Source organism: Rhodopirellula sp. UBA1907 (assembly GCF_002337565.1).
GTDB lineage: Bacteria > Planctomycetota > Planctomycetia > Pirellulales > Pirellulaceae > Rhodopirellula > Rhodopirellula europaea.
On sequence record NZ_DDGH01000048.1, the window covers coordinates 31,252 to 81,708 of the forward strand.

The 50,457-nt window shown below is 54.5% G+C and carries 40 protein-coding genes, 1 tRNA gene and 1 pseudogene; 29 read left to right on the forward strand and 13 right to left on the reverse strand.

All coding sequences use genetic code 11. The annotated features are described in order from the left end of the window. Positions 1–469, forward strand: a 469-nt coding sequence (locus B2R17_RS10025) for an alpha/beta hydrolase (RefSeq protein WP_414707290.1), incomplete at its 5' end; no start/stop codon positions are given. A 10-nt stretch (positions 470–479) separates the two neighbouring features. After that, on the forward strand, positions 480–875 hold the full coding sequence (locus B2R17_RS10030; protein ID WP_008656515.1) for a response regulator transcription factor: 396 nt from the start codon (positions 480–482) through the stop codon (positions 873–875). Positions 876–922: 47 nt separating this feature from the next. Here the strand turns inward: B2R17_RS10030 and B2R17_RS10035 are convergent, their stop codons facing one another. From B2R17_RS10035 to B2R17_RS10045, 3 genes are all read right to left on the reverse strand, one after another. Then, positions 923–1,909, reverse strand: a complete 987-nt coding sequence (locus B2R17_RS10035) for a type II secretion system F family protein (RefSeq protein WP_286763879.1) — start codon at positions 1,907–1,909, stop codon at positions 923–925. A gap of 66 nt (positions 1,910–1,975) precedes the next feature. After that, positions 1,976–2,941, reverse strand: coding sequence for a type II secretion system F family protein (locus B2R17_RS10040; RefSeq protein ID WP_008656513.1), 966 nt, complete (start codon positions 2,939–2,941; stop codon positions 1,976–1,978). Positions 2,942–3,058: 117 nt separating this feature from the next. Then, complete coding sequence (locus B2R17_RS10045) at positions 3,059–4,378, reverse strand: CpaF family protein (RefSeq protein ID WP_008664868.1); 1,320 nt, start codon at positions 4,376–4,378, stop codon at positions 3,059–3,061. A 265-nt stretch (positions 4,379–4,643) separates the two neighbouring features. Between B2R17_RS10045 and B2R17_RS10050 the strand changes: the two genes are divergently transcribed. The 14 genes from B2R17_RS10050 (at position 4,644) to B2R17_RS10115 (ending at position 22,836) form a co-directional block, all read left to right on the forward strand. Next, positions 4,644–5,654, forward strand: coding sequence for a tetratricopeptide repeat protein (locus tag B2R17_RS10050; RefSeq protein ID WP_286763880.1), 1,011 nt, complete (start codon positions 4,644–4,646; stop codon positions 5,652–5,654). Between the two features lie 115 nt (positions 5,655–5,769). After that, the gene (locus B2R17_RS10055; protein ID WP_286763881.1) at positions 5,770–7,752 is read left to right on the forward strand and encodes a prenyltransferase/squalene oxidase repeat-containing protein; all 1,983 of its coding nucleotides are present in this window, start codon (positions 5,770–5,772) and stop codon (positions 7,750–7,752) included. Beyond that, positions 7,749–9,728 carry a polyprenyl synthetase family protein gene (locus B2R17_RS10060; RefSeq protein WP_286763882.1) on the forward strand — a complete coding sequence of 660 codons (1,980 nt, stop codon included), beginning with the start codon at positions 7,749–7,751 and terminating at the stop codon, positions 9,726–9,728. Before B2R17_RS10055 ends, B2R17_RS10060 begins: the two co-directional genes overlap by 4 nt. Before the next feature lie 88 nt (positions 9,729–9,816). Beyond that, positions 9,817–10,461, forward strand: a complete 645-nt coding sequence (locus B2R17_RS10065) for a hypothetical protein (RefSeq protein ID WP_286763883.1) — start codon at positions 9,817–9,819, stop codon at positions 10,459–10,461. Positions 10,462–10,801: 340 nt separating this feature from the next. Then, on the forward strand, positions 10,802–12,121 hold the full coding sequence (locus B2R17_RS10070; RefSeq protein WP_007335387.1) for a DUF1501 domain-containing protein: 1,320 nt from the start codon (positions 10,802–10,804) through the stop codon (positions 12,119–12,121). Positions 12,122–12,316: 195 nt separating this feature from the next. Beyond that, the gene (locus tag B2R17_RS10075) at positions 12,317–14,740 is read left to right on the forward strand and encodes a PPC domain-containing protein (RefSeq protein WP_286763884.1); all 2,424 of its coding nucleotides are present in this window, start codon (positions 12,317–12,319) and stop codon (positions 14,738–14,740) included. Then, positions 14,737–17,232 carry a DUF1549 domain-containing protein gene (locus B2R17_RS10080; protein WP_286763885.1) on the forward strand — a complete coding sequence of 832 codons (2,496 nt, stop codon included), beginning with the start codon at positions 14,737–14,739 and terminating at the stop codon, positions 17,230–17,232. The genes B2R17_RS10075 and B2R17_RS10080 overlap by 4 nt, the downstream gene beginning before the upstream one ends. A 29-nt stretch (positions 17,233–17,261) precedes the next feature. Next, complete coding sequence (locus tag B2R17_RS10085; protein WP_286763886.1) at positions 17,262–19,313, forward strand: c-type cytochrome domain-containing protein; 2,052 nt, start codon at positions 17,262–17,264, stop codon at positions 19,311–19,313. Further along, a complete protein-coding gene (locus B2R17_RS10090) occupies positions 19,310–20,068 on the forward strand; it encodes a biotin--[acetyl-CoA-carboxylase] ligase (RefSeq protein WP_286763887.1) in 759 nt (252 codons plus the stop codon). Before B2R17_RS10085 ends, B2R17_RS10090 begins: the two co-directional genes overlap by 4 nt. A gap of 178 nt (positions 20,069–20,246) precedes the next feature. Continuing rightward, on the forward strand, positions 20,247–20,579 hold the full coding sequence (locus B2R17_RS10095; protein ID WP_008656494.1) for a prepilin-type N-terminal cleavage/methylation domain-containing protein: 333 nt from the start codon (positions 20,247–20,249) through the stop codon (positions 20,577–20,579). A gap of 145 nt (positions 20,580–20,724) precedes the next feature. After that, on the forward strand, positions 20,725–21,279 hold the full coding sequence (locus B2R17_RS10100; protein WP_286763888.1) for a GspH/FimT family pseudopilin: 555 nt from the start codon (positions 20,725–20,727) through the stop codon (positions 21,277–21,279). After that, positions 21,276–21,725, forward strand: coding sequence for a hypothetical protein (locus B2R17_RS10105; protein WP_008656489.1), 450 nt, complete (start codon positions 21,276–21,278; stop codon positions 21,723–21,725). Before B2R17_RS10100 ends, B2R17_RS10105 begins: the two co-directional genes overlap by 4 nt. Continuing rightward, positions 21,722–22,267: a hypothetical protein gene (locus B2R17_RS10110; protein ID WP_286763889.1), complete on the forward strand. Its 546-nt coding sequence runs from the start codon at positions 21,722–21,724 to the stop codon at positions 22,265–22,267. Before B2R17_RS10105 ends, B2R17_RS10110 begins: the two co-directional genes overlap by 4 nt. Before the next feature lie 8 nt (positions 22,268–22,275). Continuing rightward, positions 22,276–22,836 carry a hypothetical protein gene (locus tag B2R17_RS10115; RefSeq protein ID WP_286763890.1) on the forward strand — a complete coding sequence of 187 codons (561 nt, stop codon included), beginning with the start codon at positions 22,276–22,278 and terminating at the stop codon, positions 22,834–22,836. 26 nt (positions 22,837–22,862) lie between these two features. On the opposite strand, the gene B2R17_RS10120 is transcribed toward B2R17_RS10115, so the two are convergent. Next, a complete protein-coding gene (locus B2R17_RS10120; RefSeq protein WP_008664886.1) occupies positions 22,863–23,540 on the reverse strand; it encodes a metallophosphoesterase family protein in 678 nt (225 codons plus the stop codon). A gap of 218 nt (positions 23,541–23,758) precedes the next feature. Here B2R17_RS10120 and B2R17_RS10125 point away from each other — a divergent pair, with 218 nt between their 5' ends. From B2R17_RS10125 to B2R17_RS10145, 5 genes are all read left to right on the forward strand, one after another. Beyond that, entirely contained in the window at positions 23,759–25,861 is a 2,103-nt protein-coding gene (locus B2R17_RS10125) for a vWA domain-containing protein (RefSeq protein ID WP_286763891.1), read from the forward strand. 381 nt (positions 25,862–26,242) lie between these two features. Next, positions 26,243–27,376: a DUF255 domain-containing protein gene (locus B2R17_RS10130; protein ID WP_008664889.1), complete on the forward strand. Its 1,134-nt coding sequence runs from the start codon at positions 26,243–26,245 to the stop codon at positions 27,374–27,376. Between the two features lie 261 nt (positions 27,377–27,637). After that, on the forward strand, positions 27,638–29,764 hold the full coding sequence (locus B2R17_RS10135) for a fused MFS/spermidine synthase (protein WP_286763892.1): 2,127 nt from the start codon (positions 27,638–27,640) through the stop codon (positions 29,762–29,764). Between the two features lie 155 nt (positions 29,765–29,919). Further along, positions 29,920–29,992, forward strand: a tRNA-Ala gene (locus tag B2R17_RS10140). Positions 29,993–30,276: 284 nt separating this feature from the next. After that, entirely contained in the window at positions 30,277–30,936 is a 660-nt protein-coding gene (locus B2R17_RS10145) for a CatB-related O-acetyltransferase (protein ID WP_286763893.1), read from the forward strand. A 117-nt stretch (positions 30,937–31,053) separates the two neighbouring features. Here B2R17_RS10145 and B2R17_RS10150 read toward each other — a convergent pair whose 3' ends face one another. Together B2R17_RS10150 and B2R17_RS10155 are read right to left on the reverse strand one after the other, a co-directional pair. Continuing rightward, entirely contained in the window at positions 31,054–31,611 is a 558-nt protein-coding gene (locus B2R17_RS10150) for a dihydrofolate reductase family protein (protein WP_286763894.1), read from the reverse strand. A gap of 8 nt (positions 31,612–31,619) precedes the next feature. Further along, the gene (locus tag B2R17_RS10155) at positions 31,620–32,609 is read right to left on the reverse strand and encodes an alpha/beta fold hydrolase (protein ID WP_286763895.1); all 990 of its coding nucleotides are present in this window, start codon (positions 32,607–32,609) and stop codon (positions 31,620–31,622) included. A 417-nt stretch (positions 32,610–33,026) separates the two neighbouring features. Between B2R17_RS10155 and B2R17_RS10160 the strand changes: the two genes are divergently transcribed. Further along, entirely contained in the window at positions 33,027–33,710 is a 684-nt protein-coding gene (locus tag B2R17_RS10160; RefSeq protein ID WP_286763896.1) for a helix-turn-helix transcriptional regulator, read from the forward strand. An 87-nt stretch (positions 33,711–33,797) separates the two neighbouring features. Here the strand turns inward: B2R17_RS10160 and B2R17_RS10165 are convergent, their stop codons facing one another. Beyond that, positions 33,798–35,273 (reverse strand): PLP-dependent aminotransferase family protein, encoded by a 1,476-nt coding sequence (locus tag B2R17_RS10165; RefSeq protein ID WP_286763897.1) that lies wholly within the window; start codon positions 35,271–35,273, stop codon positions 33,798–33,800. Positions 35,274–35,385: 112 nt separating this feature from the next. Here B2R17_RS10165 and B2R17_RS10170 point away from each other — a divergent pair, with 112 nt between their 5' ends. Both B2R17_RS10170 and B2R17_RS10175 read left to right on the forward strand, forming a co-directional pair. Next, a complete protein-coding gene (locus tag B2R17_RS10170; protein ID WP_286763898.1) occupies positions 35,386–35,862 on the forward strand; it encodes a carboxymuconolactone decarboxylase family protein in 477 nt (158 codons plus the stop codon). A gap of 10 nt (positions 35,863–35,872) precedes the next feature. Beyond that, positions 35,873–37,057 (forward strand): cupin domain-containing protein, encoded by a 1,185-nt coding sequence (locus B2R17_RS10175; RefSeq protein WP_286763899.1) that lies wholly within the window; start codon positions 35,873–35,875, stop codon positions 37,055–37,057. Between the two features lie 56 nt (positions 37,058–37,113). On the opposite strand, the gene B2R17_RS10180 is transcribed toward B2R17_RS10175, so the two are convergent. Continuing rightward, a complete protein-coding gene (locus B2R17_RS10180) occupies positions 37,114–38,265 on the reverse strand; it encodes an FAD-dependent oxidoreductase (protein ID WP_286763900.1) in 1,152 nt (383 codons plus the stop codon). 370 nt (positions 38,266–38,635) lie between these two features. Here B2R17_RS10180 and B2R17_RS10185 point away from each other — a divergent pair, with 370 nt between their 5' ends. Next, on the forward strand, positions 38,636–39,238 hold the full coding sequence (locus B2R17_RS10185; protein WP_037250230.1) for a redoxin family protein: 603 nt from the start codon (positions 38,636–38,638) through the stop codon (positions 39,236–39,238). A 132-nt stretch (positions 39,239–39,370) separates the two neighbouring features. On the opposite strand, the gene B2R17_RS10190 is transcribed toward B2R17_RS10185, so the two are convergent. The 4 genes from B2R17_RS10190 to B2R17_RS10205 form a co-directional block, all read right to left on the reverse strand. Continuing rightward, positions 39,371–40,156: a class I SAM-dependent methyltransferase gene (locus B2R17_RS10190; protein ID WP_286763901.1), complete on the reverse strand. Its 786-nt coding sequence runs from the start codon at positions 40,154–40,156 to the stop codon at positions 39,371–39,373. Between the two features lie 67 nt (positions 40,157–40,223). Further along, on the reverse strand, positions 40,224–40,916 hold the full coding sequence (locus tag B2R17_RS10195) for a phosphonatase-like hydrolase (RefSeq protein ID WP_286763902.1): 693 nt from the start codon (positions 40,914–40,916) through the stop codon (positions 40,224–40,226). Next, positions 40,909–42,090 carry a TIGR03364 family FAD-dependent oxidoreductase gene (locus B2R17_RS10200; RefSeq protein WP_286763903.1) on the reverse strand — a complete coding sequence of 394 codons (1,182 nt, stop codon included), beginning with the start codon at positions 42,088–42,090 and terminating at the stop codon, positions 40,909–40,911. The genes B2R17_RS10195 and B2R17_RS10200 overlap by 8 nt, the downstream gene beginning before the upstream one ends. A gap of 33 nt (positions 42,091–42,123) precedes the next feature. Further along, positions 42,124–43,467 carry a DUF5690 family protein gene (locus B2R17_RS10205; RefSeq protein ID WP_008664915.1) on the reverse strand — a complete coding sequence of 448 codons (1,344 nt, stop codon included), beginning with the start codon at positions 43,465–43,467 and terminating at the stop codon, positions 42,124–42,126. A gap of 162 nt (positions 43,468–43,629) precedes the next feature. Between B2R17_RS10205 and B2R17_RS10210 the strand changes: the two genes are divergently transcribed. Together B2R17_RS10210 and B2R17_RS10215 are read left to right on the forward strand one after the other, a co-directional pair. Further along, the gene (locus B2R17_RS10210) at positions 43,630–44,184 is read left to right on the forward strand and encodes a helix-turn-helix domain-containing protein (RefSeq protein WP_008656465.1); all 555 of its coding nucleotides are present in this window, start codon (positions 43,630–43,632) and stop codon (positions 44,182–44,184) included. Continuing rightward, on the forward strand, positions 44,157–45,317 hold the full coding sequence (locus B2R17_RS10215) for a zinc-binding dehydrogenase (RefSeq protein WP_286763904.1): 1,161 nt from the start codon (positions 44,157–44,159) through the stop codon (positions 45,315–45,317). The genes B2R17_RS10210 and B2R17_RS10215 overlap by 28 nt, the downstream gene beginning before the upstream one ends. A 35-nt stretch (positions 45,318–45,352) precedes the next feature. On the opposite strand, the gene B2R17_RS10220 is transcribed toward B2R17_RS10215, so the two are convergent. Further along, complete coding sequence (locus tag B2R17_RS10220; RefSeq protein ID WP_339887839.1) at positions 45,353–49,141, reverse strand: FHA domain-containing protein; 3,789 nt, start codon at positions 49,139–49,141, stop codon at positions 45,353–45,355. Positions 49,142–49,673: 532 nt separating this feature from the next. On the opposite strand from B2R17_RS10220, the gene B2R17_RS10225 reads away from it, so the two are divergent. Continuing rightward, the gene (locus B2R17_RS10225; protein WP_008656455.1) at positions 49,674–50,096 is read left to right on the forward strand and encodes a TraR/DksA family transcriptional regulator; all 423 of its coding nucleotides are present in this window, start codon (positions 49,674–49,676) and stop codon (positions 50,094–50,096) included. A gap of 207 nt (positions 50,097–50,303) precedes the next feature. Then, positions 50,304–50,457: pseudogene (locus B2R17_RS28210) on the forward strand (adenine phosphoribosyltransferase); the annotation flags it as partial.

Sequence of the window (50,457 nt, forward strand, 5' to 3'; positions counted from 1 at the left end):
CGAAGCGATCGAACACGCTCAGGCCGAATTGTCGATTCACTCCGATCGAATTTTGATCGCTGGATACGGCAGCGGTGCCACGATGGCCTGCCGAATCGCGTTGATGGAACCGGAGCGATTCGGTGGCGTAGCGATGATGGGTGGTCAGTTCCCGTCCAGTCAAAGTGTGATGCGTGAGTATCATCGGCTCCGTGAACGTCGACTTCCGATCTTGTGGCAACAAGCGATCAATGGTGTCGATGATTGCCCCGAGCAATTGAAGCGTGGCATCCTGGCCGCGGAATCCATTCGGGCTCGTGTTGAAATTCGGCAGTACCGAGGTGATGATGTGATGAACGCGGTGGCGTTGCGTGACATTGACCAATGGTGTTTTGATACCATCGTGCAACCACGCACCAAGTCCACCGCGGAAAATTCGACGGTTCGTCCCACCGAGGGATTGTCACCGATCGATTTCTCCGCCAATTGATCGCCACTTGATGAACACCCCTGCCCAGTCAGATAGCCCCACCTCGACCGCGAAAATCCTTGTTGTCGATGATGACGTGGAAATCATCGAGTCCGTTTCTTACGCGTTGGAATCCAACGGCTACAAAGTGGTGGTCGCGCGAGATGGCAACCAAGCACTTGCGTTGGCCGAGTGCGAAAAACCACAGTTGATGATCTTGGACATGATGATGCCCAAGCGAAGTGGTTTCTTGGTGCTCGAAAAGATGCGGCGAGAAAATGAATTGCCGGTCCCGGTCATCATGATCACGGGCAACGAAGGCAGTCGCCATCAAGCGTACGCGGAATTGCTGGGTGTGAGCGAATACATCCGCAAACCGTTCGCAATCGAAAAACTGCTCGAAGCGGTCGATCGATTGCTGAAGTAGTTCTCAGATTGCTTTGAGCGACCTGGCATTCCAATGTGAGCGACAGCTCACTGAAGCATTTGGCGATACATGTTGATCGCGGCTGGTCCAACAAGGACCACAAAAATACCAGGGAAGATGAACAGCACGAGCGGGAAGATCATCTTCACGGCCGTCTTGGCTGCCTTCTCTTCCGCGATTTGACGACGTTTGGTTCGCATCGAATCGCTCTGGACCCGAAGGGCTTGAGCCACGCTGGATCCGAACTTGTCGGCTTGGATCAGGATCGATGCGAGTTGCTTTAGGTCGTCGACACCACTGCGATAGCCCAAGCCAGATAGAACTTCTGCACGGGGCCGGCCAAGTTGCAACTGGTGATTCGAGATTGAAAATTCTTCGCCAATTGATTTGTGGCTCTTCTGCATTTCTTCGGCCACCTTGCGGAGTGCTTGGTCGAGACCCAAGCCAGCTTCCACGCAGACAACCATCAAGTCCAGCGCGTCGGGAAGACCCAAGAAGATTTTTTCGCGACGTTTGCTAGCCATGTATCCCAAGATCAACGATGGGATCATGAAGCCGCCGATCATGCCGAGTAACAGCTTGATGATCATGCCCTGAGTCAGACCGTCCAAGACGGCACCCGTGACACCACCGAGCATGAGCCCGACGCCGGTGCAAACCAGCTGAATGAGTTTGAAGATGACGGGAGCACTTTCGCGACGAAAGCCCGCGTTGATCAGTTTTTCGCGAAGCTTGCCCATTTCTTCTTCGTTGCCCGAGACCGAACTGGCGATTGGCGTCGCCGCTTTCTCAAGTGCCTCGGTCAGAGCTTCGTTCTTTGTGCGTTGCTTTTCATCCGCAGCGATGTCGCGGATGCCACGTTTGGCATCTTTCATTCGTTCCAAGCGTGATTCCGCGGGGGCTTGGTCGTCGCCGCCCACTTTGCTGAGGACAAACCAAGCGAACGATGTCACCGAAGCAAAAATCGCGATGGTGGTCAGCGTCACCGGGCTGAGGAATCCGATGAGTTCAGGAGCGATTGAGTATGTGAACATTGGACTGAGTTATGCGAAGTGCGATGAGCGAAAGGGTGTAGAACGCGAAGGGGACGGACGGCGGATCTAGACTTTGATCGTGATGATCTTCTTGATCGCCAAAGCTCCCAGCAGCTGAGTGACCAAAGCCATACCCAAAGCCATTCGTCCGAGTTCATCCGTGAAGAGCATCAACACGTATTCAGCGTTGATTTTCAACATGACCAGGAACAAAACCGGCGGCAAAGCAAGCAGCACAGCACCGCTCATTCGGCCTTCTCCGGTGAGGGCTTGGATTGTTCCGAGAATTTGCAATCGTTCACGAACAAGGTGTCCGATCTTGTCGAGGATTTCACTCAAGTCACCCCCGGTTTGTCGCTGCAGAATCACGGCGGTCGCAAAGAACCGGATGTCCATGTTGGGGACGCGTTCCGCCATGTCTTCGATGGATTCTTCAAGTGGGATGCCGAACTTTTGCTCTTCAAAGCAACGGCGAAATTCGGTTGCCAAAGGAGCTTCCATTTCGTCACCGACCAATCCAAAGCCAGCGTTCAGCGAGTGGCCTGCTCGGAGCGAGCGACCAAGCAATTCGAGAGCTTCAGGAATTTGTTCGCCGAATCGTTTCAAGCGGCGTTTGCGTTTGAAAGTGACATAGAAAACTGGCCCGCCGACAAACACCGCACCAACAACGGGGCCCAGCAAAATCGGAACCGGTGTGACCGCGCACAGCACGATGCCTGCGGCGAAGCAGGCACCACAGATCATCGCAAACTTGGTCACGGTGAGGTTGAGGTCCGCTTGTTCCAGGATCTTGTGAACCGCGGGCAGGCGGTCCATCACGGTCTTCAAAAGCCCGGTCGCATCATCTAGGTCGTTCAGCAAGAACGATGGCGTGCTGCTTTCGGACTCTGCTCCGCGTTTCCCATGAGCGAGTTGAGTCAGACGATCTTCCGTCGCGGTCGTTTCTTCCGAGGGCATCAAAACAGATGCACCGAACGCGATGAGCGAGGCAACAAATACCCCGGCGGCGACGATGATGATGATGGATGACATGGGAGCGTTGATTGAAGAGGGGGGAGTCGAACTTTGGTTGATTAAGGGAGCTTCCGAGGCAGTTTCAGACACCGTGCCACAACCGATCGGCGGGCACGGCGTACTGGTTGCCGCCGATTAGGCGTCCATCATGACTCGTTCACGGAAAGCACTAGCGGGCAATCGCACGCCGGCAGCTTCGAGCTTGTCCATGAAGCTTGGGCGGACACCACTGCAGACAAATTGCCCGTAGGCTTTGCCTTCGGAGTTGATGCCCTTTTGGTTGAATCGATAAATGTCTTGCAGGATGATTGTGTCTTGTTCCATTCCAACGACTTCGGTGATCGCGGTGACGCGACGAGGTCCGCCTTGCAGACGGTTGGCTTGGATCAAAACATCCACCGCACCGCTGACTTGTTGACGAATGGCTTTGACCGGCAATTCAAAACCGGACATCATCACAAGTGTTTCCAAACGAGCGATGGCGTCACGAGGCGTGTTGGCGTGAATCGTTGTGAGCGATCCATCGTGACCCGTGTTCATGGCCTGCAGCATGTCCAGTGTTTCACCACCACGGCATTCGCCGATGATGATTCGTTCCGGACGCATCCGCAGTGCGTTCTTGACCAAGTCCGTTGCAGTGACGGCACCCTTGCCTTCAATATTGGGCGGTCGAGTTTCCAGGCGGACAACATGGTCTTGTTGCAACTGAAGCTCAGCCGCGTCTTCAATCGTCACGATACGGTCTTCGTGGCCGATGAACGAGGACAATGTGTTCAGCAGCGTTGTTTTACCAGAACCGGTACCACCGGCGATGATCATGTTGAGGCGTGCTTTGATGCAGCCTTCGAGCAACATCACCATTTCGGGCGTGAAGGCTCGGTAGTTCAGCAGGTCTTCCAGTCGCAACGGATTGCTACCGAAACGACGAATTGAAACCGCCGCACCGTCCAGTGCCAGCGGAGGAATGATCGCGTTGACCCGCGAACCGTCTTCCAAACGAGCGTCAACCATCGGGCAAGTTTCATCGACGCGACGGCCGACTTTACTCACGATTCGGTCAATGATCTGCAGAAGGTGTTTTCCGTCGCGGAATTCCACGTCGGATTTCTGCATTTGGCCGCCCTTTTCAACATAAATGTTCTTGGGGCCGTTGATCAGAATATCGCTGACTTTCGGGTCTTTCAGGATCAATTCCAATGGACCAAGGCCAAAGGTTTCATCCAAGACTTCGTCAACAATTCGCTCACGCTCTTGGCGGTTCAGCAGCGTGTCTTCGGCATCGCAGAGGTGTTCAACCACCATGCGAATTTCACGTTTGAGCGTGTCGCCTTGGAGGTCACCGACACGCGATAGATCCAGCTTGTCGACCAATTTACCGTGGATACGGCTTTTGATTTGCTCGAATTGTTCTTGGCGATTCGCTTCGGGACGTTGGGGAGGCGCTGCTTGTCGCATGGTTCTATAAATCCTTGACGGTGTGCCGGGCACCCTCACAGAGTGCCTGAAATGACTCACCAAACCCTACGACCTAAACGGTGCGCATGTCGTCAAAACGCAACATGATCCTGCAAATTTGAACGCTCTGCAGAGGCTTTGCGGGTTATGACGAGGCTGCGCGTTGGAAAAGATGAACCGTTGCAATTTGAAGCGGGTAGCTTTGCTAGGATGAATCCCGGAAGACGCTTTTCTTTGTCATTGCAACACGCACGAAAAGAACATCATGAACCGACGCTGGAGTGTGCCTGGAAGTGGATTGGTTGTCGTTTCCGCTTTTGCAATCTCGCTGGCTGGGTGGAGCCGAGTCGTCTCCGCCCAGGAAGATGCGGCAGTTGTCGAAACCACGACGGAAGAGCTCTCGCTATACGAAACGGCTGATGAGGCTACGCCTGAATACAGCAATTTTCGCGAAGCCTATTCCGCAGCATTCGTGTATCGCGAAGCAGGTGACTTCCGGGCAGCCAAGGCAGCACTGCAGTCTGCAATTGAATTGGCGACGCGGGATCGCGAGAAAGCCGATGCACATCGCACATTGATCTCAGTGCATTCGGAACTCGGCGATCAAGACAAAATGTTCGAGTCGCTCGAGTATGTGGTGGAGAATGCTCCCTACCCCGCATTTGCTTCTTTGTCGATTGGATCAGTCAATGCGATTGCGAGACGCAAAGGTTGGGTCAACGAGATGAAAGCCCGCTACGAAAAGCAGTTGGAGAAGGATCCGAAGAATCGCAGCGCTCTCGTGATCATGGAATCATACACCTACAACGTGGCTCGTGATCATGCGAAGCGAGGCGAGTACATCGATCGATTGTTGAAGCTAAACGAAGAGGAAGGCAAGCCACTCGATGTTGAACTGAAAATTAATCGTGCGTTCTGCGACCGATTGACTCGAGATTTCGAGACGGCGGCGAAACGGTACGAAGCGGTGTCGAAAGAGTCCAACGAAGCGAGAGCGTATTGTTTGATGGAAGCAGCCTATTGCTGGGAGAACGCGGGCAACAAGGCGAACGCTTTGAAGGCCGCATTGGCTGCCGATGCGATGGGACCAGGCAAACGAGCCAAACGCAGTCTGTACCAGTGGCACCGGACGCTCGCGGATTTGTTCTTGACCCATTTGAGGAAAGCCGAAGCGATCAAGCACTTCGAAGCTGCTCTGGAAGAAGCCAATATCAATGCGTACCGGGACCAATGCCGCGAAAAATTGCGAATCGCGAATGCACTGAAGGACTCGTGAGCCAACCTGACCGCTCGGGCTTTCTTAATTCGAGCGTTGGTGGGTGGTTTGGACGATTGGCGAGCTTGTGTTCGAATAGAGGTCGATTGTTCGAGCGTTTGCTAATTGAGTCGTGATGGCTGTTGTTGAAAATTCTGTGAGTGAAGTCTTGGACCGACGCGAATTGCGTGGGACGTTGGATCGTTTGCGTGACGAGTTGTTGGCGCAGCGAACGACGGACGGGCACTGGACCGGCGAATTGTCCGCCTCGGCGTTGTCGACCGCGACTGCGATCAGTGCGATGAGTGCCGCGGTCCGCTCGGGCAAGTTGGCCGACGCGGATAAAGGTGCTTTGTTAGAACAGATACAAAGCGGTCGCAGTTGGCTAGCGAATCAGCAGAACGACGATGGTGGCTTTGGTGACACGGATCGCAGTCACAGTAACATCGCAACCAGCTATCTGGTGCTGGCCGCTTGGACGTTGTCGGATCAAGTGACTGGCGAGGCGACCAATGCGGATGCGATTTCGCGATTGCGGAACTGGATTCAGCTTGCCGGTGAGTTGGATGGATTGCGGCGGAGGTATGGCAAGGACAAAACGTTTGTCGTTCCGATTCTGACCAACATGGCGATCGCGGGGTTGGTTCCTTGGAAGAAGGTTGCTGCGCTGCCCTTCGAGGCGGCCGTTGTCCCTCAGTCGATGTATCGATTCGTGGGGATGCCCGTTGTCAGCTACGCGGTGCCGGCTCTCGTCGCGATCGGGCAGGTGAAGTTTCTGGAAGGTGGCGGTTGTTTGCCGCCATGGTCGTTGGTTAGGCGAGCGGCGATCGAACCGTCAATGAAAGTGTTGCGTTCGATGCAGCCTTCCAGTGGTGGATACCTCGAGGCCACACCGCTGACCGCGTTTGTCGTGATGTCATTGTCGGCGAGCGGACGTGCGGATCACGAAGTCACGCAAAACGGACTGCGTTTCTTGCGGGATTCGATGTTGCCCGATGGCAGTTGGCCGATCGACACGAATCTCGCCAATTGGGCGACATCTTTGGCAACCACCGCGTTGGCGATGGACCCTGATGATGATCGGTCTTGGTCGACCAACGAACTGATCCAGTGGCAACGAAGTTGTCAGTATCAAGAACGTCATCCGTTCACTGGAGCTGACCCGGGGGGCTGGGGATGGACGGATCTAACCGGATCGGTGCCGGACGCGGATGACACTCCCGGTGCGATCATTTCGCTTCGAATGCAGGCGACGACCCGATCCGATCTGTTGTGCGATGACTACTCCAGGCAATGGCCAGCATCGGATCCGTCTGGTTCGATCTCTGGAAACGCCCTGGATGCATGGCAAGCGTGCGACCGGGGTGTCGATTGGTTGTTGGGGCTGCAGAATCGAGACGGTGGTTGGCCGACGTTTTGTCGAGGATGGGGCAAGTTGCCTTTTGACCGGAGCAGCAATGACTTGACGGCTCATGCTTTGAGAGCGATCGCGTGCTTGCCCAAACGTGATTCAGCGAAACGAGAGCGGGCGGTTCGGCGCGGGCTTCAGTTCCTGAGGGAAAATCAGCAGGCCGATGGTTCGTGGTTGCCGCTTTGGTTTGGGAATCAGGATCGACCAGAGGAAGACAATCCGATTTATGGTACGTCGCGAGTGTTGGTCGACGTCAGTCCAGCTCTGGGGCACGACGCTATTTCGCGAGGGCTGCAGTATTTGATCGACAGCCAAAACAGTGACGGGGGGTGGGGCGGCGGCGAATCTGTTCGCGAAACTTTTGGATTGCCCGAGGGTTTCATCAGTTCCATGGAAGAAACTGCGCTTGCGGTGGAGGCCCTGGTCAGTTGGTGGGCCCGGATTTGCGGCGATGAGGGCGGACAGGCCGCTGAAAAGAACATTCCTGACGGAAGCCAGTGGGATACGTCGATGCGTTCCGCACTGCGAGCGGCTATACTTTCGGGCACCCGCTGGCTGATCGACGCCGTGCAACGCGAGCGTCACCAGGTGGCTTGGCCGATCGGGTTTTATTTTGCCAAACTTTGGTATTACGAACGGCTTTACCCGTTGGTCTACACGACCGCGGCGTTGGGCCGGGTTATGCAACGCGACGAACTACTTAGGTGATTGGCTTGTCGACCGGATCCCCCTCCCTTCCCGCTTCTATCCCGCCGAATGAGAACGCATCGAGCGATGTGTCTGTTCCGGGAACCTCCTCGGGGCGTCGTCGAAAGACGAGCCATTTGAAGGAGGTGCCAGAAACATTGGCGATGCGGGAAAGCTTGCGAGATCGATGCGCGCAAGTGGCTGCCAAACTCGATCGCTCTCATCCGATGACCAAGGATGAGATGGAACAGATTTCCCGCCGGATGCTCGAAGAGGCTGATTTGCCCGAGAGCTACCTCGGTTGGGTGATGGTAATGATCAGCAGCGAGTTTTGGGCGGACGCACTCGCTTCGGTTCCGCCAGAACGACGACTGTTTTTGCTGCCTCACTGTTTGAAGCACGCCGAAGGTTGTCCCGCTGAATACGACCAATTCGGAATGAATTGCAAAGAATGCGGTGCTTGCAGCATCGCGGACTTCCGTTCGATCGCCGAAGACATGGGATACCGAGTCTTGGTGGCCGAGGGTTCTCCGGTCGTCATGAAGATCATCGTTGGCGGATATGTCGACGCGGTCGTTGGTGTCGCTTGTTTGAACGTTCTGGAAAAGGCGATCGACAAAGTTTTGCTGGCGGGGATTCCCTGCATGGCGGTGCCGTTGTTGTCCAGCGATTGTCGCAACACCAAGGTCGACGAGCCTTGGGTGGAGCAGATGATCCGCACGCCGTACAAGCCAGCTGCTGCGAAGACGAAGAGTTACGTTCACTTGATGCGAGCGGCCGGTTTGCTGTTCGAGGACACACTGTTCGAACGATTGGCACCACGGCAGCGTGAAAGCCATCTCAGCGGCGAAGGTGGGAACGCCTATTCGCCCGGGACTCGGATGCTGGATTCGACCCCGTCGGAAAACGGAGCACGTCCCGCCGTGACTCCTGAGCAATTGGAAGGCGTCGATCCGATCGCGGCGACCGAGGCAATCGCTCTCGACTTCTTGGCCCGCGGTGGCAAGCATTCGCGTCCTTTCATCACTTTGGCAGCCTATGACGCCATGATGGGCGGTGATGGCACCGGAGCCGATGGGGAAGATGTGCTCAATCGCGTGCCGGATGCGGTTCGGCGTGCTGCACTTAGCATCGAAACATTCCACAAGGCCAGCCTCGTTCACGACGACATCGAAGACGGCGATGCGTTTCGGTACGGGCAACCCGCGGTGCACCAGCGATTTGGAACCGCGACGGCGATCAACGTTGGTGACTACTTGATCGGACTTGGCTATCGCTTGCTCAGCCGAAACATGATGGGCGACGAAGTCGACGCTGAAACACGAGTTGATTTGCTGGATTCCCTTGCCGCAGCACACGTTCGATTGTCCGAGGGACAGGGTGCGGAGCTGCTTTGGCGAGACGCGAAGGATCGGCGTTTGACGCCGCTCGACGCTCTGAAAATTTACGCGTTGAAGACGTCCCCCGCATTTGAGGCTGCTCTTTACAGCGGCGTGCGAATGGCGGGTGACGCATCGGCGTTGGTGGATCCGATTCGAAAATTCAGTCGCAACCTGGGCGTGGCGTTCCAGATCATCAACGATTTGAACGACTGGGCCGGTGACGACTCCAACAAGCTGACTGCGGGTGCCGATGTGATCGGTGGACGCCCGACGCTGCTTTGGGCGTTGGCTCTGCAGCATTTGGAAGACGAAGACAAAGACACGTTGCTCGCTTTGGTGGAGCCCGATTGTGAATTGTCTGATCGCGAACGTTTGACCACGGTGCGCCGGTTGTACGAAAAGGCGAACGTGTTCGAGATGAGTATGCAGTTGATCGACAAGCACCAAGCCCGAGCGGAGCAAGTCGCGGACGAAATCGAAAACGAAAGTCTGCGGCGTCTGCTGTATTTCCTGGTCGACACCGTGCTGGAACGACCTGAATCAGTTGGCTCAGGCGGGGACGCCGAACAGCCGAGTTCGCCGGCGGTCGTCAAGATTGGCGTGGTCGCTCGATAGATCCGAGTTGCGGATTGGCACACCATTCGTGCATTTTGTGGAACCAACCGAACATCGCCCAACGCGGTATCCCGTTTGAAAGTTGCTCATGCCTCCTGGTTCACCTTCTTCCAATGTCGAAACGTTGAGCGAATCAGGCGAGCAAGTCGATTTGAAGTCGCTGTTGAGAGAGTTCTACGGCGACTTTAGTGAGTTGGCCGATTTTGAGTTGGTCACCGATATCCCCGAACCATTCGACACGTTGCTCAACCACCAGTCTCACATGACGGTGACGGTCGAGCATTACCACGGTGAACCGGTGGATGTGGTGGTGCATCGCCGCCGCAATCGTTTTCGCGATGGTCGGGTGGCTCAGGCGGTGGACGTCGCAAAGCCAGAGGAATTGGATGCAACGGAAGCGTACACGCGAGAGATCACGTTGGTCACGCAGGACACTCAGCGAGTGGTCCAGCACGGTATCGTTCGCTTGGATCCTTCGGCGCTTTCGCGATCCGTTTGGCATCAAATCGCCAGCGGAGAGATTCCATTAGGGCGTGTTTTGATTGAGAACAATGTTCTCCGGCAGGTCCAACTCTGTCGTCTGTGGAAGGTGACTGCCGGACAACGGTTGGCAGAATTTCTGAATCTAAATGTCGGGGAGGTCGTCTACGGGCGAACCGCTTTGATCCGCTGTGATCATCGTCCCGCGATCGAATTGCTCGAAATCGTGCGTGGAAACGGCCCAATTGGCTGATCGGGAATTCCATCGCGAGGGAGCAAGTCCATTGACAACTTCCCCCCTGTGGGCGGTGGGTTAATTGACACAAGGAGTGTTTTTGTTACGATGCGAATGTTTTGAGAGTACGAATCGTTCTCGCCAACGTTCCTGTTGCGAGGTGATTCAGACTCAACGAAACAAGAGCGTTGACGAAGACCTCCACTACTGTCCACGAATGTTGGATCCCACCTTTCACCAGTCTTGATCGCCCTGGTCGAGCTTGGTCCCACCCCTTTTTGGTTTTGCTCGTAACTCGCCGCGAAGGCAAATGTTGTGAAGAGCCAATTTCCCGCTTCATTTGAGGAGCATCAGAGACATGCGTTGTCACGGAAACCCACTGACGCAGCCCGGCATGTTTGGTCGCCGAGGATTCTTGGTTGCGGGAGCAGCCAGCGGTCTTGGATTGAGTTTGCCTCAATTGCTGATGCGAGAGGCATCCGCTGAAATCAAACAGTACGACTTTGTCAAACCGAAGGCGAAGAGTGTCATCCACATCTACTTGCCCGGTGGGATGGCACAACAAGAATCATGGGATCCCAAGCCTTACAGCCCGATGGAATATCGTGGCGATCTGGGAACGATCAAAACCAACACGGGCGAAGTCATCGGCAGTGCGATGCCCCAGTTGGCCAAGCGAGCCGACAAGTACTGCGTCATTCGTTCGATGTCTCACGGTGAAGCGGCACACGAGCGTGGCACTCACAACATGTTCACTGGGTACAAACCCAGCCCCGCGTTGAGTTATCCCAGCTTCGGTGCTGTGGTGAGTCATGAATACGGCCCGCGAAATAATTTGCCAGCCTACATCTGTGTTCCCAACGTTCCCAACGAGTTTGCCGGAACGGGGTATCTGCCCAGTTCGTACGGCGGATTCGCTTTGGGCGCCGATCCCGCACGAGACGATTTCCAGGTTCGCGATTTGAACTTGGCCGGCGGCGTCGATGAAGCTCGCTTCATGCGTCGCAAACGTGCGTTGGAAATGGTGAACCAGCGATTCGTCACCGGCACGTCAGCAGACAATGTTGGTGCGATGAACACGTTCTACGAGCGTGCTTATGATTTGTTGGACACACCGGAAGCCAAAGCCGCTTTTGACCTGTCCAAGGAAGACGACAAGACTCGGGATCGCTACGGACGCAACCAAGCTGGTTCGCGAATGTTGATGTGCCGTCGTTTGATCGAAGCCGGTTCGCGGTTGGTCACGATGACCTACGGTTCGTGGGACATGCACACGTCGATTACATCTGGAATTCGAGGCCAGATGCCTTCCTTCGACCAAGGTTTGGCTGTGCTTTTGGATGACCTCAGCGAACGTGGTTTGCTGGACGAGACTTTGGTCATGGTCACCAGCGAATTCGGTCGGACACCCAAGATCAACGCTGACGCGGGCCGAGATCACTGGCCAAAGGTCTTCAGCGTGATGCTGGCCGGCGGTGGCGTTCAAGGCGGCATGATTCACGGTGCGTCGGATTCGACCGCATCGGAACCCGAGCTCGATCCCGTTTCCCCTGCTGACTTGGCAACGACCATGTATCGCTTGCTGGGCATCGTGGCTGACAAAGAGCTGATGGCACCTGGCGATCGGCCCATCGAAATTGTTGATGGCGGAAACGTCATTGAGAAAATCTTGACCTAGTCGCTGACTTCACGTCATCGACGGTCCAATCCCACCTATCCCGCCCCGCCTCTATCCCACCAAAGGTTTGTTGTGATGTCACACGACAATCTCCCTGCTTGCGCAGACCGATTTTCACATCGGTCATCGCGTTGGGCAAAGAAGCCCCGGGCTTCTGTAGTCTCCGCTGCCCACGTAGCCGCCGCTAAACGTTGCTTGCTCAGCGTCGCGGCGGTCGTGAGTGCGATTTTAGTGGTTGGAACCGCTTCTGCGGCGTTCCCTAAGATCACTTACATGCGTCCGCTAGGCGTTGTTCGCGGCGAAGAGTCGACAATCACGCTGCATGGCAGTTCGCTGGGTGATGCCACGCAAGTTTTGACGGACTTGCCTGGGATAGAGATTTTGGAGGTCACGCCGGTTGATGAAAAATCGGTGACGGTGAAGTTGAAGGCAGACGAAAAACTGGCTCCCGGGTTGTATCCCATTCGATTGGTGACGAAATCGGGGATCACCGACTTGCGTTTGCTCGGTGTGGGAGCGATGCCGATCGTCAACGAAGTTGAACCCAACAACTCGTTCGAAGAACCACAGACGATCGAAATGGATCGCACGATCGAGGGCAACGTTGATCGAGAAGACGTCGATTGCTTCAAGGTTCACCTGGAAGCCGGTCAAAAGCTGACGGTCGAAATCGAAGGCATTCGATTGGTTCAAGAACTTCGTAATCGAAATATCTTCGATCCCGCCATTGCGATCTTGAACTCTGATCGTTTCGAAGTGGCTGTCAGTGACGACTCGCCGCTGTTGCAACAAGACAGCTTGTGTTCGTTCACGCCCGAAGAAGCTGGTGAATACACGATTGTGGTACGAGAAAGCTCGTTTCTGGGTGCGTCCAATGTGTGTGGCTATCGTTTGCACGTTGGCTCGTACCCTCGTCCGGTCACCGTGATTCCATCGGGCGGCGTCAATGGCGAAGTGCTTCAAGCCAAGTTGATCGATGTCGATGGCACGGTAACAGATAGCAGTGTGCAGCTGCCGAGCGAGCCTGTGGCACAGTGGCCGGTGACTCATCAAGACGACCGAGGCATTTCGCCGTCGCCCAACTGGATTCGCGTCAGCGATGCACCGATTGTGACGGAAGTCGAACCCAATGAAGGGCAATCCCAAGCCTCGCCTGGTCAGTTCCCCGCTTTGCTGTGCGGTGTGATCGAGGAAGGTGATGGCTACGATTGGTATTCGTTCGAATGCAAAAAGGGCGATCGTGTTCGAGTTCAATTACACGCTCGCAAAACCCTTCGGTCGCCGCTCGATGGTGTGATCCACGTCTTCGGTCCGGATGGCAAAACGCTGAAAGGCAGCGACGACATCGGACCCAACCCTGACGGTTTGGTTGACTTCGATGCTGCCGCCGATGGTGTGCACTTCGTTCGTGTTTACGATCACCTGCGGCGCGGAAGTCCCAACCACAATTACGTGATCGAACTCAGCCGTCGTGAACCTTCGTTGGAACTGACATTGAAGGAACTTCGTCGCGATGAGGCGATGGTTGTTCCGGTTCCCGTTGGTGGTCACGGTGCGATGGTGCTGACGGCTCGACGCAATCAATTCAATGATCAGTTCGATGCGTTTGTCGAAGGGTTGCCAGAAGGCGTGACCGCTCAAACGTTCCCGATGCCGGCCGGACGCGTCGAAATTCCAATCGTCCTGCACGCGACCAAAGAAGCCAAACTTGGCGGTGCTTTCTTTGAAGTAGGCGCCGCCGGGAAAATTGGCGACCGAGAAATTCAGGGTGAATTCAACCAGCACCACAAAGTCGTCCTGGGGCAGAACCGTCGAGAAATGTTCGGCTATGAAACAGAAAAAGCCGCATTGGCGGTTTGCGAAGCGATGCCGTTCAGCGTGGAAGTGGTTCAACCGAAAACCCCTATCCTTCGCCGCGGAAGCAAGGACCTGGTCGTTCGAATCAAACGCGACGAGGGATTCGATGGCACTGTTTCGTTTCGAACGCTCTACAACCCTCCGGGAATCGGAGTGAACAACAGCAAGCGAATCGACAAAGGCAAGGACCAAGTCGTAATCCCGATCACCGCGAATGGCAGTGCTGCGATTGGAACCTGGCCGATGATCCTGCAAGTCAGTTACGGCACCAGTCGAGGAACGGCAACCATGTCGACTTCGCCAATTATGCTGGATGTCGAAGAGCCAGTCTTTGATTTTGCTTTCCCGAAGGCAGCTGCTGAACAAGGTGCCGAAACAATTCTCGCGGTCGGTATGACCAAACGTCGAGACATCGAAGGCGATATCGAAGTCCGCTTGGTTGGGATCCCCAACGGAGTGAGTTGCGAAGAGCCTCAAAAGAAAGTGGAACTTGGTTCCGAAGCCGTTCAGTTCGAACTGAAAGTTGCTGCGGACGCAAAACCAGGGACTCACAAAACAATGGTCGTCCAAACCATGATCACTCGTGATGGCGAGACAATGATCCAAACGGATGGCACCGGGGAGATTCGGATCGACAAACCATTGCCGGTCAAAAAGGATCCGCCCGCAGAAAAGAAAGCCGAAGCGAAACCCAAACCGAAGCCCGCCGCCAAGCCGCTCAGTCGCTTGGAACAACTACGTCAGCAAAAGGAGTCGAAATGAACCGGTCCTTCAATCGATTGACTGTTCACGCACTGGGGCTGACCGCGATAGCATTCGCAATGGTCTCGGCCGGTTCAGTCTCGGCTGCTTCACCCGAAGCGATCAAGTCAAAGCCAGGCGAAATGCCAAAGATTGATCTCGCGGTCTATCCGCCTGAGATCTCGTTGACCACTGCCGCCGACTTCCAGTCCTTTGTCGCCGTGATGCGGCGTGAAGACGGCGTGACAGAAGATGTCACCGACAAGATTCGTTGGTCCTTGGGCGATGACAAACTGGCGAAACTGGACGGGCATATCCTGCGACCGCTTGCCGATGGCGAAACAACCTTGAACGGGCGGTTCAGCGGTACAAACGTCGAAGTCAAGGTTCGAGTCGCTCAGGCAGCGACTCATCCACCGGTCAGTTTTATCAAGGACGTGATGCCGACACTCACTCGTTCTGGTTGCAACACCGGTTCGTGCCACGGTGCCGCTCGCGGAAAAGACGGATTCAATCTCAGCCTCTTCGGATTTGATCCAAACGGTGACTACCAACGCATCACACGTGAAATCGGAGTGCGGCGTATCAACCTGGCTGTTCCATCGGAGAGCCTGTTGCTGAAAAAGTCGGTTGGATCCGTTCCGCACACCGGCGGCAAGTTGTTTGATGTCGATTCGGATTATTACGCCACGCTGCACAGTTGGTTGAAGGCCGGAGCTCCCATGGATCAAGCCGATGCACAACCACCCGCAGTAACCTCGGTTTCGATTTATCCTCAGCAAGCTGTTCTGGAAGGCACTGGAACAACGCAGCGTTTCGTGACCGTTGCAACTTATGCCGATGGGACCACTCGTGATTTGAGTCGATTGGCGACGTTCTCGACAAACGATTCATCCGTCGCGGCGATGGACCAAAACGGATTGGCTACCGCTGGTGCACGTGGCGAAGCGTTTGTGATGGCTCGGTTTGATACTCACACGGTCGGCTCGCAAATTCTGACGCTACCCACTGACCTGCAATACTCCGCACCGGAACCGCAACCTAGCAGTTATGTGGATGAATTGGTCGACAAGAAACTGCAACAGCTTCGTCTGGTACCAAGTGGTCAGTGCACCGACGCGGAATTCATCCGCAGAGCAACGATTGATATCACTGGTCTGTTGCCGACCGAAGAAGAGTTGAATCTCTTCGTCAATGATGTGGCTCCTGACAAACGCGAAGCATTGATCGATCGTCTTCTGGAACGAAAAGAGTTCAGCGAAATCTGGGCGATGAAGTTTGCTCAGCTGTTGATGATCAAAAGTACGAACCAGGTCAGCAAGAAGTCAGCCATGCTGTATGCGAGTTGGTTGACCGATCAGTTCGCTCGCAATGTGCCCGTTAATGAGATGGTGCACGATCTTTTGACCAGCACGGGCGGGACGTTTGGCCAACCAGCGACAAACTTTTACGAGATCGAACGTGACACACTGAAGACGGCGGAAAACGTTGCTCAGGTCTTTATGGGCATTCGCACTCAGTGTGCCCAATGTCACAACCATCCGTTCGATCGTTGGACCATGGACGATTACTACGGGTTCACTGCTTTCTTCAGCCAAGTTGGCCGAAAGCAAGCAGAGGACTACCGTGAAAAGATCGTTTACAACCGGTTCAGTGGTGAAACCAAGCATCCGGTGACGAACCAAAACGTTCCTCCCAAATTCTTGGGTGGTGAAGCACCAGAAACGAAGGGCAAAGATCGCCGGGAAGTGTTGGCCGATTGGTTGGTCGATGGAGAGAACCCGTTCTTCTCGACTAGCATTGCCAACCGGGTGTGGGCTCACTTCATGGGATCCGGTCTGGTCGATCCCGTCGACGATATTCGTGTCAGCAATCCGCCGAGCAACCCAGAGTTGTTTGACGAGCTGGGCGACAAATTGGTCGAGTACAACTACGACTTCCGCAAACTTGTTCGTGACATCTGCACCAGCCGTGCCTACGGACGCAGCACAGCGACCAACGAATCCAACGCCCACGATTCGCGAAATTATGCTCATGCAACAATTCGCCGGGTCCCAGCGGAAAGCTTGTTGGATTGCATTTGCCAGGTCACCGAAAGTCCTGAGAAATTCAGTGGATTGCCGTTGGGCAGTCGCGCGGTGCAAATCGCTGATGGCGCAACGTCAAACTACTTCTTGACGACGTTTGGTCGTTCACCGCGAGCAACTGTGTGTGATTGCGAAGCAACAACGGATCCGTCGTTGTCACAAGCTTTGCACTTGCTAAACGGAAGTTCCGTGCACAGCAAAATCGTGCGTGGTGGATTGATCAAAAAGTGGTTGAACGATGAGAAGCTCGATCCCGAAGCGGTTCTCGTTCGCATTTATCGACGAGCGCTCAGTCGTGAGCCATCGACCGAGGAACGCGAATCGGTGAAGACATTGCTCGCCGAAGAAGGTGCCGAACCTCAAGCGGTCATGGAAGATGTTTTCTGGGCGGTCCTCAACGGCCGCGAATTCGTTTTCAACCACTGATCCCGTTTCATTCACTGATAGACAAACTCATGATGCTGCCTCTTTCAAAGATGCCGGCGCGTTCAACGCGACTTCGAAACGTTGCGTTGACGCTTGCAAGCGTTTTGATGGTGCAATCGCCTGCGGACGTTTTCGCTGCGGATGCCAAGTCAACCGATGAACCGGCGAAGGTGACCTTTGAGGATGATGTCAAACCCATCCTTCGCCAGCACTGCTTGAACTGCCACAGCCAAAGTGACAAGCGTGGCGGTTTGGCATTGGATTCATACGGCGCGATGATGGAAGGCGGCGGTAGCGGCGAGATTGTCTACGACGATGGCGACGCTGAAACCAGTCGGCTTTGGCAATTGGTCAATCATGACGACACACCGGTCATGCCACCCAACCAGCCCAAGCTTCCCGACGATCAACTTCAAGTGATTCGATCGTGGATCGAAGGCGGCATCCTGGAAAATTCGGGCTCCAAAGCAAAAGCGAAAAAGAAGAACGCACTGGCGTTTGTCGCTTCAACAAGCGGACGACCGGAAGGTCCACCGCCGATGCCCGAAGCGTTACCTCAACGAGTGCCCGTGGTAACGGAGCGTGCCGCGGCGACCACCGCAATCGGTGCCAGTCCTTGGGCACCTTTGGTTGCTCTGGCCGGTCAAAAGCAAATCTCGCTGTATCACACCGAAACCGCTGAGTTGCTCGGAGTGCTTCCTTTCGAAGAAGGCATTCCGCAGTCGCTTCGTTTCAGTCGTGACGGTCAGTACTTGATCGCCGGTGGTGGTGAACACAGCGTTAAAGGCATTGCAGCCGTCTACAGCATCAAGACCGGTGAACGAGTTGCCCAGGTCGGCGACGAGTTGGATACCGTCTTCGATGCGGACGTCAACGACAACATGTCTCGAATCGCTCTGGGTGGTCCTCAACGAATGTTGCGGATTTTCGATGCGACGGATGGCACGCAGTTGTTCGACATTAAGAAACACACGGATTGGATTTATTCAGTCGCCTACAGCCCCGACGGCGTCTTGGTTGCATCAGGTGATCGAAGCGGCGGGTTGTTTGTTTGGGAAGCCGACACCGGTCGGTTGTACCTTGATCTCGCTGGTCACAAGGGTGCGATTCGGTCGATCGCTTGGCGAGACGATTCGAATGTCTTGGCCAGTGCGAGCGAAGATGGCACGGTGAAGCTTTGGGATGTGAATTCCGGCAAGGCAATCCGATCAATCAATGCGGGAAGCGGTGGCGTTACGGCGGTCCAGTTCGACCACAAAGGGCAATTGGTCACTGCTGGCAAAGACCGGAAGGTGCGTCTTTGGGACGCAAACGGAAAGCAACTCACCGAAACTCCGGCTGCATCGGAGGCTGTTTTGGAAGTCGCAATCACGCATGACAGTTCGCAGATGATCTATGGCGACTGGACCGGTTCGGTGCGAATGTCTGCCGTCGCGGATCCGAAGAAGATTCAAGAACTGGCGGCCAATCCTCCTCCTGCAAAAGAACGTATCGGCGCGGTGGAGCAAACTTTGGCATCGATCAAAGTCAAGCTCACTCCATTGCAAGAGAAACGCGACGCGACGTTGGCAGGTTTGAAGGCCGCGGAAAAAGCGGTTTCCGATATGGACGCCAAGATCAAGCAGCACAACGAAGCGATTGCGAAGAGTCAGGCTGAAATCGCAGCGAAGAAGTCACTGCGAGAAAAAACGGTCGCCGCTCTGCCCACGCTCGTATCGAAGTCGCGTGATGCACACGATACGGTTATCGCATCTCGCATTGGATTGGGCGACTCGCCTGATGACGCAGCATTGGTCCAAGCTGCTGACTTGGAAGCTTCGCTGGCGGAGCAATTGTCCAACATCGCACAGCAACGCCGACTGATTGTGCAAACGAAAAAAGACGAAGCGGCTTTGGCCGGGGCATTAAAAGCTCAGCAGGAGACGCTCGTCGCAATGCAGGCACAACGAACCGAGATGGAAAAAACGGTTCAAACGGCTCGCGTCGCTGCTGACCAAGCGGAACAGTCGTACGCTGCGGTCGCCGGCGAACTTAGTGAAGCGGAGAAGAAGAGACAGTTGTTGGCCGAAGCAATTCAGTGATCGTTTCGACTGTTCGCTTGCCATCGGTGGATTCCACAAACACGTGGGCACTGAATTGGCTGCGATCTGCGACGGAAGAAGAACTGGGACGTGAACTTCCCACGATGGTCGTTGCTGATCAGCAGACCGCCGGGCGTGGGCGTCATGGCAAGTCTTGGTTTGCTGCGGAAGATGGTTTGGCATGCACGCTGATTGCGAAGGCGTCGCCCGAGCTGTTGTCGATCGCGGTCGGCGTGGCTTTAGCGGAAACCATCGAAATGGTGGCTGGTCCCACGACCGTCCATTTGAAATGGCCCAACGACGTTTGGATGAATGGCAGCAAGGTTGCCGGCATTCTGATTGAACGTCACGGCGATGCATCATCAGATGGCGAGCCCGTTTTCGCGATTGGCATTGGTTGCAATCTGGGGAAGCATCCCGAGATGGATCAGATTGCTGGCGGCGTTCCCCCGACTTCGATTTTGAATGCCACCGGTCGTTTGGTTTCCAAAGACCAATTGCTTGATACGCTTGGCCCTCATTTGTTGGAAGTCATTGGCGAAGTCGATGAGCAACCGAAGGACGTGGTGCAACGGTTTGAGAATCGGAATGTTTTGCGAGGGCAAACCGTCCGTTGCATGATTGGAGGGCAGGCCATCGAGGGAATCTGCGAAGGTTTACATGGGGACGGGAGCCTGATTCTACGAACCGCCAGCGGGTTGCAATTCTGCAGCAGCGGCGAAGTTCAGCAGGTTCGCACTCGCCCATTGGGGTGAAAGTGCCGACGTCGGGTGTGGATTTGGACCGGGAAAATTTTTCAGTAGATTTCCGTCCACTACCCAATTTCTGACCTACGTTTCAGTAGAGGTGATCGCGATTCTCGGATCATTTCTCGGGTTCTGTCCGAGAGGACGTCCGTCCCACTATTCCTCATTCAGACCAAGCATCTCGAAAATGAAACGTACAAAAAAATCAGGTTTTTCGCTGTTGGAAGTGATCGCTGCTGTCGTGATCCTCGCTGTTGTGGCTGCTGCGACGGTCGCTACCGTCGCTCCAATGCGTGCAAAGAGCGAAGATAAGTTGGCTGAACAAGACATCGCTTCGCTGAACGCGATGGCACAGACCTACTACCTCGAAAAAGGTGCTTATCCTCGTAACATCGCTTACTTGGTTCGCGAAAACTACATCAAAGCGGACGATACCGCATCGCGGACTCGCTACAACAAGTTGCGTCAATATCCTTACGACGCAGCAACTGGAACGTTCAGCAAACCAGTGACCAACTAGTCACCGGTTTTCTACCGGACGACTTGCAGACATACGTCGACGAACCGTTCCAATCCATTTGGTGAGGAACGGTTCCTCGTATGTGCCTGCGGGGTTCGTCTGCCAATCGACGTCTCCGACGTTCTTGTTCTCATGAGTTCGTGATATGAGCCCGCTCGCACCATGCCTCCGCAATTCGGCAACGAAGCCTGACGCTCGTCGTCGCGCTGGCGTGACATTGGTCGAAGCGTTGTTGGTCATCATGATCTTAACCGCTTCAATGGTCGCTGCGCCGAGCGTTGGGCATCTGTTTTCAAGTCGCACGTCCATCCGCCAAGATTCGGATTTGATCGTCCGGTCATTGCGACTCGCACGCGAAACTGCTGTGTCACGAAGCTGCGCTGTGACGGTCCGTTGGAAGAGTGTCAAAGATGACGACGGCGAGTACCGCATGGTCATCGACATGCTTGCGGCACCTGGAATCTACAGCGACGGCACCGATGCATTCGGTGCTCAAGCAAATCCTGGTTCGTCGACCTGGATGGTGGATCCCGTTGCTTTGCATCCGGATGTCAACTTGAAGGCGAATGCATCTAGCATTCAGTTCACACCGACCGGGACTGCTTCGCGAGACCTGCAAATGAAGGTTTCTCGCGACAGTGAGAGCGTCGAGGTTTTTGTTCAGGCATCGTCTGGGAATATCTACAAGGATGCCACATGATGAATTCCGCCCAAAGAATTTGCGGCGCTTGCAAAGCCAGTCGTCGTTCAATCCGGCACGGGGCGACGTTGATTGATGTCGCCGTAGGAGCCGCTCTGTTGTCTTTGGTTTTGATTCCAGCGTTGGGATTGATGGGCCAAACAAGCCAATTGCTGCAGAGGCTTGATGTGCAAGACCAATTGCTCTTTGAAACTGAACGAATCATCGAGCAAGCTAAAATTGACCTCTGTGATCCGGTTCAATTTGCGACCCGCCGTGGAACTTTCGATGCGGTCGTGGTTGGCAATGAAACGACATCCATGCGTTCACGTCTGACGATCGAAGATTCGTTGACCCCCAGTTTGCTGACCATGGACGCGTTGGTATGGGAAGACCGCAACAACAATGGTCAGCCGGACGAAGGTGAGTTGAGTCAACAGTTGCGTACGCAGTGGAGCCAGCTATGAACCGATCACGTACTTTAGCGTCGAAACGCAATGGTGTGAGCCTGATTGAAGCAATCGCCTGTGTCGCGATTGTGGGAACGTTGGCAACCAGCATGGTCGGAATGATGCGAGGTTCGGCTCGCGTGACAGCAATTTCACAGGGCAACGAGGGTGCCGCGGCGGAAGGTCGACAGGCATTGAGATTTCTCTCCGAACAGATCCGGCAGATGACCAGCAGCGGACTTTCAATCGTTTCGATTGGGAATCGCGATATTCAAGTCGACGATGGATTGAATCTGCGTCGGATCCGTTTCGAAATCCGTCGTGCATCCGATGGCGTCGACCGGTCTTTGGTGATGGTGGATCCTTTGCTGGGCGAGACGATTTGCTTGGTCAATTCCGTCCGAGATTTCGACATGAATGAAATCATCGTCGCGGGACGTCGAGTGGGGATCGAAATGACTCTGCAATTGCAAACGACGAGCGACCGTGCCGGTGAGCTTCGTCCTGATCAAGATTCCGCTGAGATGACCACCGTCGTCTGTCTATCGCCTCAACTGTGAACGCCGCTATGAACGCCGCAACCATCGCCGATCGATCCCATCGCAACAGCTTGCCAGCTGGTCGATGCATGGCGTGTACACGACCGATCCACACGGGACATCAAGGCAGATCGCGACGCGTCGGTTCCGCGGTGGTTTTGAGCTTCTTAGCCATGGCCGTGATGTCGTTGGCCGCGATCAGCATTGTTCGATCGCATCGCCGAGCAAACATTCGAGCATCAAACGTTCGTCAACAGGTGGAAGGACGTTTGGTCGCCGAAGGACTGATTCATCGCAACGTGGCACTCGCTCGAACGAACGGTGTTCTGCCGATCGCGAGCTTAGATGCCGAGCTCAGTGATTCGTCATTCCCGAACGCTTGGATGACGACGCCCGTGATCGACACGGTCAATCAAACGGTCTCGCTGCAAGTCTACATGTACCCGGGAGCAACCCAGCCGGCGGCGAGTGTCACGACGGCGATTCCGGCCACACCGCCTGCTCCCACACCACCCGCTCCGTTGCCAACCGCACCGGTCATCGGGCCTGCTGTTTCTGTTCCGGCGGTTGTCGCACCGCCGGCAATTTGAGCTGCCAGCTCAGACGTGCTAGCCGACTACGAGAGGAGAACGCCGTCCGGGTTGGCCTGCCAAACCTGACGTGTTCGAACATCCATCGCGGTCAAGCAACCACCGCCGTAGCAGTGGGTGTCGAGACAGACCAAATGCCCGACATCGAGAATTTGACCTTCGTGGTTCGCAGTGTGTCCAACGAACGCGGTTTTGCCACTGTGGTGTGGTTCGGGAACACCTTGTCGCAATGAGTGCCAGCGAAGCATCTCAACGGTTTGTTCCTCAAGAGGAACCGCCGGATCGTAGGCGGCGTGCGTGAAGAAGTAATCTTCGTAGACAAAGTAGTCGCCGAGAGATTCAAAGAAGACGCGATGCGATTCCGGAAGAAAATCCAAGCCACCGTCGAAGCCGTAGCTGTCGAGTGTTTCGACTCCGCCATATCGCAACCAACTGTGATGAGACTCGCTGCCACGTAGCACGTTCAGCATCATCTCTTCGTGATTGCCTTGCAGAGCCACCAATTGGGTTTTTTGGCCGCACTGCAGGAGGGTGTCCACTGCCCCTTTGGAATCCGGGCCACGGTCAACGACGTCACCGAGAGTCACCACGATATCGTTGGGTTGGGGATCAATTGCCGCCAGAATCGCTTGCAGAGCGACGTTACAGCCGTGGATGTCCCCAATCGCGATCAGGCGTCCAGTTGATTCGTTTGTTTGTTCCATCAAATCGGCCTGATCCTCAAGTCAACGAGGTTTTGAATCGAGCGGTTAAGACTGTGAATCGGACTTTCGATTACAATCAAAGGGTTCAAATCGTCGCAAAAAACGTTTGAGAGAGTGTCCCGGATCAATCTTGGATCGCAAATCTTCGCCCATGATCGCTGGTTTGCAATCCCCACGCCCCGGCTTTGTGAACGTAAATTAGCTGAAAATCGGATTTCATGAGCGACTCATCGTTTCTTTCATCGATCAAGAAAGCATTGACCTCGGGCTCGCCGTCTGAAGACAGCGTGACGCCGGAAGCCAATGCCGTTCATCCGTACGAAAACGGAGAGTCGAGCGAACTGTGGGAAGACGAATCGTTTTGGGATGCCGATGAAACGGTTGCGATGGTCGGCAGCATGATGGTGCATCTGATCGTCATTCTGTCGCTCGCACTGGTGCAGTTGCAGAACCCGGTCGACGACGAAGCCGTGGTGATGATCGCACCGCCACCTGAATACGAAGAGACCGTGGATCTGATTGAGGAGATCGTCGTTAGCGATCAACCTCAGGTCGAGATCGGTTCCGACGCTTTGGCTGAGTTCGACATGGCGGAAGCTTCCGCTGCGACGTTCGCTGAAATCGCCAACATGGTCAGCCCGGTGGACCTCGAGCCAACCGACCTGGGCGACATCATGGTTAACAAGATGTTCAGCCAACCGGTCGCACCTCAAGATCGATTGGTCGACCAGAAAGGTCGCGTTGGACAAGGAACCGCTGGCGCCTCAGGGGCGGTCGACCAGATCACGTTCGAGGTCATGCAAGCGGCAGAAGAACGTCCGACGTTGATCGTGTGGTTGTTTGACCAAAGCGGTTCGCTGACTCGGCAACGCCAGGACATTCGCGATCGGTTCGATCGTATTTACGAAGAACTGGGGATGCTTCGCGAACAGTTGGACTCAAAGACTGCTGGCGAGGATCCGAACAACCCTTCCGAAGCACGAGTGCTGACATCGATCATCGGGTTCGGCGAAAAAGTGCAACTGTTCACCGAAGAGCCCACGGCGGACTTGGATTTGATCAAGCAGACCGTTGCTGACATTCCCGTCGACAACTCCGGTACCGAAAGAGTCTTCACGGCGATTGAATCGGCCGCCAAGCAATACAACTCTTTGCGTCGCAGCAATGGACCTCGAGGTCCAAAACGCAATGTGATGTTCGTCGTCGTGACGGATGAACGCGGCGATGACGCTCACTTGTTGGAATCATCCATCGGATCTTGCCGCAAATGGGGCATTCCGGTTTACGTCGTTGGCGTTCCCGCTCCGTTCGGTCGCGAGCACACGCTGGTCAAGTATGTGGATCCGGACCCTGAATACGATCAAACGCCCCAGTGGGCTCAAGTCGACCAGGGGCCTGAAACGTTCTTGCCTGAACGTGTGCAACTGAGCTTCACTGGAAACTTTGAACAAGAACCCGTGATCGATAGCGGTTTCGGACCGTATGGGCTGACGCGTTTGTGTTACGAAACGGGAGGAATCTATTTCACGGTTCACCCGAACCGCAACGTTTCACGAGAGGTTCGGCGAGGCGAGATCGATGCATTCACCGCCGATTTGCGTGCGTTCTTTGATCCGACTGCGATGGCTCGCTATCGGCCGGATTATCTATCGCCTCAAGACTACGTCAAAGCAGTCAAGCGTAGCCCGCTTCGCCAAGCGTTGATCGCGGCCGCGCAAATTAAAAATGTGAATGGGATCCAACGCCCTCAAACTCGATTCGTGAAACGCAATGAAGCTGGGCTGGCCCAAGCGTTGACAACAGCTCAACAAGATGCCGCGAAATTGGAACCGGTTCTGATCCAGTTAGCGGCTACTTTGGAACAAGGTTTGAAAGATCGGGACGAAGAAGAGAGCCTTCGTTGGTTGGCCGGTTTCGATTTAGCCTACGGCCGTGTGCTGGCTCAGAAGGTTCGTACCGAGACGTACAACGCGATCCTAGCCAAAGCGAAACGCGGGATGCCCTTTGAAAACGAAAAGAACAACACTTGGGTGTTGAAGCCTGCCGACGAGATCACGGTGGGCAGCAAGTGGCAACGTGAAGCCGACACAGCTCGCGAGTTCCTTGAGCGTGTCGTTGCCGAGCACAAAGGCACTCCCTGGGCGATGTTGGCCGAGAAGGAACTGGAAGTTCCAATCGGTTGGGTTTGGACGGAGACCTTCACGGACTTGTCCCCGCCGCGAAACAATCGCGGTAACAACGGCAACAACAACCGTCCGCCTCGTGACGATCAGAAACGGATGATCAAACGAGCTCCCAAGCGTCCTGTGCCAAAGCTGTAAGCTGGCTTTGAGACTCACGCGCAAGCTTGCATCGATGCGTGGTGGTTGCTCGATTGCTGAAATGGCTTTTCTGAGATCTCGCTGACGGTTGGCGGATCTTGGTTCCTCTTCGTCATGCATTCACGCTGGCGAACACGCGCGTGTTGCCGGGCTGACGATCTTTGCTGAGATGACTCAGGGATCGTCGGTTGAATCCGTGAAACTGCCGACAAATCGATTGGTGGGCTCAATCCGAAACACCCTCCATTGGTGTGGCGGCCACAGCCGGAAACTTCGTAGGTTCCGCTCAAGCGTCAAGGTCGACGCTTCCGATACCACCGATACCGGCACACCTGAGCCGATTTTGGCTCCCTATGAGAAAGACAAAAAGGATTTTGTCCGATGCGTTTGTCCTCCAAACCACCGCGAATTGATTCTTCCACTGCGTCCTCGCAATGGTCGCGAGTGATGCCGGCAACGGTCTTGCTCGGTTTGACAACGATTTTCACCAGTGTCGCTCAAGCTGACATTCAGTGGCGAAAAGATCTCACCGCGGCCCAAGCGGAAGCACAGCAAACCGGAAAAGGCTTGCTTTTGCACTTCACCAGTGACAATTGCGTCTGGTGCGATCGCTTGGAAGCCGGTGCTTTCAAGAGTCCCGAAGTGGGATCCGCCGTTGAGCAAAAGTTCGTGCCCGTCAAAGTCCACGCTGGCAAATCGCCTGAGTTGGCCAAGATGTTTGGTGTCACGAAATTTCCAACCGATGTGATGATCACACCGACCGGAAAACCTTTGGGCACCTCGGTCAGTCCTCAAGATCCAAAGCGATACGTTGCGATGCTGGCAATCGCGGCAAAGAAGATGCCGTCGATGATGACCACACCTGCACCAGGTGCAACGCAAACAATGGTGGCATCCAACGGTCAATCGCCGACCGGTCCGCCAGCGACCACTGCTGCCGCGACCATGCCACCTCGCACCCAGCAAAACCCGCACGTTGCAGGCGGCAACTTGCCTTCGCCTGACAGTCAATTCGCGGGCGGAGCAACCGGTCGTTTGGCTGGAGCCCGCACTGATGGGATGACTCTGGGGATGCCAGCTCAATCCGCACCGAAACCTGAAGCAAAGACTCCGGCCTTTGGCACTGACCAACCGAAACTTGCGATGGAAGGTTTCTGTTCCGTCACTGTGATCAACGAAGATCAATGGGTCGAAGGCAATCCAAAGTTTGGAGTGGTTCACCTCGGTAAGCTGTATCTGTTCCAAAGCGAAGCCAAGATGAAGACGTTTCTGGCTGACCCGACTCCATACACACCTGTGCTGAATGAAATCGACGTGGTTCGTTTCTTCGAAGAGCGTGTGATCGTTCCAGGCAAACGTCAGTTCGGAATGAAGGACCCTGTTCATCAACGCATGTTCTTCTTCGCCGATGAAGCTGCGATGGATCACTTTTGGAATGAGTACGAACGCTACACCGACGCCGCGATCGAAGTCATGGACCACGCCGTCCGGGATGCAAATCCTGGGGTGAACTGATCCATCGATCGGCACAAACGCATTTTTGATATTCACACACGCCTCGTTGGTTTGAACAGCGAGGCGTGTTGCGTTTGTGGGAACGGTTTGCATTTTGTTCGGGATGTAGGGAAATTTCGGAGTGAACCGCTCAGGGAATCCGGGAAGGGGGCACCGATTGCGGTCTGGTTAAGGCGCGGTCGCGCACCATGGTGTAACCTTTCGGGCGGAACCACGTCGCGGGGGCGAGGCCGCATTGCGCGTAATTGTTGAGATGAACGCATGCCGTCGTGCACCTCGGATGTTTCCGGTTCCACTGCTACTTCAAACATCGCTACCAAGCAAACCACCTCATGGTTTGTCTTTGCCGGAGCGACGTTGCTGGGGGCCTTCTTGGTGTTCCAGGTTCAGCCCGTAATCAGCAAATGTGTGCTGCCTTGGTTTGGTGGAACGCCAGCGGTTTGGACAACTTGTTTGCTGTTCTTCCAAGTTCTCTTGTTCGCTGGGTATCTCTACGCTCACTGCATCAGGCGTTTCCTGCCACCTGCCTTGCAAGGCATCGTGCACTTGGTGTTGCTGTGTGCGGCAGCTTGGTCATTGCCAATCGCGCCTTCGGACGCATGGAAGCCCGTTGGAACCGAAGATCCAACCTGGGCACTGCTCTGGTTGCTGACCGCGCATGTCGCGTTGCCGTACTTCGTGCTTTCCAGCACCGGACCATTGGTGCAGGCATGGTTGAGCTACGAAAATCAATCCGAATCAGTCTATCGACTTTATGCACTTTCCAACGTCGGTTCGCTGGTCGCCTTGCTGAGCTATCCATTCGTCGTCGAACCATTGTTGTCGATTGAACAGCAGTCGGTTTTTTGGTCGTTGGCGTTTTATGCTTTTGTCGTCGTGGATGGCTGGCTCGCGATCTGTTTGCTGCGTCGGCGAAAAGGAAACTCGACAACCAACAACGAAGAATCAGCGGAAGGCCAATCCGTTCTGGCCAAGCTGGGGGTGGCGGACTGGAGTGTATGGATCGGTCTGCCTGCCTTGGCTTCGGTCATGCTGTTGGTGGTGACCAGTCATGTCTGCCAAGACATCGCTGTGATGCCGTTTCTTTGGGTGCTGCCGCTCAGCCTGTACTTGCTCAGCTTCATCATCAGCTTTGACTCACCAAATTGGTATCGCCCCAAACTCATCGCTACGTTCACCGGACTGGCGTTCGTCGTCATTCAGTTAAAAGGCTGGTTTCCCGGCAATTGGCAAATGCCGATGGAAGCGTTGTCATATTTGGTCGTTTTGCTCGGCGTGTGTTTGCTGTGCCACGGTGAAACCGCCGCCCGTAAACCAGCGACCCAAAGACTGACCTTGTACTACGCACTGATCTCATTTGGTGGTGCGATGGGCGGTATCTTGGTCGCTTTGATCTGCCCGCTCGTTTTCCAAGACTATCGCGAACTTCCCATCGCGATGTCGTTGTCGATTGGCGTCGTTGCGATCACGTTCTTGGCTTCTCGATCCTGGATGACAACCACATGTGATTGGAAGCTTTCCAAACGCATCAACGGGTTGATCGTGGCGATCATTGGATTCACCGCGGTTGTTACCACGCTGACCAATCGCACCGATACGATCGATCAACGGCGAAATTTCTTCGGTGTGCTTCGTGTCGAGAACGATGCGGAACGAGTGCAGCTGGTGCACGGCAATACGATTCATGGAATTCAATTGCATGGTCCGGAACGGATGACGCCAACGTCTTACTTCGGACACAGCAGCGGTGTTGGACGATTGATTCACACGATGCAAGCCGAGTCTCCCGAGATGCGGATTGGTGTCATCGGTTTGGGGTGCGGCGTGCTGGCTGCTTATGGACGAGACGGCGACACGATGGACATGTACGAAATCAATCCGGATGTGTTGGCAATCGCGGAAGAGCACTTCACGTTCCTCAGCGATTGTCCGGCCGTGATCGAGCATCACTTGGGGGACGGCCGTTTGCTGTTAGAACGTCATACGGACAAAAAATTTGATCTGCTGATCCTGGACGCCTTCAGCAGCGACGCCATTCCAGCTCACCTTTTGACGCTCGAAGCGATGCAGCTCTATCGGGAGCGATTGGCAGACGACGGCGTGTTGGCCGTACACGTCTCAAACAACCACCTCGATTTGGTTCCGCTCACCCACCGATTGACCCAGGCCATCGGGATGCCCAGCCGGTTGATTCAGAACAACCGCCGCGATCAGGATTACACCCGTCCATCGCGTTGGGTCATCGCCACAGATCGCGACGACGCATTTTGGGAATCGGAACATTTGAGTGTCGCGCAAAAACCGGATGCGTCTGTTGTCGAGTCCGCACCTCTGTGGACGGACCAGCATCACAATCTGGCGAGCGTACTGATTTGGCCTTCTCTGTAACGCGAATTGCCCGGCAATTTGAGTTTTCCGGCGGCAATCGCCATCGTGCAAACTCGAATTCGCCGCAGCTGCGAAGAAGTGCAAAGAATCGTCGAAACCAGGTTCCGACGGGCTTGACGCACAGCGAATCAAGCCGATAATCTGCCACTTCACCCGGGGGATTAGCTCAGTTGGGAGAGCGACGCGCTGGCAGCGCGTAGGTCATCGGTTCAAGTCCGTTATCCTCCACTCCAAAAGCCGCTTGCGATTTCGCAAGCGGCTTTTTTCGTGCGCCGATCTTGTTCTCCACGAACGATTGATGGCATTTCGCGATTCGAGGCCAAAGGTGGTTGTGGATTGCCATGTTCGATTGTGGGCGTGTACGTCTCCACGAAAGAAGAGTCCTTGAATCCGAAAACCCTGTCTCCAGGCTGCGGTGAACCTTTGTTGTTGATTGAGTGTCGGTCTGATGCACGAATTCTCTTCGTGCGACACTGGCTGCCAATTTTGCGGAACGGGACGGAGAAGTTCGCATGCTTGACCCGACGAAGAAATACCCGATGGTGATGCCGGATGGGACGGAAGTTAAAACCGTTGTGTCACTGAACCAAGTCATCGACCATCCAAGAATTGAGATTGGTGACTTCACCTATTTTGGTCATCTGGATTTGCTGGATGATTACGCAAGTTACCTTGCGCCCTTTCTGTTTCCGCTCAGTCGGGAACGGTTGGTGATCGGCAAGTTTGGGCAAATCGCTCATGGTGTGCGATTCATCACCAGCTCGGCCAACCACAACATGAGCGGATTTTCGACTTACCCGTTCAACAACTTCATGATGCACGAAGGGACCACCGCGGAGGACATTCAGGCGATGTTTGACGTTCCGGGACGCAAGGGAGACACCGTCATCGGCAACGATGTTTGGATTGGGATGAAGGCCGTCGTGATGCCGGGAGTCACCATCGGGGACGGTGCGATCATTGGGGCTCGTTCCGTGGTTGCCAAAGACGTTGCTCCCTACACAGTTGTAGCGGGCAACCCCGCCCAGCCCATCAAGCGACGCTTTGAAGAAGACACCATCAATTCATTGCTTAAAATCAGATGGTGGGATTGGCCGGTGGAGAAGATCGAGGCCAACATCGACGCGATCGTGGGTGGTGATGTTGAACTTTTAAAACGTGCCGAAGGGTGAGATCCGAGGGAAGAGGCGGATGCCGGTTCCGTAAAACATTTGCACCGAATGCGGAATTCTTCGTCCATCTCTCAATCGGCGTCACCGCTTTCGAACAAGAACAACGATTGGGGAAGTCTAATCTTTGCCAATCGAATGAACTTTGTATTTCGATTGCACGAATCCGAAGTCAAAAGTTTTGGTGTCTTGGTGGGTCAAGCGGATGTCTTTGTCCATAGGGCCAAACAGCGGGATCCCTTCGCCGAGCAAGATGGGAATGACCGTGACAACCAATTCGTTGATCAATCCCGCTCGCAGAAAACGCTGAATCGTAACCCCGCCGTCGATGTAGAGCTTCTTTGCTCCTTCGCTCGACAATCGTCGATGCAATTCCTCGGGCGATTCCGAAGAATGAGTCACGCAATCGGGCACCTCATCCGGAAAGACAATGGGAGTTCGGCTGAGGACAATGACGGGCGTCTCTCCATATGCCCATGGCCCAAACGTTCGAACTTTCTCGTAAGTTCTTCGCCCCATCACCAATGCGTCGACCGATTGCATGAACTCGCCGTAGCCGCAGTCCTCGCCCGCCGGAACGGTTGCATTGGCATCGTCAAGCCAGTCCAGTCCCCCGTCTGCGCGAGCGATGAATCCGTCCAAACTGGTTGCAATGAAAACGGATGCTATTGCTGACATTCTTCATCCTAGGAGAGTGTGGGTGAAGGCTTCGCTTGAGTCGGATCTTGGGTGAAGGATGTCGTCGTGCGACGCAGCCAATCCAGAATCGCCGTGTTGGTTTCTTCGGGGAGTTCCTGCTGGATCCAATGACCGCAGTCCAGATGGACCACATCTGCGTTGGGCACGAACTCTTTTAGGTTTTCAAGTTCCGGAATCACATCTCGCTTGCCATAGATCATCAGTGTTGAATGCTCGACGACCGGGTTTGGCGTCGCCAGCTTATGCCAGTTGCGATCCAGGTTTCGATACCAATTGATCCCGCCGGTGAACCCCGACGATTCAAAGGCTGATACGAACACTGCCATCTCTTCGTCGCTCATGATCGGATCGCCGAGCGGTGTTTCTGCTTGGGCAAGATTGATCATCGCCATGCCGGGTTGCGGATCCTGCAATGGGATATTTTTGCGAAACAGATTGTGGAGGAACCGAGCCGTGTTCTCGTTCAAGACTGCGTCAGCGACTCCTGGTTGACGATTGAAATGGACAAAATAATTGTCGCCTCCAAAAATCTGTTCCATGAATTCGATCCACGGAATTTCACCGCGTTCTTGGTAGGGCAAACTGAGATTAATCAGCTGCTTGACGCGTTTGGGATGCAACAGGGCGAGGCTCCAAACGACAAAGGCTCCCCAGTCGTGTCCGATGAAGGTTGCGTCTTGGTAGCCGTAGTGATCGAGAAGACCGACGAGGTCACCCGTCAGTTGCTCGATGTCGTATTCGACGACTTCAGGCGGTCGTGAAGAGTTTCCGTAGCCTCGTTGGTTGGGGATAATGACGTGGTAACCCGCAGCAACCAAAGCCGGCACCTGGTGACGCCAGGAAAAAGCGTGCTCCGGCCAGCCATGGCAAAGAACGATCGGTTTGCCAGCATTCTGCTGGCCAGCCTCAAACACTTCCAGTTCGACGCCATTGACTGAGATTCGATTGGGTTTTTGAAAATGATTTGAGTCGAGCATTGTGTTTCCGGGTGATGTTTTCGAGTTGGTTGGTTTTATTCGCACACAGTGGAGTGTCGATGGTTCGCGAGGTCGCGTCCGCGATAGGGCAATGACTGCCGCATGACGGATTTGAAAGTCTCGCTACGCCATTGGAGACTTGCGTCCGAGCGATCGTCTAATGTCGGTTAGTTGGCCGTGGCGAAAAAACGAATGACTGATCGCCCAGGTCTTCTATCAACGGCATGGTCAGGTTCCTGTTTTGGACTAGGAGTGACCGCACGATTCCTTTCGATTGCATTGGTTGGTTTTCCCTGGTCATTGGATTTCGTGGTTGCTCGCGTTGTTTCTTTCGACCAACTTTACAGGGTGCTGCTGACAGCCTACTGTCAGCAGCGTTTCAAGAATTCAAAAGTTTTGACCCCACAGAGAAATCCATTGCGTCGCGCGGATCGTCTGTTTCGGATCGTGGAATACATCAAGGCACGCCGCGAAGCCGTGACAGCCAACGAACTTGGCAAGGAATTGGAGGTTGGCGTCCGAACGATTTATCGTGACATCGCCGATTTGAAAGCGTCGGGAGTCCCGCTGACCGGAGAAGCGGGCGTGGGATACCTGCTGAACCCGGAATACGTGGTTCGGCCACTGCTGTTTGACGACGAAGAACTTGATGCGTTGGCCTTGGGGGCTCAGATGGTTCAAAGTTGGGCGGACCCAGCAATGGCTCAAGCGGCTCGAAGGGGGCTGGACAAAATCACTGCCGTGTTGCCCGGGACGCTCGGAGATCACGTTCGTCAGTCCACTTCGTTTGCCCACCCAAGCAGCGCGAAAAAGCCGCTGCAAATTGATTTCACTTCGCTGCGACGAGCCATCCGCACGCAACATATGGTTGAGTTCTCGTATCTTGATTCCGCTGGGGCCGAAACAAGACGCCAGCTACGGCCACTGGCACTCATCTTTCTTGCTCCGATCTGGTTGGTGATGGGTTGGTGCGAATTGCGTCAGGACTTTCGCAGTTTTCGAGTGGATCGGATGCAAGGCATGAATGTCTTGGACATCAAATTTGAAAGCGAGAGCGGCAAGACCCTCGACGATATGCGTAAGCAATGCGAAGGCGAGTAGGTTCTCCCCAGGTACGCTGCGGGAGCTGGGGCCAATTGCTGATATCACTTCGGGATGAAAATCGACTTTTGGATTATCAACAGCTCCTCAGCTCATCTTCTTCGCCCAGCGGCGAACGGTTCTCTGGATCGTGTTTTTGTCGAACGCGGCAAAGCCCAGGATCATGCCCTGTGTTTCGTGCGTTCGTGAATAGATGCTGACGGAATGAAACTCTACTTTCGCTCGGCATGCGGCGGTGATGAGTCTCTCGTCAGCTTCCTTGGTGACGCCCCGTATCGTGAGGTGCATTCCAGACTCAGGTTTCTGGACCTCAATGAAGTCGCCCAAGTGTTTTTGCAACGATTCATAGAGCGTTGTCTGTCGCTCAGCGTACAGTGAACGCATACGGCGAATGTGCTTGACGAAATTCCCGGACTCGATGAACCGGTGGAGAGTCATTTGAACGAGCTGCGGCGATGAACGATCTTGAAGGAATCGGACGTAAGCAAACGTCTTCGCCAACTGCGGGGGAACAATTAGAAAGCCCAGTCGGATGGCCGGAAACAACAACTTGCTGAACGTTCCCATGTAGATCGTTCGGCCGGAAGAGTCGAGACTGCTGAGCGAAGCATGGGGGCGTCCTGTGTAGCGAAACTCGCCGTTGTAATCATCCTCAATGATCCAGCTCTTGTGCCGCTGTGCGGTGGCGATTAGTTGCAGTCTTCGGTTCAGGCTCATGGTCATTCCCATTGGCCATTGCCCGCCCGGCGTCACGCAGATGAGTTTTGGCGTGGGCTTCTTTTTTGGGACTCGTGACAGGTCGATTCCTTCGGAGTCCAGCGGCACGGGAACCAGTTGTGCCCCCGCGATGTCGAGCAATCGATTTGCCGGAGCGTTGCCTGGTTCTTCTACCCACGCGGTGTCGCCTGGAGTCAGTAGCAACTGAGCGATCATTGTGAAGGCTTGTTGAGACCCCGAGGTGATCACGACTTGTTGAGGCGTGCATGACAAGCCACGTGAAACGGCCATGTACTGGGCAATGGACTCTCGCAGCGGAAGATATCCCTGCGGCTCGCCCAAATTCAGGTGCCTCGATGACCATCGAGCCTGCTCGTTGCTGAATCGGTTCCAGATTTGGAGTGGAAATTCATCGGTCGCAGGCAAGTGAGGCGTGAATGCTTTGGGATGCGTTGCCACGGGTGGCAACCAGTGCGACTCTTCGGACAGTTGCTGTCCCAAAGGGGAAAGATCGTCCAGCGAACTGACCGGAGGATCATTGGATTTTGATGCCGTGTCAAATTCAAAAGCCTGCGGCGGAATCCTGGCCACCCGCGTACCGCTGCCTCGAACGGATTCCATATACCCTTCCGAAATCAGCTGTTCGTAAGCGGACAAAACGGTGTTTCGTGATACGCCGATCGCCGACGCGAGATTGCGACTCGAAGGAACGCGGTCTTCCGGTTGCAAGACTTGATCGGTGATGGCATGGCGAAGTTGGTTTTCCAGTTGCTGATAGACCGGAGTCGCCGCGTCGTTGTCCAGTTGAATCCAGTCAAACTCAAATTGTTCCTTTCTTCGCGGCATTGGCTCTCCAAAGTGGCCCCGTGGTTTCTGCCCAAAGTGGATCTTTCTAGGAGCCACTGGATATCTATGATTCTACTCAACAACGATGCTCGACAACCACATGGAGAAGAGAATGCGAGCCGACTACTTTCGATTGATTTCACGCGAAATTCAGCAGTTGTCCAAGATCGAAGCAACGATTGCGGATTACCCGATGGCGGCCGAGTTGCTCGAGCTGGTCAAGCTGCGTGTGTCGCAACTCAATGGCTGTTCCTTTTGCGTCAGTCTGCATACCCAACAACTGCGATTGATGCATGAAACGAATGAACGCATCGACTTGGTCAGCGTTTGGGAAGAAGCCGGCTGTTACACAGCCCGAGAACGAACGGCTTTTCGTTGGGCGGAAGCTCTGACTCGGCTTGCCGGTGGAGAAGGAGTCAGCGACCAACTCTATCAGGAAACCGTTGCCGTATTTGGCGAAGAAGGAATCTGCCAGTTGAGCATCGTGGTTTCCATGATCAACACATGGAACCGATTAGCGGTTCCATTCCAGACCGATCACAAATACATCAAATCTTTGTTGAAGCAACCAACCGAATTGACCAATTGAAGGAAAAGAAATGAAGACAAGCCCATTGATCACTTTGTATCTGTATGTGCTCTTGATTGCTTTCAACAGCACCTCGCATGGTCGAGACACCGAGTCCGGGGCGGCGAAAACGCCGCGTCATCCTGTGGCAGAACAACCGTCGCATTCAAAGATGCCGGTTATCAAATTGCTTCGCAGCGATCCCATTTCGAGCAAGGTGGATGGAGCCCTCATGTCGAAGTCGCTGATCGAACTCACCTTCGCTCCCGGTGCGTCGTCTCCGCCGCACCATCATCCCGGTGAAGTGGTCGGCTACGTATTGAAAGGAACATTGGAATTCAAAATCGAAGGGAAGCCCCTGCGGGTGTTGCACCAAGGTGACACGTTCTTTGAACCCACCATGGTTCTGCACGAAGTCGCCCGAAATCCGGACACCACAAAAGAAACGCAAGTCGTTGTGACCATGGTTCACCCCAGAAACGCTCGGCGTCTGACCATTCCCGCCGAAGAAGTCGCAAAAGCAAAAACTGATTCAAAGGCTGCTGCGATCACCGCGTCACCCCAAACGTGCACCATCAATGTGAACGACCGTGTCAATCGTGCCACGTTTGACAAGTCGTTGCCGACCATCGGTGTCTTGTTGTTCGACAGTGTTTTGATGACGGAAGTCACTGCTCCGATCGATGTTTTCTCCAAGCCCAACGAAGAAGGCAAGCGGCTGTTCAACGTCGTCACAATCGCCCAATCGCATCATCCGGTTCCGATGGAAAGTGGGTTGCGAGTGGTCCCGGACTATTCGTTCGACGACTGTCCGGATTTGAACGTGCTGGTCGTGTCCAGCTCGTATGACATGGAAACGGTGGTCGCGACGGATGCGATTGTGGAGTTTGTCAAAACGAAGGGAAAAACGACTGACTTCACGATGAGCAACTGCGCCGGAGCTCATTTGATTGGCGCTTCGGGCGTTGCGAACGGACGCAAAATCGTGACCTACATCGGTGGAGGCGACCTACTGCAGCAGACCTACCCAAGCCTGTCCGTGCAGGACGACAGTCAAGTGAGTTTCGTCAAAGACGGCAAGATGATCTCATCCAACGGGAACCTCGCCAGCTATATCTCGGCGCTGGAGTTGCTCGAGGAGATGACCGATTCAGCGCACCGGAACTTCGTCGAATCACATTTGTACCTCGAACGATTGCAAAACTACGAACGTTGATACTGGCGTGACTATCGTGCGGGAAACGACAACGAGGCAAGGTCAGCCGAAGTGTTTCAGAACCAGCCGTTTTGTAGACCGCTCAAGGTCTGCAGCATGCGGCGGCGAATCCATGGCACTTTTGGAAGCCAGGGAAGTCCAAGGTTTCGGCAAGCGGCCGACAGTGGGATATCCGACTGAAAGAATGGCGTCAGCATGCGCGTCAGCGACTGATAGTAACGTACTTTTCTTTGGCGAAGCTTTTGATAGCGAGCGGCAGCCTGCTGAAAGTCTTGTGTGTCATTCAGTGCGTCCGCGAAACAGGCTGCATCTTCGAGAGCTAGGTTGACGCCCTGCCCCAAATGGGGACTCGACGGATGAGCCGCATCGCCCAGGAAGACAATCTTGTTGCCGCTCCAACGTTTCATTTTGACATGTCGATAACCGGCGAACGTCATCTGTCGAAAGCTTTCAATTGAATCGAGCAATTCGGCTGCATGGGGGCACATCCCGATGACATCCTGTTTCCAGGCTGGTAATCCTTGTTGAACGAGCGCATCGTACGCGTCGGCACGCAGTCCCCAAAAGAAACTGCATTGTCCTTCGCCAATCGGTAGCAATCCGACCAGCCGGTTCGTGCCATCGATGACTTGATGCAAGCGATGGTCAATGTGCGAGCAAGGACCCGTTGCCCAAATGGCGGCGTAGTCATATTCAACGGTTCGCGAATTAATTCTTGCGGGTGTTCTCAAGCGGGACCGAGATCCATCGGCGGCAATGAGGAAATCGAAGGGCCCGTGTTGGGTTCCATGTTGATCGATGACATGGACGTTGTTTCCTTTGTCGCCGAAGTCGCAGACTTGGGTCGACGTTTGAACGCAAACGCCGGACGTCTCGCAGAGCGTCAGCAATTGCTGGAAGAGCAGGCCACGATGCACGCCGTAGGCGAATTGCTGTTCGCCAAGTGCACCGTATTCCAATTCAATCAGCGGACGACCTGAAAGCAGAAACGCTTCGATCCCCTCGAGCTTCGCTGATTTCCGAGCGATCGAATCGAGGATGCCTAAACGATTTAAAACAGCCTGCCCACTGGGTTGGAGCATGATGCCCGCACCGATCGCTTGGCACTGCGCCGCCTGTTCAAAGATGGTCACGTCGTGCCCGGACGTTGCAAGTAAATGGCTGACCGCGGTGCCAGCGATTCCACATCCCGAGACCGCAACCCTCATTGCTGTTTGCTTTTGAAACGCGACGCAGCCTGGACCAAGTCACCATCGTGCCAAACGAGAGTCTCAGGTTTGGTCATAGAAGTTTGCTCAGGAGGAAAATCGCTTGCTGGACTTTGGAGCTGCGAAACAGCATGACGCATGCAGCGAGTTGTGAGCGATGGTTCTGTGAGAGAAGCGCAGGTGACTCGTTTTAACGACCGAATCGGGATCGCGAGCGGCGATACTATACACTCTCTTATTCGTCGACACAGACGATTGCAAACGTTGTCGTGACCCAACACCCCGATCGTTGAGGTGAATGGCGGGGATTCGAAAACAACGAACATCCCCTTTCAGATCCACTTTCTTCGCAATCCAACAAGGACATCCGATGCAAACTCGACGCTCGACACTCGGTCTTTTTCTGATGCTATCGTTCACGGCACTTTCTGCCGTTGCGTTCTCCGCGACAGCTCAGGCCCAAGGTCGCCGAAAAGCTGCTCCTGGAAAAGAACCACCTCATCCGCCGAAGGTTGGCGAAGTTGCTCCCGATTTCGAGCTGATGAATCTGGAAGGTGAAGCTGTTTCGCTCGAATCATTGACGGAGAAGTCACCTGTCGTGATGCTTGTTCTGCGAGGCTGGCCCGGAAAACAGTGTCCGATGTGCAGCCGGCAGGTTGGCGAGTTCCTAAGTAAGAAAGCTGCGTTAAAAGATGTTCAGGTAGTCATGATCTACCCGGGACCAGCAGAGTTGTTGGAATTGCACGCTGAGGAGTTCCAGGGGAACAAAACGTTTCCATCCAACTATCACTTTGTCCTTGATCCGGACTACAAATTCACGAACGCTTGGGGGCTTCGTTGGGACGCTCCACGTGAGACCGCTTATCCCTCCACGTTCGTGTTGGACCAGGACAAGAAAATTGTCTTCGGCAAGACCGTGATCTCGCACGGAGACCGGGCGGACGTCGCGACCGTTGTCGCGAAATTGCCCTGAATACCTCGGTTTAGAATGTAGGTCGCTATTTATGTCATCAAAACGCGATCTGGATGTACGGTCGAGAGACGAGATGCCATCGCGGGGCGTTATTCAGCAATGCCTCGCGTCATTGGCTGAGATGTTGGATGCTTATGGCTTGATTGCACGGGTAGCGATGAAAGTATCCAGGAAGTTCGACAATGGATCCTTCGCGTCCGAAGCGTAGCGATCTTCGTAGAACCCGGAAAGCAAAAAGCCCGCCTTCAATTGGCCGCCCATTTGATCTTCGAGGGTGTGACCAAATTCCAATGCGAATCCGTCCTGGATGGATCGCTGAATGTGCGAATGGTCGAGATGTTCCAGGTCCGAATAGGGGAGGCTGTATCGAACCTCGAAATTGCCATTCTCTTTTCGTTCATCGTCAAAGATGTATCGAAGAGGATTCGTGAAGCCGGCCAGTAGGGTGCCCCCACTGCGAAGCACCCGATAACACTCTCGCCAAACTGGGAGGATGTTGGGCACGAAAACATTCGAGCAAGGATGGAAGACGAGGTTGAAGGTGTCATCGGGAAAGGTCGACAGGTCGGCCATGTCGCCCTCGACGAAATTCATCTTGAGACCGTCTCGCTCCGCGACAAAACGGTCTTGCTTCAATTGCTTCGGGGAATTGTCAAACACCGTGACCTTCGCACCGGCGGCTGCCAGTACCGGAGCTTGTTGACCGCCGGCGGACGCCAGGCACAGCGTTTCCGCTCCTTCGAGTGGCGGAAACCAATCGCTGGGGACCGGCTTGGTGGGAGTGAGCACGATGGAGAAGTCACCGGACTTGGCGCGTTGGATGGTTTCCTGGTCAACAGGTTTTGTCCAGCGATTGTTTTGTTCGACTTGTTTGTCCCAAGCGTCCCTGTTGAATTCGCGAACATCGGACTCATCCATATTGAAACCTATCGATGGGACATGCGATTCGCGAGTCAACCAATTTGCAACTCATCATCGCCAAGTATTAGACCACCGCGTTACTGGTTTGGTCCACCAGCTGAAGCAAATCACTGAGGTGATGAATGACGGCGGTCGGATTGGATTGCAGCAATTCGGATTCAGGCTGTGCACCCGTTGTGATGCCAAGAGCCATTCCGCAATTTGCGTTTTGACCCTCTTCGATATCGATTCGAGAATCGCCGATCTTCGCGACCGAAGCTGCGTTGGTGACTTGGGTCAGCGCCATCGCCAAGTAGATCATGTCAGGCGCGGGACGTCCTGTTTCGACATCGCTGGCGGTTACCAACGCATCGACGTCTTCACCGATGGTCCAACCAATTTTGTGGACCAATTTTTCAGCGGTCGGACGATCGTAGCCAGTGTTGAGGACAACCTTGATGCCTCGCGAATGAAGCTCGCGAAAAATGTCGGAGGCACCTGGCTGTTCGACGACATCGAGCGAGTTGTAGGCTACGACGAGGCGATCGCGAAAATCAGCGAAGATCGCTTGGACTTCATCTTCGGAATGGTCAGCGCCGTCCAACGCGAGAACGTCGCGAATGGCTTGAGATTTTTCTTTGCCGGCCCCGGCGGATTGGACCTGTTCCTGGGTGAAGTTGTACCCAGCGGCGTTGATGGCTTGTCGAACGGTTTTGTAGACGACGTTGTCTTCGTCGACGGTGGTTCCTGCCATGTCAAAGACGACGAGTTCAATCATTGTAAAGCTCGGTGAGGTGATGCTGTGTGAAGCCGGCACTGCTGGTCATTCCCTTTCCTCCGATTCCCGTCGTGACATGCACGTTGGGAAAGATCGTTTCGAGGTGGATGCCGGACGGATGAGAGGTTTGGCTGTAAATGCCATGCCAGGAAGCTTCGACGTCCCAGGACGGAAGGTCCATGATACGCTTCGCTTCCATCAAGATGGCGTTGTTGACGTCGGAACGAATGTCAAAATCGAGTTCGTTGGGCCGGTCGGCGGAGGTGTACTCATGTGAATCACCCAAGATGATTCCGCCATCGGATTCTTGTTTGAACAGGATGTGCAGCCCCCATACTTGAGCAAACGTGTCTGTTGGTTCGTTGGCTTTGATCGCATTCCAAGAGGGGCATTCCGAGAAGCCTTCGTAACGGCGGATCGAAAGGCCGGTCAGCAAATTTCCGGGAAGCACCGATTGCGGTTGAGGTGAAAGCCGCAGCATTTGCAACTTACAAAGCTTCATCTGGCTTGTGCGAAAGTTTTCTGGAAACAGTGTCTGGAACTCTGCGCCGCAGCAGACGATGACCTTGTTTGCAGACAGTGTTTCGCCTTTGGATGTCTGCAGGTGAATCAGATTGGAGCGAACCGGATCGATGTGCTGGATCAGCGTCTCGAAGCGTGATTCGAAATTGGCCTGGGTTCGAAGAAAGTCATGCAGATGGTGAATCATCCTGCGAGGGTTCACCGAAACTTCCTGCGGGAAAGACAGGCCGCCGCGGCAGTAGTCCATTCGGAGATTTGGGTATTTGATTCGGCATTGTTCGGGCGTCAACAATTCCGATTCGTATTCTGCATCTTGATTGATCTGATGCAGTTCCTCGATCAACGTGCATTCCTCTTCGTCTGAGGCAATGTACACGCTTCCGTTTTGGCGAACCGACAGTTCGGTTTGAGCTTGGAGTTCTTTGTATATCCGGAGACTCTCACGCCCGTGAATTTGCCAGTCGCGATTTAGACCCGAGGGAACGACTTGACCGAAGTTGCGAACCGTCGCGTCCATCGGTTTCGAATTTTTTTCTATCAGCGTGACCTTCAGTCCTCGTCGCAACGCGTGGTAGGCGTAGAAGGTTCCGAGGACACCCCCGCCGACGACGATCAGGTCAGAGTGATGCGCGGCGGTGGTGTGAGACGTCATGGATGAATTCGAAGTGGACAATGAAATTTGTGTTTAAACGTGCTCGTCGACGGGCGATTCGTGACGAGGAATCTTGGTTGTGTAGTGGATGAAGAGAAGGATTGCGATGAGGCTGGCCAAAATGGCGACCACGACGGAGGTTCGATTCATCAGCGACAGGAAGTTGCGATCGGAGGTAACCGAATTGCGATAGAACATCACGCCGACATACCCGAGATAACCAAGGGCGTCGGCGAGATACATTAGGTAGCCGATCGTTCCCGTTTCTCGGAGGGCCGCGATCATGCGTTCGAACACGGTGGTGTGAAAAGCAACATATGGGATATACATCCCGAATCCCAGCAGCACCATGAAGGTCATTGGTGAAAGTTGGCCATAAGTCTGGCCCGCAACAGCGCCCACCACAATCGCGAAGCCGGTCGTCAACAACGCGATGGACGACAGGAATGCGATGCGATTGTTTCGGATCAAACTGGTCAGCCCCGAGACTGTGACTACGCCGATCATCACCCAGAATTCGGAGCGTGCGAACACGGTCGGTTCGTTTTCGACACCGAGTTCACTCCAGATCTCAATTGCGAAATCGTCTCGAAGGCTTCGGATCAGCGTGAGCAAAACATAGATCGAGAGCAAGCCGGTCAGTCCCAACGCATGGCGACGCCAGAACGCACGGCGTTGTTCACCGTTCATCGGCGAACGTTTGGATCGCAAGCGTTCATCGTTTGCCGATGGTGCCGGGATTTGAGAGAGCATCCAGACGAAGATCAACAGGGGACCAACGAAAAGTAGGCCTGTGATCACTGGCATCCAAAACGTTCCAACTTCATGCACTTCGATCAAAGTTCGGCCGACGGACTTTACGAAGCCAGACGACAGAATGAAGCTCGCGCAAAGACCGGCGGATAGCGTCTCGGTCACGGCGCGTCCTTCTAAAAACCCGAGGACCAGTCCGAAGACCATTCCAAGTGGTAATCCATTGACGAACAACCAAACGAAATTCCAAGGAACTGGAGTGACCGCAAACAACAGCAGCGAGACTTCAGCGATGCCGATCAATGCAACAATCGAGATCGCCCGGTACCGCGCCGGCATCTCGGAGACAACCTTGATGCCGACAAACTTTGAGAGCGTGTAGCCGGCGACTTGCGATGTGATGAGAATCGTTTTGTAGCCAACTCCAAAGGCGACCATCCCATCATAGGTGGCGGCGGTGAATGGCTTTCGAAACGCGTACATGCAAAAGTAGGTGCCGAAGGCAGCGGCAATGCAGTAGATCGAAAATGCCGTTGGATTAGTGTCCGTCAACCATCGAGTAACAATACTATCCCGCGTGATCGTTGCGTTCCCGTTCAGAGAAGCATCCGTGGTCGTTGCCATGAGGTCACGCGAGGAGTGTTGTTTGTGATGAAGGAAAATCGCGAGGTTGCCGGGCAATGCCTGGACGCGAATTCGCGATGGTGCAACAATGTTTCTTTACAGTCAACACGAGCGGAGGATTCTTCATCCGATCCTCATAATGTTGCGACGCGGGGTCAGGCAATGAATCTGGTGGAGTTAGCACAGCGTCTTCGGCAGCTGCGATTGGATCGCGGGATGACCTTGGATGAGGTGGCACAAAAGAGCGGCCAAACGAAGAGCTGGCTCTCCCGCGTGGAGAACTTTCGCATCACGCCGTCGCTTCCCGCTCTTGCAGATTTGGCGACGAGCTTGGGTGTGTCGACGTCGAGTTTGTTAGAAGGACTGGACGATCGGCCGCAGATCGTTTGTGTCCGGCATGACGAACGGAAGAGGATTCAACGCGATCCGGATTCTTTGATCGAGTATTACTCGCTTGCCAGTGAGCGAACGCATCGAACGATGGATCCGTTCCTGCTGAAGATTCCCAGCGGCGAAGAGCGTGAACCGCGAACGCACGAGGGAGAAGAGTTTCTAACCGTGTTGAAAGGGCGAGTTCGGTTTTTTTACGGCGAGCAAGAGTTCACCCTATCAAAAGGTGACAGCCTCTACTTTGATAGTGAAGTGGAGCATTGCTTGGCCAATCCATTTGCAAATGAAGCGGAAGTGATATGTCTATTTCGGTTGGGACGTCAGTGATTCCAAACGATGGTGAGCCGGATTCGTTATCTGAGATCGAAAACGTCGCGATGGAATTTGATTCCACCGAACGACGGTTCGTTTCATCACGAAGCAAACTTGATCCGTTGGATGAGGGTCAAGTGCTCGTTCGAGTCCTTTGTTGCACTTTGTGTGGCAGTGACCTGCACACCGTCTCGGGCCGACGAAAGGGCCACGATCATGGTGTGCTTGGACATGAAATCGTCGGAGAAGTCATCGGATGGTGCGGCGAATTCACACCGTCTGACTACCACGGTGTGCCGTTGCAAATCGGACAGCGAGTCACGTGGGCGATGTCGGTTGGTTGTGAGCACTGTTTCTATTGCAGCAACGATCTGAATCAGAAGTGTGACTCCCTATTCAAATACGGCCACGAAGCCAGTCATGGGCATCCGACCGGAGGCTTGAGCGAACACTGCGTGCTCGTCGCTGGGACACCGATTTTTCCGGTGCCAGATGAGTTGACCAACGAAGTGGTTGCACCAGTCAACTGCGCGACGGCGACGGTGTCGGCTGCGCTTCGTTTGGTGAATCAGACTCACCGAGTCAAACACGCAACTGTTCTGGTCGTCGGAGCGGGTATGCTCGGTTTGACGGCCGCGGCACAATTGAACGAAGCCGGTGCGGCACGAATCGTTGTTGCTGACCCAAACGCGGATCGAGCAGAAATGGCTCAATCTTTTGGAGCAACTGATTTGATCGTTGGTGAGACCGCGGACGAACGGCAATCGATGCTACAAGAAATGACCAACGGTCGAGGCGTGGACATTGCGATCGATTTCGCGGGAATGACGACGGCCGTAAATGCCTGCTTGGATTCGGTTCGGATGGGTGGATGCGTGGTGTTGGTTGGATCCGTGTTCCCATCGGATCCAATCGCACTCTATCCCGAACAAGCCATTCGCCGGATGCTGACCATTCGCGGGCTGCACAACTACTTGCCTCGCGATTTAGATGATGGGTTGCGATTCTTGGAACGCAACCACCAACGATTCCCATTCGACACGTTGGTCGGGAAAGGGTTTCCACTTCGGGAAGTCGAGCAAGCGTTTGAGTATGCGATGGAGCAACGGCCCGTTCGTGTGGCCGTGTATCCGTCCTCGGACGCTTGATTGAGCGACGTGACTTGGTTGGTCACGCCGTTGAATCACTCGACGACTTCTGCGGTCTGAACTTCGTTTTGGAGTTCAGCAGCGGCTTGTTTAGGCGAGCGACTGCGAGTGGATGACAACAGCGTCAGACCCTCTTTCACACAAATCACGGCGATCAGCAAAGCGGCAACGGCGGCGACAATTTTCAGCATGCCGTGGGCAACAAACGCGACTGCTGCGATTCCGCAGATGACCGCCACAACAGCTTGCATGAACTTCACCATCGCCTGAACACGCGAGCTGTGCGATTGCGATTTGGCACTTCGTTCAACGGCACTGCGAGCAGATTCGTTTGCTAGCTCTCGCATCGCAGACAGGTTGCTGTTGCGTTCGGGGGCTTGCGAACGTGGGATCAACGGAGCGTTTGGATCGACAGGTTCGACGACCTCTGGTTCAATGTCGTATTCAACGCTTTCAGCTTGTACCGGCGTTTCCGCAGGTTTGGGCGTTTCCGCTTTTGGTTTCGGGGCCGCGGGTGCGGATTCGTCACCTGATTGTTGTTGGACGCGTTGCAACAAACGATTCATGTAGGCTTCGATCGAGTCGTCGTCGGGCTCTTCCGATTCACCAGCGACGACGGTTTCAGCAGCTACTTCTTGGGTGCTTGGCAATTCAGCCGCAGCAGGTTCTTCTTGGATTTCGGCGAGAGACGATTCGAATTCTTCAGCGACTTCGAATGAGTCTTCCGAATCCTGCTGGTCCCACGAGTGAGGTTGGGTGGCGGAAATGTCGCTGGTGTCGACGAAGGTTTCCGACTCGGCGTCACGTGGTCCGACTTCTGCTTCCATTTGGGCGGAGTAATCCGTTTCACCGTCCCACATTTGGGTGCCGGTTTCGGACGAGATCTCTTCGTGTGCGGTCGAGTGATCGTCTACCTCGGAGGTGTTCTCATTGTTGAGGTCGCGAATCAGTTGGTCAGCGAGGCTGAGCGGTGACTCGGAATCGCTAGCGTCGAAAGACTGCTGTTCATCGTACGACGGTTGTTCTTCTGGATAAGATTGATCCAGGTCAGCGGTTGCCCATGGGTTGGCCTCGTCGAGTGAAGCTGCTTCTTCGTGAGTGGCAACATGGTCGACAGAACCTTCGACAGTGGATTCCGTCGAGTGTTCTTCCGTGTTCCATTCTTGCGACAGGCGAGCTTCGCGAATTTGTTCGGCCTCTTCTTGTGCAGCGGCGGTGAACTCGGCAGCAAATTGTTGAGCGTTGAGGTTGTCGACGGATTCCTCTTCGTCGGCTTCGGCCACGGTGGACCAGGCGTCATGGTTGGCTGTCTCGATGGGCAACTCAGCGGAAACTTCGTCGCTGCTGACATCGTTGATAGGCTGGGCGTCTTGGGCGTTGCGGAGATCGGTTGACTCATTGATCGCTTCGGCGAGCGAGTTGCTTGCCAGACGTTCTTGAGGCAGCAGCAACGATTCGGATTCTTCTGGCCAAGCGGGCGCCGGTGAATCGTTGACGTCGACTTCCGAAATTTCTGGGCTGATCGCGTCAGGGCCCAATGACACGTTGGCACCCATGGCGTTTGGATCGACCGAGCTTTCGTCAATGTCGCTCTTTGCCGCTTCAGCACTTTCGTAAGTCGGCCACGCGTCATCGTCTTGTTCGACGGTCTCTTCCGCGATTGGAGTGCTCCAACTGGCCGCTTTTTCTTCTGCTTCTTGAAGCAAACGATCGGTTTCGGAATCGTGGACCAAGCTCATCGCTTCGTCGATCACTTCTCCAGAAGCATGCGCGTCGGTCGATGTCATTTCCGATGATTCATCAACGGGCTCGCTGGCAACGTGCAGGCCTGGTCCATCGATCGCGGATTCAGGAGTGTCCAATTCTGCGATCGAGGCTTGAGAAAGGGCCTGAGTTGCCGCTTCTTCTTCAACGAATTCCTCATCCGACGTTCCGGTTTCGGTGGCGGAAAGAATGCCCAAGCGGATTTCGGGATCCGCGGGTTTCGATTCGGCGTCGCCTTTGCCACTGATCAGTTGACGAGTTTCTTCCTCGAGTCGTTCGATTTGATCGAGCGTGTCGTCGTGGTCGCGGTTGGACCGATCGAACAGTTGGCGTGTTTCGGAAACTTCGCGTTCGGCGCGAATGCGTTGTTTTTCCGAAGTCTTGTACTTGTTCTTGAACTCATCGCGTTGTTCTTCGGTCACCGACAAGGTCTCGCGAAGTTTCTCGTTGTCTTCACGAAGTTGAGCCAGTTGTTGTTCGGCCTGCGCGAGGCTGAGTGTCAACTCGTCGACGCCGGTCCGGAGGGCGTCCATTTCGTCGCTCCACGACGTTCGGTCGGTGTCGTGTCGGTTTTCTGATTCACGAACTCGTTCTTCGAGTTCACCGATCGTCGTGCGTGCGTGTTGACAATCGCGACGCAGTGCTTCTGCTTCTTTGCGAGCGTCGGAGATTTCGATCTGTAGGCTTTCGATCTCTTGCCGAAGTGATTCTTCGGTCTTGAGCAACGCGTCGTACTTTTCCTGGGTCTCATAAAGCTTGGCATCGCTGCTGGCTTTTTGATCCAAGAGATCATCGCGTTCACGATTGGCCGTTTCACGTTGCGCAATGGCTTCGTCGCGAGCGGCTGACAGTTCTTTGCATTGACGAGCGTGCTCTTCGACTCGTTCCAGTCCCATCGACTGCAATGATTCTTGTTGCTCACCGAGGGCCAGCAGTTGTTCGTTGAGCGAAGCAAATTTGGCGCGCATCTGCGTCACCGCTTCGGCGGCGGCATCGGCTTGGCTTTGCGACTGCTTGAGTTGCTGACGCGTTTCGTTCAGGCGTCGTTCGCTATCACGTTCACGCTCAGACAGGTTTTCTTTTTCGAGAAGCAGCTCTTCGATTTGAGTTCGATAGTGGACGTCGCGGCCTTGCAGACGTTCCTGTTGAGCTTTCCAGTCTTCGCGTTGTTGTTCCAGTTCGCTCTGTTGCGCCGCCAGTTGATTTTGGCGTTCGGTGAGGTCGCGATGACGAACTTGGAATTCAGCGTGCAGTTCGACCGCAGCGGTTTCTTGCGAACGGATTTCGTCTTCGCGTTCACGGAGTGCCTTGAACTGAGCCTCGATTTGATCGGCTTGTTGTTTCAGTTCGTCTTGTCGTTCACGGACCCAGCGATCGCGTTTCTCGGCTTCTTCTTTGAGCTTGTGCCAACGTGATGCTTCCTTTTGGAACTCAACGTTGGAATCAAACATCGATTCCGGGTTGCCGGAAGCAAGACGCGGAACGGATTCAGCGAAACGATGTGCGGTCGGCTTGGGTTGCTTCGCTTCGCCAAACTTGTCTTGAATCAATTCAAATTCGTAGTTGCCCAATCGAAGAGTGTCACCTTGTTGCAACGTTCCTTCAGTGACGCGGATGTTGTTGATCAGCAACGGGATCGAGTACGCACGAATGAGGATTCGGTGCGCGTCGCGGATCAGAACCGCGTGAAGCGGACGCAGCGTTGGATCGTCCAAGCGGATCGAGCATCCGACACCGTTGCCCAGTGTGTAGCGAGCTCCGGCCAGACGCAGTCGACGCGTGGGATGGTTTTCGCACCGAACTCGGAATTCGATGGCACCTTCTTGGTTCCACATCGTCCCGTGGTCGCCGATCGGTTTGCTGGCCGCAGCTGCCGGTGAATTGGTCGTCGCGGTTTGAGGCTCGGCCGCGGTCGCATAGCGTGGCTGATTCAACCAACTGGTCGCGGACCCTGCTGCACCGGAACGGGTTGGCGACTCCGATCGGGATGGAGCCGCGAACGCGGTTGCGGAGTTGGAGTCGGTGTGTGTTGGTGTGTTCGAGGAGTCAGTTGCCACCACGGAGTTCCTTCTCACGGGAATGCTTTCTTGAGAACGGTGAAACGGGTCTGAAATGACCGCGACGGACCTGTATGGGGAGGATCTGTCTGGGTTTCGAGTCGTTTTCTGTGCCGTTCAAGCGGTTCGGAGTCACCACTTGGTTCTGTTTATTCGGTTGATCCGATCAGGGGCATGAAGGCATTTGTTCCGTTTTGGCAAACTTTGCGGATTTCGGACGACTTTGCAGGGGGGAAAGTATCTGGTTGAATGCTCGTGGTTCCGCGGAGGGGTTTTGGTTGTTTTGTGGTCTGTCGTCGAAGTGATTTTCGATTCAACCGGAAATTTCTTCGCAGCGGCGCCCCGTAAACGCTGGAAAGGTCCCTTTGTTGGAAGGGGAAGGCTTTTCTTCGATCTACCCTAATGAAACCAGGGTTTTACTCGGTGTGCAGCTAGGAACGCTCCAATTGAGTGAACTTGAATGGCTCGGCGTGCGTCACAGTCAGTGCCGTTGTTGGGTCGGTTTCGGTCACTTTGCCAGCCAGAGAGGTGAATTATGTCTCGCGATGACACACTGAAGACGCTTCGGGTAACGCTGCTCCGTCGTCGAGACGCGCTTCGAAAGGCGTTGGAAGGCGATCTGAGCCTTCTACAAGAACTTCACAATCAGAAAACCGGCGATGCGCTCGACGCCGCCGCGGATACGGTCCAAGACGAACTGAACAGTCAGTTAGTCGAGGTTGAGAGCCGTGAATTGCTGGCGATCGAAGAAGCGATCGCGCGGTTCGAGGAAGGCCGTTTCGGAGATTGCGAAGATTGCGGGAAACCCATTCCGCTCAACCGTTTGAAAGCGATTCCATACGCGGTGGACTGCATCAATTGCCGTCGTGCTGCGGAACGAGAGTCATCGTCTGGCGTGGTCGCGCCGACGGAATGGAATCGCATTTTCGACGCTCCCAAAGTTGATCCCGCGGTTTGATCGGTGGGGATCGGTTTGCCAATCTCTGTTGCTATGACGCAACGGTGATTTGGACACGCTGATTCCGAGAAACTTCTTTTTGACCGGGTTCTGAACAGTGTGCCCGGTGTGAGACGCCCGTGTTGATTCGTTAGGATGCGGCAATCAGGTTGATCTGTTTTGTGTGATCAACTGGCCTTCGCATCTCAACGAAAACCGTATCAGCACATGGATTTGCGTCATCACGTTCGTGACATTCCGGATTATCCCAAGCCCGGCATTCTGTTTCGAGACATCACTCCCTTGCTCGCCCATCCCGAAGCGTTGACCGCTTCGGTCGAAGAAATGGCAAAGCCGTTTCTGGATCAGAAGATTGATGTGG

Bases quoted from the DNA above. Each gene is read 5' to 3' on its own strand.
- B2R17_RS10180 (WP_286763900.1), bottom strand. From the start codon at position 38,265: ATGAGGGTTGCGGTCTCGGGATGTGGAATCGCTGGCACCGCGGTCAGC.
- B2R17_RS10065 (WP_286763883.1), top strand. From the start codon at position 9,817: ATGCCTCCTGGTTCACCTTCTTCCAATGTCGAAACGTTGAGCGAATCA.
- B2R17_RS10085 (WP_286763886.1), top strand. From the start codon at position 17,262: ATGATGCTGCCTCTTTCAAAGATGCCGGCGCGTTCAACGCGACTTCGA.
- B2R17_RS10115 (WP_286763890.1), top strand. From the start codon at position 22,276: ATGAACGCCGCAACCATCGCCGATCGATCCCATCGCAACAGCTTGCCA.
- B2R17_RS10095 (WP_008656494.1), top strand. From the start codon at position 20,247: ATGAAACGTACAAAAAAATCAGGTTTTTCGCTGTTGGAAGTGATCGCT.
- B2R17_RS10200 (WP_286763903.1), bottom strand. From the start codon at position 42,090: ATGACGTCTCACACCACCGCCGCGCATCACTCTGACCTGATCGTCGTC.
- B2R17_RS10145 (WP_286763893.1), top strand. From the start codon at position 30,277: ATGCTTGACCCGACGAAGAAATACCCGATGGTGATGCCGGATGGGACG.
- B2R17_RS10205 (WP_008664915.1), bottom strand. From the start codon at position 43,467: ATGGCAACGACCACGGATGCTTCTCTGAACGGGAACGCAACGATCACG.
- B2R17_RS10210 (WP_008656465.1), top strand. From the start codon at position 43,630: ATGAATCTGGTGGAGTTAGCACAGCGTCTTCGGCAGCTGCGATTGGAT.
- B2R17_RS10195 (WP_286763902.1), bottom strand. From the start codon at position 40,916: ATGATTGAACTCGTCGTCTTTGACATGGCAGGAACCACCGTCGACGAA.
- B2R17_RS10050 (WP_286763880.1), top strand. From the start codon at position 4,644: ATGAACCGACGCTGGAGTGTGCCTGGAAGTGGATTGGTTGTCGTTTCC.
- B2R17_RS10070 (WP_007335387.1), top strand. From the start codon at position 10,802: ATGCGTTGTCACGGAAACCCACTGACGCAGCCCGGCATGTTTGGTCGC.
- B2R17_RS10110 (WP_286763889.1), top strand. From the start codon at position 21,722: ATGAACCGATCACGTACTTTAGCGTCGAAACGCAATGGTGTGAGCCTG.
- B2R17_RS10055 (WP_286763881.1), top strand. From the start codon at position 5,770: ATGGCTGTTGTTGAAAATTCTGTGAGTGAAGTCTTGGACCGACGCGAA.
- B2R17_RS10165 (WP_286763897.1), bottom strand. From the start codon at position 35,273: ATGCCGCGAAGAAAGGAACAATTTGAGTTTGACTGGATTCAACTGGAC.
- B2R17_RS10100 (WP_286763888.1), top strand. From the start codon at position 20,725: ATGAGCCCGCTCGCACCATGCCTCCGCAATTCGGCAACGAAGCCTGAC.
- B2R17_RS10130 (WP_008664889.1), top strand. From the start codon at position 26,243: ATGCGTTTGTCCTCCAAACCACCGCGAATTGATTCTTCCACTGCGTCC.
- B2R17_RS10185 (WP_037250230.1), top strand. From the start codon at position 38,636: ATGCAAACTCGACGCTCGACACTCGGTCTTTTTCTGATGCTATCGTTC.
- B2R17_RS10125 (WP_286763891.1), top strand. From the start codon at position 23,759: ATGAGCGACTCATCGTTTCTTTCATCGATCAAGAAAGCATTGACCTCG.
- B2R17_RS10135 (WP_286763892.1), top strand. From the start codon at position 27,638: ATGCCGTCGTGCACCTCGGATGTTTCCGGTTCCACTGCTACTTCAAAC.
- B2R17_RS10040 (WP_008656513.1), bottom strand. From the start codon at position 2,941: ATGTCATCCATCATCATCATCGTCGCCGCCGGGGTATTTGTTGCCTCG.
- B2R17_RS10215 (WP_286763904.1), top strand. From the start codon at position 44,157: ATGTCTATTTCGGTTGGGACGTCAGTGATTCCAAACGATGGTGAGCCG.
- B2R17_RS10030 (WP_008656515.1), top strand. From the start codon at position 480: ATGAACACCCCTGCCCAGTCAGATAGCCCCACCTCGACCGCGAAAATC.
- B2R17_RS10155 (WP_286763895.1), bottom strand. From the start codon at position 32,609: ATGCTCGACTCAAATCATTTTCAAAAACCCAATCGAATCTCAGTCAAT.
- B2R17_RS10190 (WP_286763901.1), bottom strand. From the start codon at position 40,156: ATGGATGAGTCCGATGTTCGCGAATTCAACAGGGACGCTTGGGACAAA.
- B2R17_RS10035 (WP_286763879.1), bottom strand. From the start codon at position 1,909: ATGTTCACATACTCAATCGCTCCTGAACTCATCGGATTCCTCAGCCCG.
- B2R17_RS10120 (WP_008664886.1), bottom strand. From the start codon at position 23,540: ATGGAACAAACAAACGAATCAACTGGACGCCTGATCGCGATTGGGGAC.
- B2R17_RS10045 (WP_008664868.1), bottom strand. From the start codon at position 4,378: ATGCGACAAGCAGCGCCTCCCCAACGTCCCGAAGCGAATCGCCAAGAA.
- B2R17_RS10175 (WP_286763899.1), top strand. From the start codon at position 35,873: ATGAAGACAAGCCCATTGATCACTTTGTATCTGTATGTGCTCTTGATT.
- B2R17_RS10105 (WP_008656489.1), top strand. From the start codon at position 21,276: ATGATGAATTCCGCCCAAAGAATTTGCGGCGCTTGCAAAGCCAGTCGT.
- B2R17_RS10080 (WP_286763885.1), top strand. From the start codon at position 14,737: ATGAACCGGTCCTTCAATCGATTGACTGTTCACGCACTGGGGCTGACC.
- B2R17_RS10170 (WP_286763898.1), top strand. From the start codon at position 35,386: ATGCGAGCCGACTACTTTCGATTGATTTCACGCGAAATTCAGCAGTTG.
- B2R17_RS10225 (WP_008656455.1), top strand. From the start codon at position 49,674: ATGTCTCGCGATGACACACTGAAGACGCTTCGGGTAACGCTGCTCCGT.
- B2R17_RS10150 (WP_286763894.1), bottom strand. From the start codon at position 31,611: ATGTCAGCAATAGCATCCGTTTTCATTGCAACCAGTTTGGACGGATTC.